Source organism: Cupriavidus mimosae (genome assembly GCF_023952485.1).
GTDB lineage: Bacteria > Pseudomonadota > Gammaproteobacteria > Burkholderiales > Burkholderiaceae > Cupriavidus > Cupriavidus taiwanensis_C.
In genome coordinates, this window is sequence record NZ_JALHRY010000018.1 from 1 (window position 1) to 54,717 (window position 54,717).

The 54,717-nt window shown below is 68.3% G+C and carries 56 protein-coding genes; 28 read left to right on the plus strand and 28 right to left on the minus strand.

Annotated elements, in window-relative coordinates; genetic code table 11:
* Positions 1 to 62 precede the first annotated feature (62 nt).
* From MKD50_RS25645 to MKD50_RS25685, 9 genes are all read right to left on the minus strand, one after another.
* Complete coding sequence (locus tag MKD50_RS25645; RefSeq protein WP_252669252.1) at positions 63 to 461, minus strand: DUF350 domain-containing protein; 399 nt, start codon at positions 459 to 461, stop codon at positions 63 to 65.
* A gap of 58 nt (positions 462 to 519) precedes the next feature.
* Positions 520 to 1,242: a hypothetical protein gene (locus MKD50_RS25650; protein ID WP_252669254.1), complete on the minus strand. Its 723-nt coding sequence runs from the start codon at positions 1,240 to 1,242 to the stop codon at positions 520 to 522.
* Between the two features lie 3 nt (positions 1,243 to 1,245).
* Positions 1,246 to 2,421, minus strand: coding sequence for a glutathionylspermidine synthase family protein (locus tag MKD50_RS25655; RefSeq protein WP_252669256.1), 1,176 nt, complete (start codon positions 2,419 to 2,421; stop codon positions 1,246 to 1,248).
* A complete protein-coding gene (locus MKD50_RS25660; RefSeq protein ID WP_252669258.1) occupies positions 2,421 to 3,815 on the minus strand; it encodes a saccharopine dehydrogenase NADP-binding domain-containing protein in 1,395 nt (464 codons plus the stop codon). Before MKD50_RS25660 ends, MKD50_RS25655 begins: the two co-directional genes overlap by 1 nt.
* A gap of 184 nt (positions 3,816 to 3,999) precedes the next feature.
* Positions 4,000 to 4,950 carry a formimidoylglutamase gene (gene hutG / locus MKD50_RS25665; RefSeq protein WP_252669260.1) on the minus strand — a complete coding sequence of 317 codons (951 nt, stop codon included), beginning with the start codon at positions 4,948 to 4,950 and terminating at the stop codon, positions 4,000 to 4,002.
* Complete coding sequence (locus MKD50_RS25670) at positions 4,947 to 5,708, minus strand: amino acid ABC transporter ATP-binding protein (RefSeq protein WP_252669261.1); 762 nt, start codon at positions 5,706 to 5,708, stop codon at positions 4,947 to 4,949. Before MKD50_RS25670 ends, hutG begins: the two co-directional genes overlap by 4 nt.
* Positions 5,705 to 6,373, minus strand: a complete 669-nt coding sequence (locus tag MKD50_RS25675; protein WP_252669262.1) for an amino acid ABC transporter permease — start codon at positions 6,371 to 6,373, stop codon at positions 5,705 to 5,707. Before MKD50_RS25675 ends, MKD50_RS25670 begins: the two co-directional genes overlap by 4 nt.
* A gap of 18 nt (positions 6,374 to 6,391) precedes the next feature.
* Positions 6,392 to 7,147: a glutamine ABC transporter substrate-binding protein gene (locus tag MKD50_RS25680; protein ID WP_252669263.1), complete on the minus strand. Its 756-nt coding sequence runs from the start codon at positions 7,145 to 7,147 to the stop codon at positions 6,392 to 6,394.
* 82 nt (positions 7,148 to 7,229) lie between these two features.
* A complete protein-coding gene (locus MKD50_RS25685; protein WP_252669264.1) occupies positions 7,230 to 8,024 on the minus strand; it encodes an IclR family transcriptional regulator in 795 nt (264 codons plus the stop codon).
* A 216-nt stretch (positions 8,025 to 8,240) separates the two neighbouring features.
* On the opposite strand from MKD50_RS25685, the gene MKD50_RS25690 reads away from it, so the two are divergent.
* The 3 genes from MKD50_RS25690 to MKD50_RS25700 all read left to right on the plus strand — a co-directional run bounded on the left by MKD50_RS25690 (position 8,241) and on the right by MKD50_RS25700 (position 9,277).
* Positions 8,241 to 8,516, plus strand: a complete 276-nt coding sequence (locus MKD50_RS25690) for a type II toxin-antitoxin system Phd/YefM family antitoxin (RefSeq protein ID WP_115702903.1) — start codon at positions 8,241 to 8,243, stop codon at positions 8,514 to 8,516.
* The gene (locus MKD50_RS25695; RefSeq protein ID WP_116311996.1) at positions 8,516 to 8,857 is read left to right on the plus strand and encodes a type II toxin-antitoxin system RelE/ParE family toxin; all 342 of its coding nucleotides are present in this window, start codon (positions 8,516 to 8,518) and stop codon (positions 8,855 to 8,857) included. The genes MKD50_RS25690 and MKD50_RS25695 overlap by 1 nt, the downstream gene beginning before the upstream one ends.
* A 96-nt stretch (positions 8,858 to 8,953) precedes the next feature.
* Complete coding sequence (locus MKD50_RS25700; protein ID WP_252669340.1) at positions 8,954 to 9,277, plus strand: nucleotide pyrophosphohydrolase; 324 nt, start codon at positions 8,954 to 8,956, stop codon at positions 9,275 to 9,277.
* 19 nt (positions 9,278 to 9,296) lie between these two features.
* Here MKD50_RS25700 and MKD50_RS25705 read toward each other — a convergent pair whose 3' ends face one another.
* Complete coding sequence (locus MKD50_RS25705) at positions 9,297 to 9,818, minus strand: DUF2938 domain-containing protein (RefSeq protein ID WP_252669265.1); 522 nt, start codon at positions 9,816 to 9,818, stop codon at positions 9,297 to 9,299.
* On the minus strand, positions 9,811 to 10,704 hold the full coding sequence (locus MKD50_RS25710; protein ID WP_252669266.1) for a class I SAM-dependent methyltransferase: 894 nt from the start codon (positions 10,702 to 10,704) through the stop codon (positions 9,811 to 9,813). The genes MKD50_RS25705 and MKD50_RS25710 overlap by 8 nt, the downstream gene beginning before the upstream one ends.
* A gap of 64 nt (positions 10,705 to 10,768) precedes the next feature.
* Between MKD50_RS25710 and MKD50_RS25715 the strand changes: the two genes are divergently transcribed.
* A complete protein-coding gene (locus MKD50_RS25715; protein WP_252669268.1) occupies positions 10,769 to 11,212 on the plus strand; it encodes a helix-turn-helix domain-containing protein in 444 nt (147 codons plus the stop codon).
* Between the two features lie 12 nt (positions 11,213 to 11,224).
* Here the strand turns inward: MKD50_RS25715 and MKD50_RS25720 are convergent, their stop codons facing one another.
* Complete coding sequence (locus tag MKD50_RS25720; protein WP_252669269.1) at positions 11,225 to 13,024, minus strand: methyl-accepting chemotaxis protein; 1,800 nt, start codon at positions 13,022 to 13,024, stop codon at positions 11,225 to 11,227.
* A gap of 301 nt (positions 13,025 to 13,325) precedes the next feature.
* Here MKD50_RS25720 and MKD50_RS25725 point away from each other — a divergent pair, with 301 nt between their 5' ends.
* The 6 genes from MKD50_RS25725 (at position 13,326) to MKD50_RS25750 (ending at position 20,190) form a co-directional block, all read left to right on the plus strand.
* Positions 13,326 to 14,528, plus strand: a complete 1,203-nt coding sequence (locus MKD50_RS25725; protein ID WP_252669271.1) for a DUF4382 domain-containing protein — start codon at positions 13,326 to 13,328, stop codon at positions 14,526 to 14,528.
* Positions 14,529 to 14,669: 141 nt separating this feature from the next.
* Positions 14,670 to 15,590 (plus strand): DUF72 domain-containing protein, encoded by a 921-nt coding sequence (locus MKD50_RS25730; protein ID WP_252669273.1) that lies wholly within the window; start codon positions 14,670 to 14,672, stop codon positions 15,588 to 15,590.
* 22 nt (positions 15,591 to 15,612) lie between these two features.
* Positions 15,613 to 17,034 carry an ATP-dependent RNA helicase DbpA gene (dbpA, locus tag MKD50_RS25735; protein WP_252669275.1) on the plus strand — a complete coding sequence of 474 codons (1,422 nt, stop codon included), beginning with the start codon at positions 15,613 to 15,615 and terminating at the stop codon, positions 17,032 to 17,034.
* 157 nt (positions 17,035 to 17,191) lie between these two features.
* A complete protein-coding gene (locus MKD50_RS25740; protein WP_115702922.1) occupies positions 17,192 to 17,632 on the plus strand; it encodes a CBS domain-containing protein in 441 nt (146 codons plus the stop codon).
* A gap of 264 nt (positions 17,633 to 17,896) precedes the next feature.
* The gene (locus MKD50_RS25745; RefSeq protein WP_256503878.1) at positions 17,897 to 19,486 is read left to right on the plus strand and encodes an MDR family MFS transporter; all 1,590 of its coding nucleotides are present in this window, start codon (positions 17,897 to 17,899) and stop codon (positions 19,484 to 19,486) included.
* An 83-nt stretch (positions 19,487 to 19,569) separates the two neighbouring features.
* Entirely contained in the window at positions 19,570 to 20,190 is a 621-nt protein-coding gene (locus MKD50_RS25750) for a glutathione peroxidase (protein WP_252669277.1), read from the plus strand.
* A 25-nt stretch (positions 20,191 to 20,215) separates the two neighbouring features.
* On the opposite strand, the gene gstA is transcribed toward MKD50_RS25750, so the two are convergent.
* The 3 genes from gstA to MKD50_RS25765 all read right to left on the minus strand — a co-directional run bounded on the left by gstA (position 20,216) and on the right by MKD50_RS25765 (position 23,106).
* Positions 20,216 to 20,842, minus strand: a complete 627-nt coding sequence (gene gstA / locus MKD50_RS25755) for a glutathione transferase GstA (protein ID WP_252669279.1) — start codon at positions 20,840 to 20,842, stop codon at positions 20,216 to 20,218.
* A 138-nt stretch (positions 20,843 to 20,980) separates the two neighbouring features.
* Positions 20,981 to 21,709 carry a maleate cis-trans isomerase family protein gene (locus MKD50_RS25760; RefSeq protein ID WP_252669281.1) on the minus strand — a complete coding sequence of 243 codons (729 nt, stop codon included), beginning with the start codon at positions 21,707 to 21,709 and terminating at the stop codon, positions 20,981 to 20,983.
* Between the two features lie 98 nt (positions 21,710 to 21,807).
* Positions 21,808 to 23,106: an MFS transporter gene (locus MKD50_RS25765; RefSeq protein ID WP_240073349.1), complete on the minus strand. Its 1,299-nt coding sequence runs from the start codon at positions 23,104 to 23,106 to the stop codon at positions 21,808 to 21,810.
* Positions 23,107 to 23,294: 188 nt separating this feature from the next.
* Here MKD50_RS25765 and MKD50_RS25770 point away from each other — a divergent pair, with 188 nt between their 5' ends.
* From MKD50_RS25770 to MKD50_RS25780, 3 genes are all read left to right on the plus strand, one after another.
* A complete protein-coding gene (locus MKD50_RS25770; RefSeq protein ID WP_172582490.1) occupies positions 23,295 to 24,014 on the plus strand; it encodes a GntR family transcriptional regulator in 720 nt (239 codons plus the stop codon).
* A gap of 36 nt (positions 24,015 to 24,050) precedes the next feature.
* Positions 24,051 to 24,899: a fumarylacetoacetate hydrolase family protein gene (locus tag MKD50_RS25775; RefSeq protein WP_252669284.1), complete on the plus strand. Its 849-nt coding sequence runs from the start codon at positions 24,051 to 24,053 to the stop codon at positions 24,897 to 24,899.
* Between the two features lie 204 nt (positions 24,900 to 25,103).
* A complete protein-coding gene (locus MKD50_RS25780; RefSeq protein ID WP_252669286.1) occupies positions 25,104 to 26,348 on the plus strand; it encodes a M20 aminoacylase family protein in 1,245 nt (414 codons plus the stop codon).
* Between the two features lie 24 nt (positions 26,349 to 26,372).
* Here the strand turns inward: MKD50_RS25780 and MKD50_RS25785 are convergent, their stop codons facing one another.
* The gene (locus MKD50_RS25785) at positions 26,373 to 27,245 is read right to left on the minus strand and encodes an AraC family transcriptional regulator (protein ID WP_172582492.1); all 873 of its coding nucleotides are present in this window, start codon (positions 27,243 to 27,245) and stop codon (positions 26,373 to 26,375) included.
* Between the two features lie 126 nt (positions 27,246 to 27,371).
* On the opposite strand from MKD50_RS25785, the gene MKD50_RS25790 reads away from it, so the two are divergent.
* Positions 27,372 to 28,619 carry an MFS transporter gene (locus MKD50_RS25790; protein WP_172582494.1) on the plus strand — a complete coding sequence of 416 codons (1,248 nt, stop codon included), beginning with the start codon at positions 27,372 to 27,374 and terminating at the stop codon, positions 28,617 to 28,619.
* Positions 28,620 to 28,640: 21 nt separating this feature from the next.
* Here MKD50_RS25790 and MKD50_RS25795 read toward each other — a convergent pair whose 3' ends face one another.
* Entirely contained in the window at positions 28,641 to 29,201 is a 561-nt protein-coding gene (locus tag MKD50_RS25795) for a MarR family winged helix-turn-helix transcriptional regulator (protein ID WP_252669288.1), read from the minus strand.
* A gap of 96 nt (positions 29,202 to 29,297) precedes the next feature.
* On the opposite strand from MKD50_RS25795, the gene MKD50_RS25800 reads away from it, so the two are divergent.
* From MKD50_RS25800 to MKD50_RS25810, 3 genes are all read left to right on the plus strand, one after another.
* The gene (locus MKD50_RS25800) at positions 29,298 to 30,209 is read left to right on the plus strand and encodes an EamA family transporter (RefSeq protein WP_252669290.1); all 912 of its coding nucleotides are present in this window, start codon (positions 29,298 to 29,300) and stop codon (positions 30,207 to 30,209) included.
* Between the two features lie 97 nt (positions 30,210 to 30,306).
* Positions 30,307 to 30,570 (plus strand): hypothetical protein, encoded by a 264-nt coding sequence (locus tag MKD50_RS25805; protein ID WP_240073367.1) that lies wholly within the window; start codon positions 30,307 to 30,309, stop codon positions 30,568 to 30,570.
* A gap of 99 nt (positions 30,571 to 30,669) precedes the next feature.
* Positions 30,670 to 31,656 (plus strand): Bug family tripartite tricarboxylate transporter substrate binding protein, encoded by a 987-nt coding sequence (locus MKD50_RS25810; RefSeq protein WP_252669292.1) that lies wholly within the window; start codon positions 30,670 to 30,672, stop codon positions 31,654 to 31,656.
* Between the two features lie 47 nt (positions 31,657 to 31,703).
* On the opposite strand, the gene MKD50_RS25815 is transcribed toward MKD50_RS25810, so the two are convergent.
* A complete protein-coding gene (locus MKD50_RS25815) occupies positions 31,704 to 32,384 on the minus strand; it encodes a response regulator transcription factor (protein WP_115702936.1) in 681 nt (226 codons plus the stop codon).
* A gap of 228 nt (positions 32,385 to 32,612) precedes the next feature.
* Between MKD50_RS25815 and MKD50_RS25820 the strand changes: the two genes are divergently transcribed.
* Positions 32,613 to 33,341 carry a response regulator transcription factor gene (locus tag MKD50_RS25820; RefSeq protein WP_115703081.1) on the plus strand — a complete coding sequence of 243 codons (729 nt, stop codon included), beginning with the start codon at positions 32,613 to 32,615 and terminating at the stop codon, positions 33,339 to 33,341.
* Positions 33,338 to 34,099 (plus strand): histidine kinase, encoded by a 762-nt coding sequence (locus MKD50_RS25825; protein ID WP_240073368.1) that lies wholly within the window; start codon positions 33,338 to 33,340, stop codon positions 34,097 to 34,099. The genes MKD50_RS25820 and MKD50_RS25825 overlap by 4 nt, the downstream gene beginning before the upstream one ends.
* Positions 34,100 to 34,150: 51 nt before the next feature.
* Here the strand turns inward: MKD50_RS25825 and MKD50_RS25830 are convergent, their stop codons facing one another.
* From MKD50_RS25830 to minC, 4 genes are all read right to left on the minus strand, one after another.
* Entirely contained in the window at positions 34,151 to 35,230 is a 1,080-nt protein-coding gene (locus tag MKD50_RS25830; protein WP_115702940.1) for a porin, read from the minus strand.
* A gap of 335 nt (positions 35,231 to 35,565) precedes the next feature.
* Complete coding sequence (gene minE / locus MKD50_RS25835) at positions 35,566 to 35,820, minus strand: cell division topological specificity factor MinE (RefSeq protein WP_012351386.1); 255 nt, start codon at positions 35,818 to 35,820, stop codon at positions 35,566 to 35,568.
* A 21-nt stretch (positions 35,821 to 35,841) separates the two neighbouring features.
* Positions 35,842 to 36,657, minus strand: coding sequence for a septum site-determining protein MinD (minD, locus tag MKD50_RS25840; RefSeq protein ID WP_115702942.1), 816 nt, complete (start codon positions 36,655 to 36,657; stop codon positions 35,842 to 35,844).
* 67 nt (positions 36,658 to 36,724) lie between these two features.
* Entirely contained in the window at positions 36,725 to 37,525 is an 801-nt protein-coding gene (gene minC, locus MKD50_RS25845) for a septum site-determining protein MinC (RefSeq protein ID WP_115702944.1), read from the minus strand.
* A gap of 218 nt (positions 37,526 to 37,743) precedes the next feature.
* Here minC and MKD50_RS25850 point away from each other — a divergent pair, with 218 nt between their 5' ends.
* Both MKD50_RS25850 and MKD50_RS25855 read left to right on the plus strand, forming a co-directional pair.
* Positions 37,744 to 38,715, plus strand: coding sequence for a magnesium and cobalt transport protein CorA (locus MKD50_RS25850; RefSeq protein ID WP_115702946.1), 972 nt, complete (start codon positions 37,744 to 37,746; stop codon positions 38,713 to 38,715).
* Between the two features lie 144 nt (positions 38,716 to 38,859).
* Positions 38,860 to 39,564: a tetratricopeptide repeat protein gene (locus MKD50_RS25855; RefSeq protein WP_115702948.1), complete on the plus strand. Its 705-nt coding sequence runs from the start codon at positions 38,860 to 38,862 to the stop codon at positions 39,562 to 39,564.
* 69 nt (positions 39,565 to 39,633) lie between these two features.
* Here MKD50_RS25855 and gatB read toward each other — a convergent pair whose 3' ends face one another.
* The 5 genes from gatB to gatC all read right to left on the minus strand — a co-directional run bounded on the left by gatB (position 39,634) and on the right by gatC (position 44,660).
* Entirely contained in the window at positions 39,634 to 41,091 is a 1,458-nt protein-coding gene (gene gatB, locus MKD50_RS25860; RefSeq protein ID WP_115702949.1) for an Asp-tRNA(Asn)/Glu-tRNA(Gln) amidotransferase subunit GatB, read from the minus strand.
* Between the two features lie 89 nt (positions 41,092 to 41,180).
* Positions 41,181 to 42,290 carry a dienelactone hydrolase family protein gene (locus tag MKD50_RS25865; RefSeq protein WP_252669294.1) on the minus strand — a complete coding sequence of 370 codons (1,110 nt, stop codon included), beginning with the start codon at positions 42,288 to 42,290 and terminating at the stop codon, positions 41,181 to 41,183.
* A gap of 26 nt (positions 42,291 to 42,316) precedes the next feature.
* On the minus strand, positions 42,317 to 42,775 hold the full coding sequence (locus MKD50_RS25870) for a hypothetical protein (protein WP_115702951.1): 459 nt from the start codon (positions 42,773 to 42,775) through the stop codon (positions 42,317 to 42,319).
* A gap of 2 nt (positions 42,776 to 42,777) precedes the next feature.
* Positions 42,778 to 44,283, minus strand: coding sequence for an Asp-tRNA(Asn)/Glu-tRNA(Gln) amidotransferase subunit GatA (gatA, locus tag MKD50_RS25875; protein ID WP_252669296.1), 1,506 nt, complete (start codon positions 44,281 to 44,283; stop codon positions 42,778 to 42,780).
* Positions 44,284 to 44,360: 77 nt separating this feature from the next.
* Complete coding sequence (gatC, locus tag MKD50_RS25880; protein WP_018006687.1) at positions 44,361 to 44,660, minus strand: Asp-tRNA(Asn)/Glu-tRNA(Gln) amidotransferase subunit GatC; 300 nt, start codon at positions 44,658 to 44,660, stop codon at positions 44,361 to 44,363.
* A 604-nt stretch (positions 44,661 to 45,264) separates the two neighbouring features.
* On the opposite strand from gatC, the gene MKD50_RS25885 reads away from it, so the two are divergent.
* The 7 genes from MKD50_RS25885 to MKD50_RS25915 all read left to right on the plus strand — a co-directional run bounded on the left by MKD50_RS25885 (position 45,265) and on the right by MKD50_RS25915 (position 53,574).
* Complete coding sequence (locus MKD50_RS25885; RefSeq protein WP_008648066.1) at positions 45,265 to 46,308, plus strand: rod shape-determining protein; 1,044 nt, start codon at positions 45,265 to 45,267, stop codon at positions 46,306 to 46,308.
* A gap of 196 nt (positions 46,309 to 46,504) precedes the next feature.
* Positions 46,505 to 47,470, plus strand: coding sequence for a rod shape-determining protein MreC (gene mreC, locus MKD50_RS25890; protein WP_240073374.1), 966 nt, complete (start codon positions 46,505 to 46,507; stop codon positions 47,468 to 47,470).
* Positions 47,467 to 47,979 carry a rod shape-determining protein MreD gene (mreD, locus tag MKD50_RS25895; protein ID WP_115702957.1) on the plus strand — a complete coding sequence of 171 codons (513 nt, stop codon included), beginning with the start codon at positions 47,467 to 47,469 and terminating at the stop codon, positions 47,977 to 47,979. The genes mreC and mreD overlap by 4 nt, the downstream gene beginning before the upstream one ends.
* 60 nt (positions 47,980 to 48,039) lie before the next feature.
* Entirely contained in the window at positions 48,040 to 50,346 is a 2,307-nt protein-coding gene (gene mrdA, locus MKD50_RS25900) for a penicillin-binding protein 2 (protein ID WP_115702959.1), read from the plus strand.
* An 11-nt stretch (positions 50,347 to 50,357) separates the two neighbouring features.
* Positions 50,358 to 51,500, plus strand: a complete 1,143-nt coding sequence (gene rodA / locus MKD50_RS25905) for a rod shape-determining protein RodA (protein ID WP_115702961.1) — start codon at positions 50,358 to 50,360, stop codon at positions 51,498 to 51,500.
* Between the two features lie 286 nt (positions 51,501 to 51,786).
* Positions 51,787 to 52,473: a DUF484 family protein gene (locus MKD50_RS25910; protein WP_115702963.1), complete on the plus strand. Its 687-nt coding sequence runs from the start codon at positions 51,787 to 51,789 to the stop codon at positions 52,471 to 52,473.
* Positions 52,474 to 52,497: 24 nt separating this feature from the next.
* On the plus strand, positions 52,498 to 53,574 hold the full coding sequence (locus MKD50_RS25915; protein ID WP_252669298.1) for a tyrosine recombinase XerC: 1,077 nt from the start codon (positions 52,498 to 52,500) through the stop codon (positions 53,572 to 53,574).
* Between the two features lies 1 nt (position 53,575).
* Here MKD50_RS25915 and MKD50_RS25920 read toward each other — a convergent pair whose 3' ends face one another.
* Positions 53,576 to 54,532: a transcriptional regulator GcvA gene (locus MKD50_RS25920; protein ID WP_240073378.1), complete on the minus strand. Its 957-nt coding sequence runs from the start codon at positions 54,530 to 54,532 to the stop codon at positions 53,576 to 53,578.
* Between the last annotated feature and the right edge of the window lie 185 nt (positions 54,533 to 54,717).

Here is a 54,717-nt window from a genome sequence, read left to right on the forward strand (position 1 = left end):
TTGCCTATGGCAGCTGGTGCTGACGTCTTTTATGCCGGAGTGGCCGTTGCCCGCCTCCAGTCTCACGTCAAACAAGCCGCATTCACCACCCCCACCGACAACGAAATCACCCCCATCACCGCCCCCACGCCGCGATTGTCGTTCGAGATCGCCTCACTGACACCCCCCAGCGCCCGCGCCGCCACCAGGTAAGCCAGCACCTGCACCGCAAACGCCCCAAACGCCCACAGCAAGAACATCGCAAACGTAGCGTTGTGCTGAATGCTCGACGACAACGTCAGCGAGAACCCCAGCACCGCTCCACCCAGCGACAACGCTGCCGCGATATTCCCTTCGCGGATCAGCGTGAATTCCCGATGCGGCGTGACGCGCGTATAGACCAGCAGGAACAGCCCCAGCATGGCAAAGCTGGTGACGATGTAGATCAGGTAGGCAAGCGCCGGGTGCATGGTATTGACCATTGGATGGACTCGTTGTCGGTTGTCAGGGGGATGCGGGATGGCGTTTGGCGCGGGCACTTCAGCCGCCGCCGGAGCGGCCGGAGCTGCCGAAGCGGCTGGTGAAGCCGCCGCGCGATACCACCGGTGCGCGCGATACGGCCGCGGAGCGCATGGTCAGGCCCATGGAGCGGCCGCCGCCGAGCGAGCTGCGGCGTACGGTGGCTTCTTCCACCATGGCTGCGCGCGGGGTGGCGTTGGTGAACGATTGCGTGGGCGTGCCGTTGCGGTCGTAGACCTGCATCGGGCGCAGCGGGCCGGAGGACATGTCGCGCTGGGTCTGGGTGCCGTTGGGGTGGTAGACGGTGCCGCTGGCGGTGTAGTACGGGCCGTACCAGCGTGCGTAGTACGCGCTGCTGCTGTGCGTGGTGCCGGAGCCGGCGGCTTCGCTGGCGGGGGCGTTGAGGCTGGAGCTGTAGATGGTGCTGGGGTCGTCGATCGGCACGCTTTCGCAGTCGTTGGGCGTGTTCCAGTCGGCCTCGCAGTCTTCCAGCGTGGCGTAGCTGGCGCGGCGCACGGTGACGCCGGGGTCGTCGTCGGCGTCGTCGCTGCAGGAGCCGAGCACGGCCACGCCGGCGACCACGGCGCAGGCGCCGACGATCCACAGCGCGGGCGAGCCGCCCTGCTTTTTCTGTTCGGCCTCGTAGGCTGCGATGCGCGGCGACGGGCCGCCGGAGCCGCCCCTTCCGGGCATGTATGGGCTGCCGTACTTGGAGCGCTTGGTGCCCTTCTTCTTGTTGGCCATGGCTTACGCGTGGGTGAAGTAATGGGGGACGAAGAAGCTGGTGTTCTTGGCGATGGGCCCGGATTCTTCGCGCACGCACAGGCCGCTGGGCACGTCGTCGACGATCCAGACGCCCAGCGTGGTGTAGCGCCCGTCAAAGCGCCGCGCCGGTTCGTAGGCCTGGTAGATGAAGCCTTCTTCGCCATACTCGCCGGGGTTCTGGACGCGCTCGCCCTCGGGGGTGAGCAGCGTCACGCTTTCGCCTTCGCGCGACAGGAAGGGCTTTTTCGCGTGCGGCTTGCCGGCGAAGTGGCCGGGGTTAAAGCTGGCTTCGATCAGGTTGGGATGTCCCGGAAAGAGGTCCCACAGGATCGGTAGGATGGCCTTGTTGGACAGCACCGCCTTCCACGGCGGCTCGACCCAGCGCACGGGGCTGTGCGCGAGCTGGTCGCGGTAGTCGGAGGTGGCCATCCATTCCCACGGGTAGAGCTTGAACACGACTTCCATCGGCACGTTGTCGGCATCGTAGAAGTTGCCGCGGCCGTCGGTGCCGATCTCCTGCAGGTCGACCAGCTTGACCGCCCAGCCGGCCTGCAGCGCGGTGTCCATCAGGTACTCGGTATTGCAGACGTCTTCCTGGCTGTCGAACATGCAGGCCAGGTGCAGCAGGCTGGCGTTGCGGTAGTGGTTGCGCAGCCACTGCCAGCGCGCCACCAGGGCGTCGTGCAGGCTGTTGAACTGGTCGGCCTGCGGCTGCACGGCGTCTTTCCAGTACCACTGGGCGACGGCGGATTCGATCAGCGATGTCGGGGTGTCGGCGTTGAACTCGTACAGCCTGGGCACGCCGTGCGGGTCCAGCGTCATGTCGAAGCGGCCGAACAGCGTGGGCTCGTCGCGGTCCCACGAGGTGCGGATCAGCTGCGCGAAGTCCGCGTCGATCGCCAGGCGCGCGAACAGGTCGTGGTCGATCACATGCTGCACGGCTTCCAGGCAGCGCTGGTTCAGGTCGTAGGCGGCGGCATAGAGCGTTTCCACCTCCTGCTTGCTGAAGGCGTAGGCAGCGTCTTCGCGCCAGTAGAAGAAGGTGTGGTCATCGACTTCGCGCGGGACGTTGAACTCGTCCAGCGAATGGAAGTGGAAGCCCACCTTCTCGAGTTCGCGCGGCCAGTTGCGGCGCGGGGTTTGCGGGATGCGTTGCATCAGCAGGCAAGGGTCAGCAGGGAGGAATCGGGCCGGACCGTGGTGTCGTCCAGCAGGAAGTCGGTGAAGGCGAGCGAGGCGGCGCCGGGCTGCGGCAGCCAGTCGGTAAATGCGATGCTCAGCGGCGCCCACCAGTGCGCGGCATCGGCCAGCACCGGGCCGAAGTCGAGCGCATCGGATTCCACCACGCCACGCGACGGATTGGCCAGCATCCACTGCATGCCGGCGACCAGGCTCGATGCCACCTGCAGGCTGGTGGCGGTGTTGTACGGCGCCAGCGCGCGCGCGCGCTGCACCGACAGGCGCGAGCCATGCCAGACCGCGCCGTGGCGGCCGCTCATCAGCAGCACGCCGAGTTCGTCTTCGCCGCACTGGATCTCGTCGCGCAGGATGCGTTCGCCGCGCACGCGCGGGGCGGCGCGGTCGTCCAGCCATTGCATCGAGGCCTGCGTGGCGGTGGTGGGGCGATAGGCGTAGTAGACGGTGGGGCGATACAGCGGCTGGCCGGCGCGGGTGTCGGTCAGGTACTCGGCGATCGAGATCGATTCGTTGTGCGTGATCAGGCAGGCGTCGAACGGGCCGTGCACCGGCGACCAGGAACGCACGCGGGTGCGATGGCCCGGCCGGTCCAGCGCGATCGCCGCGCCGCTGCCGTAGCCGTGGCGGTAGCCAGCGGGCGGCAAGCGGGGTTCATGGCTGCCCCAGCCGAGTTCGGCGTCCTGCAGGCATTCGGTGATAAAGCCTTCGGCGGACCAGGTGTTGGCGAACTCGCCGTCGCGCGGATAGCCAGGCGCCTGCTGGCTGTCGTATTCGGCGACCTGGATCACGCGCACGTCCAGCGCGCGCGCCAGCGCGGCCCACGCGGCGCGATCGCTGGGCTCCGGCTGATTCAATCCGGCCTTGCCGGCCAATGCCATCAGCGCGGACTTGACCAGCACCGAGACCAGACCGGGATTGGCGCCATGCGCGACCAGCGCGGTCGGCAGCGCTTCGCGGCCGCGGGCGAAGGCCAGCATCTCGTGGCGCAGCGCGTAGTTGCTCAGGTGCGAGGCCCGCGGATCGGCGGCGTAGTCCCAGGGTTCAATGCCGGCATCGACATAGAACGCGCCGTGCGCCTGCGCCAGTGCAATCAGGTCGCGGCTGCAGACGGACGGGGCCAGGTTCAGCAGGAAGGCGCCGGGCCGCAGCAGCGGGGCCAGCATGGTTTCGTAGTTGGCCGCGGTGATGGTGGCCTGGATGGCTTGCAGCTTGTGGCGGGCGATCAGTTGCTGGCGCGCGCGGTCCAGCACGCGGTCGACCACGGTGATCGCTGCCCGCGGCCAGGCCCGCTCCAGCAGCGGCAGCACGGCCTGGCCGATGCAGCCAAAACCGACGATGACGATTTGTTCGATCACGCAGACCCTTCCGCCCGAGCAACGGCAAGCGGCGGATCCCCGGGCGCGGCAACGGCCGCGCCGGCGCAGGACTGCCCTTGCCTGGCTTTATCAATTCTGATCAGAATCGCTAAATCTAGCGAAGGGCAATACTATCGCCGCGGGCGGCGGCTGCCAACTGCCGGCAGGGCCCCTGGCCGGCGCTTCAGCGCAGCAGGCGCCAGGCCAGCCGCGCCGCCACGCGCGCGCCCAGGTGATCGCGGTCGTACTGGGGGTTGTACTCTGCCAGGTCGGCCACGCGCAGCTTGCCGCTGCGGCGGACCAGCCGCGCCACTTCCTCGACCACCGGCAACGGCACGCCGTAGGCTGCGGGCGCCGACACGCCCGGCATCACCGCGCCCGGCAGGGCGTCGAGGTCGATGGTCAGGTACACGTGGTCCGCGGCATCGATGCGGGCGGACAACTCCGCCAGCCGTGCTGCCAGGTGGCGTTCCTGCATGTCGACGTCTTCGACGTAGCTGACGCCCAGCGCCTCGGCGCGACCGAACAGCGCCGGCGTGTTGCTGAGGCGGCTGACGCCCAGGCAGACATAGTCGAACGGCTGGCCGCGCCCGGCGCAGGCATGGGCGATCTGGTCGAACGGCGTGCCGGAGCTGGCGGGCCGGCTGGTGCGCAGGTCGAAGTGGGCGTCGATATTGATGATCAGCACGCGACCAGCATCGTCCTGCGCATCCAGGTGCGCACGCAGGCCCTGCCACGTGCCCCACGCCACTTCATGGCCGCCGCCCAGTACCAGCGGAAAGCCGCCACGCGCCAGCACCGCCTGGACGGCGCCGGCCAGCGCCTGCTGGGCCGATTCCAGCTCGCCGTCGTCGCAGCTGACATTGCCGGCGTCGTACAGCGCCGGCAGCCCGTGCGCCGGCACGTTGGCCAGCGCCTGGCGGATGGCGTCGGGGCCGTGGGCGGCGCCGGGGCGGCCCTGGTTGCGCAGCACGCCGGCATCGCAGCGGAAGCCGAGCAATACCGGCGCGTGGTCCAGCGGCGCGGGGTCCGCGGGGTCCAGCGCCTGCACGATGCGGAACAGCCGCGTGGTGTCGCCCTGCTCGCCGCGGTCGATACGGCCCTGCCAGGGGTTTTGCGTCACTGCCATCCTCATGCCCGCGTCAGCACCGCCTGCAGGAAGCCGCGCGTGCGTTCCTGCGTCGGCGCGGAGAAGATCACCGACGGCGGCCCGGCCTCGATGATGCCGCCGCCGTCCATGACCACGACCACATCGGCCACTTCGCGGGCAAAGCCCATTTCATGGGTGACCACGACCATGGTCATGCCTTCGGCGGCCAGCACCTTCATCACCTGCAGCACTTCGCCCACCAGCTCGGGGTCCAGCGCGGAGGTCGGCTCGTCGAACAGCATCACGCGCGGCTCCATCGCCAGCGCGCGGGCGATGGCCACGCGCTGCTTCTGGCCGCCGGACAGGCTGGCCGGCATGGCGTGCGCCTTGTGCGCCAGGCCGACTTTCTCCAGCAGGCTCATTGCCTTGCGCTCGGCGTCGTCGCGCGAGACGCCGCGCAGCATGCGCGGTCCAACCGTGACGTTGTGCAGCACCGACAGGTGCGGGAACAGGTTGAACGACTGGAACACCATGCCCACTTCGGTGCGCAGCTGGTTCAGCCCCTGCTCGTCGATCAGCTGGCCGTCGCTCACCAGGCTCTTGCCAACGATGTCGATGGTGCCTGCCTCGGGCTGCTCCAGGCCGTTGCAGCAGCGCAGGAAGGTGCTCTTGCCGGAGCCGCTGGGGCCGATCACCACCACCACCTGCGACGGTTCCACGTCGAAGTCGATGCCGCGCAGCACCGTGTGGCTACCGAACGATTTGCCCAGGTTGCGGATCCGGATGATTGCGGAATCGCTCATTGCACCATGCCTCCCATGCGCAGCCGTTGTTCGGCGTGGCGCAGGATCAGCCCGGCCGCACTCGTCAGGATCAGATACACCAGCGCGATCGCCAGGTAGACCTCCAGCGACCGGTACGACACGCTGATGATCTTCTGGCCCTCGTGCATCAGGTCGGCGATGGTCAGCAGCGACACCAGCGCCGAGTTCTTGATCAGCGCGATGAACTCGTTGCCCAGCGGCGGGATCATGCGCACGATGGCCTGCGGCAGGATGATGGCGCGCATGGCCTGGCCGGACGACATGCCGATCGAGCGCGCGGCTTCCATCTGGCCCTTGTCGACGGACTGGATCGCGCCGCGCACGATCTCCGAGACATAGGCGCCGGAATAGATGCCCAGCCCGATCACGCCGCACACAAAGGCCGGCAGCAGGATGTTGAACTGCGGCAGCCCGAAGAACAGCAGGAACAGCTGCACCAGCAGCGGCGTGCCGCGGATGAAGGTCACATAGGCGGTACAGATGCTGTAGATGACGCGGCGCCTGGGGTCCAGCCGGCCGATGCCGACCAGCAGGCCCATCACGCAGCCCAGCACCAGTGCGCAGGCCGTGACCTGCACGGTGATGACGGCGCCGTGCAGGATGTCAGGCCACCCGGCGAAGACGGGAGAAAAATCCAGTTCCATAATGTCGGTCCGCGTGGCTTACTTGGCGGCCGCGCCGAACCACTTCTGGGTCAGCTTGGCGTAGGTGCCGTCGGCCTTGAGCTTGACCAGTGCGGCATTCAGCGCGCGGGTCAGCTCGGGCGTGTCCTTGCGCACCGCCATGCCGTATTCCTCAGTGGTCAGCTGCTGTTCCACCACGCGCAGGCCGCCGCGGGTCTTCACGTACTGCATCGCGGCCGGCTTGCCGGTCACGGCGGCATCGGCGCGGCCGATCTCGACCAGGTTGAACATTTCCTGGTTCTTCTCGACTTCCACGCGCTGCACCTGCGGATAGGTGTCGCGCAGGAAGCTGACCGACTTGGTCCCCACCTGCACGCTGACCTTCTTGCCGTTCAGGTCTTCCGGCTTGTTGATGGTGGCGTTGCCGCTCTTGACCAGCGCCACCAGGCCGCCGGTGTAGTAGGGTTCGGTAAAGTCCACCACCTTGCGGCGCTCCGGGGTGATGTAGATGCCGGATACGGCCATGTCGAAGCGGCGCGAGACCAGGCCCGGGATCAGGCCCTTGAAGTCGATGTTGGTCCATTCCACCTGCTTGCCCATGGTCTTGGCCATGGCCTCGACCAGCTCGACGTCAAAGCCGGTGCGCTTGCCGTTCTCGATGAATTCCATCGGCGGGAAGGTGGCGTCGGTGGCCACGCGCAGCACGTTGCTGTCCTGCGCGTGCGCGGCGGCGCCGAAGGTCAGTCCGGCCACGGCCGAGAGGCCGGCGATCAGGCATTTGCGACGAAGGTTCATGGGGGTCTCCTTTTTTCCGGGAACGGGAAATCTGCCGTCGCGCGGGTCTGCGGACGGCGCGGTAAAGATTGCTCTGGTGTTTTTAGTAAGACTGCAGCCGCGCGGAAATCCGCATGGCTGCCGCCACGGTCATGTCGATCAGCGCGCTTTCGCGCCCTTGCCGGCGTGTGGCCGGCACCATCAGCGTGATCGAGCCCAGCGCGTCGGCCTTGGCCCGCCGCGAGAACAGCGGCGCGCTCACGCCCCACACGCCGGGGTCCACTTCGCCCTCGCTGACGGCATAGCCGGTGGCGCGGATCGCAGCGAGTTCCGCCAGCAGCTTTTCCGCTTCCGCCGGCTCGCACTGGGCCCGGACCACGCGCTCGCGCGCGTCGTCGCGCATGAAGGCCAGCAGCGACTTGGCCGACGCGCCCGCGCGCAGCGGCACGCCGCGGCCCTTCTCGAACGAGCAGCGCAGCGACTGGCGGCTCTCCACCATCTCCAGGCACACCGCGTGGTCCTTGACCGCGACCACCAGGCCGACGCTTTCATCCGACTGCTGCGCCAGCAGCCGCATATCGGGCACCGCTTCACGGGCCAGGTGCGAGGCCATGTCGAAACCGAGCGCCAGCTGCAGGCTGATCGGGCCCGGCGCGTATTCGCCGTCGGACTCGAGCACGAAGCCCCAGCGCTTGAGCAGCATCAACTGGCGATAGAGCGTGCTCTTGGGCAGGCCGGTACGGGCCACCAGGTCGCGCACCGTGATCGGGGCGCCGTGTTGCGCCAGCGCGGCCAGCACGAACAGCACGCGGTCGGCGCCGCCGGCCGGCTGTGCGGAATCGGCGGTTGTGGGAGCGGCGGGCTGCCGCGGCGTTGTGTGGTCGACTGCATTCAACATGGGGCCCAAGAATAGGACCGAATTCCCGGAAATCAAAACTGCCAGTCCCGGAAAATGGGAATGCTTGCCTAGGGATAACCCTTGCAGGATGGCAATTTGCTGGGTGGGGTGCGCGCGGCGCCGCTTCGTGTTGGCAATAAATCGCCCGGCTGCCGTCGGTTGTTGCAGGACCGAATAAAGTCTATATTCGGTCCATTGCACAGTCAGGCTCACATCATGCGCTACTCTTCCCAGGTCAAGCCGATCAGCTACCTGAAGGCCAATGCCGCCGAGGTGCTGGAGCAGGTCAATGAGCGGCGCGAGCCGCTGGTGATCACCCAGAACGGCGAGGCCCGCGCGGTGCTGCAGGACGTTGCGTCGTTCGAGCAGACGCAGGAAACGCTGGCCCTGCTGAAGATCCTGGCGCTGGGCAACCAGGAAATCGCCGCCGGCAAGCTCAAGCCTGTCAAGGACGTGGTCGCGCGCCTGCGCAGCAAGCGGGCCGCCGACTGATGCCGGCGGGCGGCAAGCGCCATGAGGTCCTGCTTACCGCCGGGGCCGAACAGGATCTGGAGTCCATCTACGACTACATTGCGGAATTCGACTGTGTCGAGAATGCGGACTACGTGCTGGATCGGTTGCTGGAAGCCGTGGACCAGATTTCGCGCTTCCCCGAGAAGGGCAGCTACCCGGCCGAACTGATCGCGCTGGGTATCCGGGAATATCGCCAGACCGCATTCAAGCCGTATCGCGTGATCTACCGCCTGGTGGACGACAGCGTGCTCATCTATGTCATCGCGGATGGCCGGCGCGACCTGCAGGCATTGCTGGCGCGCCGGCTGCTCGGCGCTTGAGCCGCCGCAGCCATCCGTTCACTGCCCGAGGGCAACTCAACCATTGCACACGCCGCTGCCGGCGTGCTGCCACACGAAGGCATTCGCCACACCACCATGCCCCTGATCGATATCAAGAACCTCCAGCAAGCCGCCTACGACTTCGGCGAAGCCCGTCACTGGGGCAAGTACCACAGCCCCAAGAACCTGGCGATGGCGCTGAGCGTCGAGGTCTCGGAACTGGTCGAGATCTTCCAGTGGCAGACCGAGGACGAATCGCGCGCCATCATGTCCACGTCCAAGTGCGAGCACGTTGAGCAGGAGCTTGCGGATATCACCATCTATCTGACCCAGCTGGTGACGGCGCTCGGCGTGGATTTGGACGCCGCGGTGCGGGCGAAGATGGAAATCAATGCGAGGAAGTATCCGGTGCCGGAGTGATTCGCACAGGCTGATGCGCTTACGCCAATGACCAATTGGGACCGGCGATCAGCCGTGCCACCCAACCCGCCGCATACATCCCCACCCCAAACACCACATGCGTCACCAGGCTATGCACCCGCGCGACATTCGGCCGCGGCGTGCGGCTGGCCGCAATACCCGCGCCCATCGCGGGCTGCATCAGCAGGAAGGGCGCGGCGACGCTGGCGATGCCGACGATCAGGGCTGGTGCCAGCGTCGGCTTGCGCGCCCAGTCCAGCCCCCATAACGCCAGCAGTATCCCCGCGAACGCGATGCCGGTCAGGTAGTGCGCGATCCAGCCGATGGCCTGCTCGCCGCGCACCGGTGGCGTGGCGGCGATGGGCCGATGGTGGACACGTCCACGCGGTAGCCAGGCCAGCCAGCGGCCGACCAGGCCATAGTTCAGCGCAGGCACGCCGATCAGCCGCTTGCGCAGGATGGCCCAGGCATCCATGACCAGCGTGGCGCCGGTGCCGATGACCGTGGCATGGAGCAGCATTGCGGTGGTGTGGTCAGGCATGGTGGGTGTCCCGGCAATTGAGCGAAACAGCCGCGGTCGCGCGCGCCGTGATGGCCCAGCACGCTGCGGTGTAGCGCACGGAATCGCCTTGCACGTAGGGCTCGAACGCGGCGCGCACGGCTGTGGCGACGCGCTCGCGCGTGGTGGAGTCCGCGCCTTGCAGCGCCAGCCCGACCGGGCCGAGACGCGACAGGTAGCCGGCCAGCGCCGGCTCCGGCAGCGTGCAAGTCACGTCGGTCGGTCGGATCTCGATATCGCCCCAGCCGCTCGCTTGCAGGATCGATAGCACCCGCTCGCGGTCGCCGAAGGCAAATTGCCCCGGCGCGCCGGGCTGCCGTGGCGGCAGGTTCGGCAGCAGCGGGGCGGCGGCGCGCTCGGCGGTGGTCATGAAGGGGTTCTCGGCGGCGCTGCGCCAGGCGATGCAGTGCAGCGTGGCGTCCGACGTCGCGGCCCAGCGCAGGTTGGCGAACGCGCGCACCGGATCGCTGAAGAACATCACGCCCAGGCGCGACACGATCATGTCGAAGCTTGCCGGGGCGAAGGCGTGCTCCTGCGCATCGGCGTGGATAAAGCTTGCGTGGATGCCCTCGCGTTGCGCGCGGGACTGCGCGGCGGCGAGCATCGGCGCGGAAATGTCGATGCCGGTGCAATGGCCTTTCTCACCCAGGCGCCGCGCCAGCGCCAGCGTGGTGCTGCCGGTGCCGCAGCCGACATCGAGGATGCGTTGCGCCGCGGCGTTGCCGGCGGCCTGGACCAGCTGCTCTTCCAGTGGCCGGAACATGTCGTCCAGCAGGCCCTGGTGCTCCACCCACGCCTGGCCGGAGGCGCCGTTCCACAGTGCGGCCTGCTCGCCGCCGTTGCTGCTGGTTTGCCGTTGTTCACCCATGGTGTATCCCCTTGCTTGGCTGGAAGCTACACTGTGCCAGTTCAAGTTGACTTGAGGTCAAGCGGTGACAAGCCTGGATATTGCGGAAGTGGCCCGGCAGGCCGGCATGCCGGCCTCGACGCTGCGCTACTACGAGGAAAAGGGACTGATCGCGTCGATCGGCCGGCGCGGCATGCGTCGGGTGTTCGATGCGGAGGTGCTGGAGCGGCTGGCGCTGATCGCGCTGGGGCGGGCGGCCGGCTTCTCGCTGGACGACATCGCGCGGATGTTTTCGCCGCAGGGCCAGCCGCGCATCGACCGGCAGATGCTGGCCGCAAAGGCGGACGAGCTGGACCGCACCATCCGCAAGCTGACGGCGATGCGCGACGGGCTGCGCCATGCGGCGGTCTGCCCGGCGCCCAGCCATATGGAGTGCCCGACCTTCCGCAGGATCGTGAAGGCCGCGGGCACCGGGGCGATTGGCGGGCGGCGCGAGCGGGCGCCCGTGCCACCGGGCAAATCGCGATGACGGCCGGGAATCTCAGCCCAGCCTGAACTGTCCCACCGCCCCCGCAAGGCTCCCGGCCTGCGTCTGCAGCGCCGCGGCCGCCGCGGTCGACTGCTCCACCAGTGCCGCGTTCTGCTGCACCATCTGGTCCAGCTGGCTCACCGCCATATTCACCTCTTGAATGCCGCGCGTCTGTTCCATCGTCGCGCGAGTGATCTCGTTGATAATTTCGGTCACTTTCGAGACGTTGCTGACGATCTCGCCCATGGTGTCCCCGGCGCGGCGGACCTGCTCGGAGCCCGAGGCGACGCTGCCCACGGTGGTTTCGATCAGGGTCTTGATCTCGCGCGCGGCCTGGGCGCTGCGCTGGGCCAGCGCGCGCACCTCGCCGGCAACCACGGCGAAGCCCCGGCCCTGGTCGCCGGCGCGCGCGGCTTCGACGGCGGCGTTCAGCGCGAGGATGTTGGTCTGGAAGGCGATGCCCTCAATCACGCCGATGATGTCCGACACCTTGACCGAAGCGGTCTCGATCTGCCCCATGGTGCTGATCACTTCGCCGATCACCACGCCGCCGTCGCCGGCCACGCGCGAGGCGGCGGCGACGGATTCGTTGGCATGCTGCGCCGAACTGGCCGATTGGCCGACGGTGGCGGTGATCTCTTCCATCGACGCGGCGGTCTGCTGCAGGCTGGCGGCGGCGGATTCGGTGCGGCGCGACAGGTCCATGTTGCCGGCGGCGATTTCGTCGGACGCGGCCCGCACCGATTCGCTGGCGTCGCGGATCTGGCGCATGATGGTGCAGAGCTTGTCGGCGAAGGTGTTGAAGGCGCGCGCGATCTGCGCTACCTCGTCGTTGCCGTGCGCGGGCAGGCGCTGGGTCAGGTCGCCGTCGCCGGAGCCGATCGCGTCCATGGCGTCGCGCACGGTGGACAGCCCGCGCAGCGACATCGTCGCCACACCCCACACCACCGCCGCGGCCACGCCGGCGATCAGCACCAGTGCGATCACCGACGCGATCAGCACGGAGCGCATACCGGCGGTGGCCTCGGCCTGGTCCAGCGCGACGATGACCAGCCAGTCGGTGCCGGGGATGGCGCGCGCGCCGAGCAGCTTGGTGCTGCCGTGCACCTCGACTTGCAGCGGCGTCTTGGCGCCGGCCAGCGCGGCGAGCTTGTCGGCGCTCAGCGCGGGCACGAGGTCCGTGACGGGCTTGAGCGCGAGCTTGTCGTCGGTGTGGGCGACGATGTCGCCGTTGCGGGCCACCAGCATGCCGAAGCTGGCCGGCGACGGATGGATGGCCTTGACGTTGGCGATCACGGTATCCATCGCGACATCGCCGGAGACCACGGCCTGCACGGCGCCGTCGCGCACCACCGGCGCGGCGAACGCCACCACCAGCTTGCCCGTGCCGGCATCGACGTAAGGCGGCGTGACCACGGGTTTGCCGGCCGCGGCGGCCTGCCGGTACCACGGGCGGCCGGTAGGGTCGTAGCCGGGCGGGATGCCTTGCGGGTTGGAAAACTTCGCGGTCTTGTCGGCGTAGCCGACGTAGACGTTGGTGAAGCCGCCGGCCTGCGCGATCTGCCTTAGCGCAGCATCGGGTTCGGGCTGCAGCACGGCGTCCTGCAGCGACTCGATCATCCGGCTGTGCGAGGCCACCCAGTCGACGATGGCGCTGGCATGGCCGCTTTGCACGGCGGACAGACTGCTGTCGATGGCGTCTTCGTTATGGCGATTGGCAACGAACTGGTTCAGTGCCGTGTTGATGGCGAGCGCGGCGACCACGATGGCGACGCACAGGGCCACGATCCGCGCGCGGATGGTAGTGAACATCAAGGGGAATCCTTCGTAAGGAATCGTTGGGGGCGTTTGCACAAATCTGCAGCGTGGGATTTCCACCCCGCTGTATACGGAGCGCGCCGGGCCGACTTGAGCAATGTGATGCATGCGCTCGCGATTGCCGGAGTTGACGAAACAATGCAGCGCGAATCGTTGCGATCGCTCAAGGCCTGCTGATCAGTCATGCAGACAATGGAGCGAACTTTTTCACAACGTATTACAAAGATTTACACCGGTTATGCGAACCGCCACATATGCTGCGATCAACCCACAAACAATAAACGGAGAAATTACCGTGTCATTCCTTGTCAAGAGTTCTGCCCCGTTGCGCCTGCTTACCGTGAGCAGCGTGCTTGCGCTGGCCGCCTGCGGCGGTGGCGGCGGCGACGACGGTCCCGGCCGCGGCACGCTGCAGGTATCGATGACCGATGCGCCGGCCTGCGGTTTCAGCAATGTGTTCGTGACCGTGAACAAGGTGCGCGTCCACAGCAGCGCCAGCGCCGAGACCACTGCAGGGGGCTGGGTCGATATCGACGTCGTGCCAGCGCGCAGGATCGACCTGCTGTCGCTGACCAACGGCGTGATGACGGTGCTGGGCCAGACCGCACTGCCGGCCGGCGATTACCAGCAGGTGCGTCTGGTGCTGGATGCCAATCGCGGCAGCGGCGCCTCGGCCCTGGCCAATTCGGTGGTGCCCGTCGGTGGCGCCGAGCAGCCGCTCGACACGCCCAGCGCGGTGCAGTCGGGCATCAAGATCAATCGTCCGTTCACGGTGGCGCGCGACACGCTGACCGACCTGGTGCTGGACTTCGACGCCTGCAAGTCGGTGGTGACGCGCGGCAATGGCACCTATGGCCTGAAGCCGGTGGTGACCGCGATCCCGATGACCGTCAGCGGCGAGGTCAACGGCGTGGTGGCCGCGGCGCCGGGTGCGCGCGTCTATGCCGAACGCAACGGCGTGGTGGTGAAGTCGACCGTGGCCGATGCCACCGGCAGCTTCCGCCTGTCGCCGATCGAGCAAAGCAGCACGGCCGGTCCGGTCGACGTGGTGGTGGTGCCGGGTGCGGCCAACGCCAAGGCGGCGGGCATCGTGCGCGGCGTGCCGGTGGTGGTGGGTACGCCCACGGCGATCTCGACCGCCGCGGCGCCGATGACGCTGCCGGCATCGACCTATCGCCGCGTCTCGGGCGCAGTGGCGCCGGCCTCGGCCGAAGCCACGCTGCGCGCGCTGCAGCTGGTCAGCGGCGGTACCTTTGAAATCGCCGCGACCGCGGCGGCCAGCGATACCGGCGCCTACAGCCTGTTCGCGACCGAACCCGCGCTGCCGGTGGCCGCGCCGGTGATCGGCACCTACCAGGCCGCGCTGCCGATCCCGCTGTCGCCGGATGGCGCCGCGGCAGGCAAGTACAGCATCCAGGCCACCAGCGCCGCGGGTGCCGTGCAGACGCAGCCCGCGGACGTCAATATCGCGGACGTGCTGCTCAATTTCTCGTTCTGAACCCGGGGGATCGGGGAGCGGGCCGGAAGGGGGCATTGCCCTCTTCCGGTTTTTTTATGGGCGATCGCCTTTGGCGCATCGCCACCCGCATGACGCGGTTTCCCGCTAGACTGCCAGTCTCGCGTTCAGGGAGACCGCGCCATGCCAGCACGCGCAGCCACGCCTGCCCCATCCTCTGCGGCCGCGACCAAAGCCGCGTCCAAATCCCCATCGGCCGCGCCATCGCGCAAGGCCGCCGCGCCGGCCAGCCTGGTGCGCGTCGGCATCGGCGGCTGGAACTACGCACCGTGGCGCGACAATTTCTATCCCGCCAAATTGCCGCAGGCGCGCGAACTGGCTTATGCCAGCCGGCACCTCAGCGCAATCGAGATCAACAGCACCTATCACGGCACGCAGAAGCGCACCTCGTTTGCCAAGTGGCGCGACGAGACCCCGGATGACTTTGTCTTTGCGGTGAAGGCCTCGCGCTTTGCCACCAACCGCCGCGTGCTGGCGGAGTCCGGCGACTCGATCGCGCGCTTTATCGACAGCGGCATTGCCGAGCTGGGCCGCAAGCTGGGACCGGTGGTGTGGCAGTTCGCGCCGACCAAGCAATTCGACGCGGAAGACTTCGAGGCCTTCCTGCAATTGCTGCCGGCATCCGTGGAAGGCGTGAAACTGCGCCATGTGCTGGAGGTGCGGCACGACAGCTTCAGGTCGCCGGACTACCTCAAGCTGGCGCGCAAGTACAAGGCCGCCACGGTCTTCACCGATGCGCAGAAATTCCCGTCGATGGCGGACCTGACCGCGGATATTGTCTACGCGCGGCTGATGGAAAGCAGCGCGAAGCTGAACACCGGCTATGGTCCGAAGGCGCTCGACGCATGGGCCGCCCGCGCGCAGTCGTGGGCGCAGGGCGCGCAGCCGGACGACCTGCCGACGCTCGAAGACCGCAAGCCCGCGGCACGCAGACGCGAGGTCTTCATCTTCTTCATCAACGGTGCCAAGGAACGCGCGCCCGCCGCCGCCCAGGCCTTGCTGGAGCGGCTGGGCTGGACCCCGCCCGCCGCCGCGGATGCCTGACGCCGGCTCGCTATAATCCCGCATGAACTCGACCCCCGTCCAAGCACCCGCGCAGCCGCCAGCCGGCCCCGCTTTCTCCACCCTGCCCTTGTCGCCCGCGATGCTCGCCACGCTGGCGCAGCTGGGCTATGACGAAATGACGCCGATCCAGGCGGCCAGCCTGCCGATCACATTGGCCGGCCAGGACCTGGTGGCGCAGGCCAAGACCGGCAGCGGCAAGACCGCGGCGTTCGGGCTGGCGCTGCTGCACCGGCTCGATCCGCGCCGCTTCGACGTGCAGGCCATGGTGCTGTGCCCCACGCGCGAGCTGGCCGACCAGGTCACGCAGGAAATCCGCCGCCTGGCGCGCGCCGAAGAGAACGTCAAGGTGCTGACGCTGTGCGGCGGCGCGCCGATGCGCCCGCAGGTCGACAGCCTGATCCATGGCGCGCATATCGTGGTCGGCACGCCGGGCCGCATCCTGGACCATATCGACCGCGGCAGCCTTGACCTGTCGGCCATCAACACGCTGGTGCTGGACGAGGCCGACCGCATGCTCGACATGGGCTTCTTCGACGATATCGCCTATGTGGCCAGCCGCTGCCCGCGCGACCGGCAGACGCTGCTGTTCTCCGCAACCTATCCGCCCGGCATCGACAAGCTCAGCCACCGCTTCCTGCGCAATGCGCAGTCGCTCAAGCTGGAGGCGACGCACGACAACAGCACCATCCGCCAGCGCTTCTACGAGGTGGAAGAGAGCGAGCGCCTGAACGCGGTGGGGCGGCTGCTGGACCACTTCCGGCCGGTCAGCACGCTGGCCTTCTGCAATACCAAGGCGCGCTGCCGCGACCTGGTGGAACTGCTGCGCGCGCAGGGCTACCAGGCACTGGCGCTGCATGGCGAACTGGAACAGCGCGAGCGCGACCAGGTGCTGGTGCAGTTTGCCAACCGCAGCTGCTCGGTACTGGTGGCCACCGACGTGGCCGCGCGCGGGCTGGATATCGCGCAACTGGAAGCGGTGATCAATGTCGAGATCACGCCCGACCCGGAAGTGCACGTGCACCGCATCGGCCGCACCGGCCGCGCCGACCAGGAGGGCTGGGCCTTCAGCCTGGTCAGCATGGACGAGATGGGGCGCGTGGGCAACCTGGAGCAGCACCACGGCGGCGAGTTCGAATGGCACCCGCTGGCCGAACTGACGCCGGCGAGCACTGAGCGCCTGCTGCCGCCCATGGTGACGCTGCAGATGCTGGGCGGCCGCAAGGAGAAGATCCGCCCGGGCGATATCCTGGGCGCGCTGACCGGCGAGGCGGGCTTTGCCAAGGAGCAGATCGGCAAGATCAATGTGCTGGAAATGTCGACCTATATCGCCGTGGAACGCAGCATCGGGCGCGAGGCGGTGAAGCGGCTCAACGCCGGCAAGGTCAAGGGCAAGAAGGTGAAGGTGCGGATGCTGACCGAGTAGTGCGGGCCTCGCCGGTAATGGCGGCGCCACACCCTTGCTTACAAAGATTAGCGTAAGTCACCCTGTAAGCCCGCGCATTCCTTTGCTACTCTGGTTCCATTGGCAGCAAGCCAGGTAGCGCCAGCCGCATGTTTTCTCGACGGAAAAGGAGTTGGTGATGAAAACCGCACGCCAGGTTCTGGAGTCCAAGCCGAGTCAGGCCATCTACAGCATTCCGCCCACGGCGTCCGTCTACGCCGCGCTGCAGCTGATGGCCGAGAAAGGTATCGGTGCGCTGCTGGTCATCGAGCATGGCGAGATCAAGGGCATCCTCAGCGAGCGCGACTACGCGCGCAAGGTGATCCTGATGCAGCGCACCTCGCGCGAGACGCTGGTGCGCGACATCATGACCACCGCGGTGATCTACGTCAGTGCCAACCAGACCACCGACGAATGCATGGCGCTGATGACCCGGCACCGCCTGCGCCACCTGCCGGTGATGCAGGGCGACGAGCTGATCGGCATGCTGTCGATCGGCGACCTGGTCAAGGACATCATCTCGGAGCAGCAGTTCATCATCGAGCAGCTGGAGCATTACATCACCGGCGGCGGCCACTAGCGTTTGCATCCGCCGGAAGCAGGGCCGCCTTGCCGCGGCCTGCTTTGTCCCTTGCCGTCGCGGCGAGGCGGCGGCGCCGCGCGCGATCCCTGCAATCCATCCCGATCCTCCGCCAGCACGATAATCGCTGGCCGCATATAATTATGCGTTCGCTGAATTAGGCCATCCGCTCCGGCGTCACGCCCTCCTCGCGCGGTTCCCGGCCCCGATTCCCTGCTTTTGACGTTGCTTTTGCCGCACATTGCTGCGGTCTTGTGCTGCCCCATGTCTTCGCCCGCCACTGCCGGTTCCACCGGTTTCGCCGCTTCCGCCGTTGCTTCCACCGCCGCCAACGCCCTGCCCGCCCATGACCATCGCGCGGTGATGCGCGTGATCGGCGGCATCGTGCTGTGCATCCTGCTGGCCGCACTCGACCAGACCGTGGTGATCCCGGCGGTGCCGGCGATCGCCAATGACCTGAACGGCTTCGGCCACCTGTCGTGGATCGTCACGGCCTACCTGATCGTGTCGACGGTGACCACGCCGCTGTACGGCAAGCTGTCCGACAGCTTCGGGCGGCGGCGCCTGCTGATGGTGGCGATTACGCTGTTCATCGGCGCTTCGGTGGCGTGCGCGCTGGCGCAGACGCTGGGGCAGCTGATCCTGTTCCGCGCGCTGCAGGGCGTGGGCGGCGGCGGGCTGATGTCGCTGGCCCAGGCCGCCATCGCCGACGTGGTGGCGCCGCGCCAGCGCGGGCGCTACCAGGGCTACCTGGCCACGGTGTGGGCGGTGGCCTCGATCGCCGGGCCGCTGGTGGGCGGCTGGGTCTCGGACCACATGTCGTGGCGCTGGCTGTTCTGGGTCAACGTGCCGCTGGGCCTGCTGGCGATGTTCATGTGCTACCGCGGCCTGGCCATGCTGCCCGCGCGCGACGGGCGCGCGCGCGTCGACTGGCTCGGCGCGCTGCTGCTGGCGGTGGCCATCGTCGCCTTCCTGCTGGCGATGAGCTGGGGCGGCGATGTCTATGACTGGCTCTCGCCCGAACTGGGCGCCCTGCTGCTGGCCGCGGTTGCCGCCGTGTTGCTGCTGACCTGGCAGGAGCGCCGCGCGGCCGACCCGATGCTGCCGCCGCGCCTGTTCGCCAATCGTGCCTATGTGCTGGGCGTGGCCGCGTCGGCGCTGGCGGCGCTCGACATCTTCCTGTGCATCTTCGCCCTGCCCCTGCACTTCCAGCTGGTGCGCGGCGCCGATGCGTCGACCTCCGGCCTGCTGGTGATGCCGTTCCTGCTGGCGACGGTGGCGGGCAACTTTATCGTGGCGTGGCTGGCGCCGCGCGTGGGCCGCATGCGCGGCATCCTGAGCGCGGGCTATATCGCCGGCGCGCTGGGCCTGATCGTGCTGGCGCTGGTGACCCCGGCGGTGCCGCTGGCGGTGGTGCTGGCGGCGATGACGCTGGCCGGGGTGGGCCTGGGCATCACCATGGTGGCGACGCTGATGAGCGTGCAGAACGCGCTGGAGCGCCGCGATACCGGCGCCGGCACCGGTGCGCTGCTGGTGCTGCGCTCGCTCGGCAGCGCGCTGGGCGGCGCCCTGGCCGGCACGCTGCTGACGCTGGAATTCCGCCAGGCGCTGGCGGCCTCGGGGGTCACGCAAGCGCTGGACCTGGGCGCGCTGCGCCATGGCAGCGAAGCCTTCGCGCAGCTGTCGCCGTCGGTGCGCGCGGTGCTGGCAGGCGGCGTCGAATCGGGCTTTCACCTGATCTTTGCCGTGGGCGCGGCGGCGGCGGTGCTGGCGCTGCTGATCGTGCGGCGCATGCCGGACGTGGAGTTGCGCAGCAGCGTCACCGAGCACGCCGCCACGCTGGCGATGGACTGAGGCGGGGCGCATCCGGCTGGACGCCATCGGCGTAAACTAACGCGTACCCGAACCAGCGAGCCGACCACCGGAGCCCCGTCGCCATGAGCCGTCGCCCCCAGCCTTTCCGCCTGTCCGTTCCCCTGGCTGCCGCCCTCGCCCTGGCAGCCGCCAGCGCAGCCCTGTTGCCGGCACCGCTGCGCGCCGCCGACAAGCCCGCCGCCCCTGCCGCCGCTGGCAGCTGCCCGGCATCGCTCAACTTCACCTTCCCGCGCCTGCAGGACGATGCGCCGCAGAACCTGTGCCAGTACGCGGGCAAGGTGGTGCTGGTGGTCAATACCGCGAGCTATTGCGGTTTCACGCCGCAGTACGAAGGGCTCGAGGCGCTGTACGCCAAGTACAACGCGCGCGGGCTGGTGGTGCTGGGCTTTCCGTCCAATGACTTCTCGCAGGAGCCGGGCTCGCAGCAAGAGATCGCGGACTTCTGCTACAACACCTACGGCGTCAAGTTCCCGATGCTGGGCAAATCGCATGTGCGCGGCAGCGACGCCAACCCGATGTACGCGCTGCTGGCGAAGCAGACCGGCACCGCGCCGAAATGGAATTTCTACAAGTACCTGATCGGCCGCGACGGCAAGGTGGTGGCCAGCTACGGCAGCCGCACCACGCCGGACGACAAGGAACTGGTGGCGAAGATCGAATCGCTGCTCGCCGCGCCGCGCTGAGCAGCGATCCTCGGTGCGGCTGGGCTCAGTCGCGCACCAGCCCTTCGGCCCGCATCGCTTCCTGCACCGCAGGCCGCGCCGCAACGCGCGACAGGTATTGCTGCAGCGCCGGGTAGTCGTGCAGCGGCAGCCTGAGGATGCGGGCCCAGCCGACGATGGTGAAGCAGTACGCATCGGCCACCGTGAAGTTGTCGCCCGTCAGGTACTGGCAGGTTTGCAGGTGCTGGTCGAGTTCGGCAAAGCGGCGCTGCAGCTTGGCCTTGCACTCGTCCTGCGTGCTTTGCGCGGTTTCCTTGTGCCACAGCCACGGGCTGAAGACCTTGTGCAATTCCGTCGACACCAGCGTAATCCAGCCGGTGGCATCAAGGCGCTCGCGGGTGCCGGCGGCGGGCAGCAGCTTGCGTTCGGGAACGAGGTCGGCGATGTATTGCAGCAGCGACGCCACCTCGGTATGGCGCGAGCCGTCGTCCAGCTGCAGCAGCGGCACGTAGCCGCGCGGGTTGATGGTGTAGTAGTCGTCGGTGCCGTGTTCAGGCACGGCCAGCTTGTGGGTGTGCAGGTCGACTTTGGCCAGCGTGACCGGCAGGCCGGCTTCGCGCAGGGCGATATGGACGGCCATCGAGCAGACGCCCGGAGTGTAGTAGAGCTTCATCGCGATCCTGTGGTGGTTGCCTGGCCGCCACGCCATGCGGCGGCCGTGCAGGCAGTCTAGGATCGGCGCCCTTATGCAGCAATGCGCGTCCGTGCGGACGCGCATTGCAGATCTGCACAGGCCGGCGGAGGTCCCGGCTTACTCGACTTCGCGGAACAGGCGGCCCCAGCCGCGCAGCTCGCGCGTGTCCACGCCGCACAGGCGCAGCGACTTCCATACCACCGTGGAGATGGTGTCGTACAGCGGGATGCCGGTCTCGGCTTCCAGTTCTTCGGCCAGATGCGCGGCGCGCAGGTTGGTGCAGAAGGTGGTGATGGCCTGCGGCTGGTGCTGCGCCAGCCCGCGCACCATCTCGCGGATGGTGTCTTCCTCGACCTCGGCGAAGCTGTAGTTCACATGCAGGTCCAGGTGGCTCTCGGCCACGCAATGGAAGCCGCTGCGCTCATAGTTGGCGATGATGCGCTGCTGCACGTCGTCCAGATACGGCGTGGCCAGGCCGAAGTTGCGCGCGCCGGTCTTTTCCAGGATCTCGTTGAGCGCCAGCACCGAGGTGGTGGCCGGGATGCCGGTGGCTTCGGTGATCTGTTTGCACAGCGCTTCGTCCTTGTCGAAGCCGAGCCAGCCGGAAGAGGTGCCGTTCCAGGCGATGACATCGACGCGCGCGTCGGCCAGCAGGCTGGCGGCGGCCAGGATCTTGTCGAGGTTGAACTGGCCCAGGGCCTGGTCGCGCAGCGAGATCTCGGTGACGGTGAAGCGCGAGAAATGCGCGCTGACATGGGGCAGGCCGGCGACCATCGCGCTGGTGATGGGTTCGAGCGCGGTGTTGGAAGACGGCGTCAGCATGCCGAGTCGGATTTGCTTGGTCATTTTGCTCTTGTCTCAGGAGTGAGTGCGGGCGCCGGGACGTTGCCGGCGCCTGTCGCGGGATTTCTTGTGTTTGCGGAGCTCGGTGATCCGACGGGTCTTCAGACCGGGATCTTAGTCTCGTAGTCGATCGCGGTGGAAGCCAGCAGCAGGCCCACGCCGGCCGCGGCAAAGAACATCAGCGCGAGGAAGTACGAGCCGGTGAACTGCACGATCATGCCGACGATGATCGGCACCGAGATGCCGCCGATATTGCCGCCCAGGTTCATCACGCCCCCCAGGAAGCCAACCTTGTTGCGCGTGCCCAGCATCGACGGCACGCACCAGAACAGGCCGCACCAGCGCAGGAAAAACAGCGTGGACGACAGCAGCACGACCACCACCACCGGGTCGGTGACATAGGCCACCGAGAAGATCGACGCCGTCGCCACCACCGCGGCGATGCCGAACAGCGTGCGCATCACCAGGTTGGGCCGGCCGCCGGCTTCCTTCCATTTGTCGGCGATCCAGCCGCCGATCAGTTCGCCGACGAAGCCGCTGAAGAAGATGATGAAGCTGGCGCCGCCCATCTGCTTGATGTCGAAGCCGTGCACCTTGTTCAGGTAGTTGGGCATCCAGGTCAACAGGCCGTAGAACACCGTGTTGAAGCACATCCAGCCGATCGCCATGCACCACACCGAGCGGTACTTGAAGAAGTCGAGCGAGCGGCCCGACAGGTTGGCCGGCTCGGCGCGGTGTTCATTGGCCTGCGCTTCCTCGATGTAGCGGGCTTCCAGCTCGTTGACGCCGCGGTGCTCGCGCGGGGAGTTGCGCACGTAGTACCAGGCCAGCACGCCAGCCAGCACCGTGCCGACGCCGGCGACGATAAAGGCCAGGCGCCACGAACCCAGCGAGGCGATCAGCCAGGTGATGATGATCGCGCCCAGGGCCGCGCCCAGCGGGGCGCCGCCGTCCAGCAGCGTGGCGCCGCGGCCGCGCTCGTTCTGCGTCATCCAGATTGCGTTGAGCTTGCCGCCGGCGGGGTAGATCGGCGCTTCGGCCGCACCCAGGCCCAGCCGCGTCAGCAGCAGCGAGGTGGCGTTGGTGGTGAACGCCGCCACGGCCTGGGCAATGCCCCAGAACACGGTGGCGCACGCGATCACGATGCGCGGCTTGTACTTGTCGGCGAGCATGCCGCCCGGGACCTGCATCAGCGCGTAGGTCCAGAAGAAGGAGCTGAGGATCAGGCCCTGCATGGCGGGGCTGAGGTCGAACTCCTTGGCGATCAGCGGCATCGCCACCGACAGCGAGGCGCGATCGATGTAGTTGATCGCGATAAGAAACAGCATCATCAAAAAAATCTTCCAGCGCACCGAGGTCTTGGCCTCGGTCATCGCTGTTGCCCGCGTTGTCGTCTGCATGACGGCGTCTCCTGTTTTCGTCCTTTGGTTGAGGCAGTTCTGATGGGTGTCGCGCAACAGGCCGGAGTATAGGATACGTAATCTGTAATTACAACGCGTGTAAGTTATTGATTTTAATATGTTGCGCATGCACAATTTCGGGGTGTGGTAGCCTTGCTGTGGTGCATTTCCCCAATTTGGTGACGTCTGTGACACAAACGCTTTCCCCCTCTGCGCGCCTGCGCACGCTTGGCATGTCGGCCGAGATCGCCGCGCGCCTGCGCACCATGATCGAAGAGGGCGAACTGCCGCCCGGCGCGCGCATCGATGAACGTGCCTTCTGCGAAACCTTCGATGTGTCCAAGACGCCGCTGCGCGAGGCGCTGAAGGTGCTGGTGTCCGAGGGGCTGGTGCTGCACCGGCAGTACATCGGCTACCGCGTCGCGCCGCTGGACCTGGAAGAACTGCGCGCCACCTTCGAAACCCTGCACGGGCTGGAGGCGCTGGCGGGCGAACTGGCGGCGCAGCGGCTTGGCGCGGCGGCGATGGCCAAGCTGGAGCGGCGCCACCAGGCCATGATCGACGCCCATGCCGCCGGCCGGCGCACCGACTATTTCCGCATCAACCAGGAAATCCACCAGCTGATCATCGATGGCGCCGCCAATCCGGTGCTCGCCAGCGTCTACGCGACGCTGATGAGCAAGGTGCACCGCGCGCGTGGTGCCGCCAACGCCGATACCCTGCGCTGGCAGGAGTCACACGAGGAGCACGAGGCCATCATGGCCGCGCTGCGCGAACCCGGCCGGCCGCGGCTGGCGCAGGTGCTGCGCAGCCATTCCGAGAACACCGCCCGGGAAGTGCTGACCGTGGTGGCGCAAACGCTGGCCGAAGGCAACGGGCGCAACGGCGCGCTCAAGCAATCCGCCTGAACCCCTTCCAAGAACACACACCACCCAACGACGACGATGAAACTGGTTCGAGTAGGCAACCCCGGCGCCGAGCGCCCCGGCATGATCGATGAGGCAGGCCGCGTGCGCGATCTTTCCGCCGTGATCCACGATGTCGATGCGGCGCAGCTGGCGCCGGCCGCGCTGCAGGCGCTGGCGCAGGTCGACCCGCACACCCTGCCGGTCATCGAAGGCGCGCGTTTTGGCGTGCCCTGGACCGGTATCGGCAAGATCGTGGCGATCGGCCTGAACTATGCCGACCACGCCGCCGAAGCCGGCATGCCGCTGCCGGCCGAGCCGATCGTGTTCCTGAAGGCCAACAGCTCGCTCAATGGTCCCAACGATGCGGTGATGCTGCCGTTCGGCTCGCACAAGACCGACTGGGAAGTGGAGCTGGGCGTGGTCATCGGCACTACCGCGCGCAATGTTTCGCGCGAACAGGCGCTGGAGCACGTGGCTGGCTACTGCGTGGTCAACGATGTCTCCGAGCGCGAGTTCCAGATCGAGCGGGGCGGCACCTGGGACAAGGGCAAGGGCTGCGACACCTTTTGCCCGGCCGGCCCGTGGCTGGTGACGCGCGACGAAGTGGCGGAGCCGCAGGCGCTGGGGCTGTGGCTGGAGGTCAACGGCGAGCGCGTGCAGCAGGGCACCACCGCCACCATGGTGTTCGACGTGGCGACGCTGGTCAGCTATGTCAGCCGCTTCATGACGCTGCTGCCGGGTGACCTGATCGCGACCGGCACGCCGCCCGGCGTCGGCATGGGCTGCAAGCCGCCGCGCTTCCTCAAAGCCGGCGACACCATGCGCCTGGGCGTGGATGGGCTGGGCGAGCAGGTGCAGCGGGTGGTGGCGTACGGCGAGCGCTGAAGGAGGCTGCCGAAAGGGTTCCCCATCGATACGCTTTCATACAAAGCGTTGGGTTTCCACACAAAGCGTACGATTAGGGCAACAGATCTGGCGCACAAAGCGGCCCGATTACATCGTTTTACAGGAAATCCGGGGCCTGGCGTTTCGCTCGCGTTTTCTGCGTGAAATACTGGTTATACAGGTTTCGCCAGAGAGCTAAACGCCATGTCAGAGCACGCCCCCGAAATCGAGTCCTACCTCGGCGCCACCCTCCAGTCCCCCGCGTCCTCGCTGAAGCGCCGATACTGCGCGCTGGCCGATACCCTCGACGGCCGCGCCGAACTCGAAGCCATCCGGCGCAATATCCACCAGCACCCCGAACTGGCCTTCGACGAGGTCCGCACCGCGGGCCTGGTCGCCACCTTGCTTGAAGGGTGGGGCTACGAGGTCGCGCGCGGCGTGGGCGGCACCGGGGTGGTGGGTACGCTGCGCTGTGGCGAGAGTGGGCACAGCGTGGGCATCCGCGCCGACATGGACGCCTTGCCGATCCACGAGCGCACCGCGCTGCCGTACGCCAGCGTCAACGCGGGCCGCATGCACGCCTGTGGCCACGACGGCCATACCGCGATCCTGCTCGGCGCGGCGCGGCAGTTGGCGCGCACGCGCAATTTCAACGGCACCGTCCACCTGATCTTCCAGCCGGCCGAGGAAATCGGCGCCGGCGGCGGCGCCGAGCGCATGCTGGCCGACGGGCTGTTCGAGCGCTTTCCCTGCGATGCCATCTTCGGGCTGCATAACCATCCAGGCGTGGAGCAGGGCACATTCCTGTTCCGTTCCGGTCCGTTCATGGCGGCGTGCGACACCGTCACCATCACCATCCGCGGCAAGGGCGGCCACGCCGCGCGGCCGCACCAGTCGGTCGACCCGATCCTGGTGGCGGGCAGCCTGGTAATGGCGCTGCAGTCGGTGGTGTCGCGCTATGTCGATCCGAACGAAACCGCGGTGGTGACGATCGGCACGCTGCACGCCGGGCACGCGCCCAACGTGATTCCGGACAGCGCCCGCATGGAGCTCAGCGTGCGTTCGTTCAGCCCCGAGGTGCGCACCGCGCTGGAGCAGCGCATCCGCCAGCTCGCCACGGCGCACGCCGAAGGCTACGGCGCAGTGGCCGAGATCGACTACGTGCGCGGCTACCCGGTGCTGGTCAACAGCGAGCGCGAGACCGAGTTCGCGCGGCAGGTGGCCGAGGAACTGGTCGGCGGCGGCAAGGTGGTGGACCAGGCCGCGCGCATCGCCGGCAGCGAGGACTTTGCCTACTTCCTGCAACAGCGTCCCGGTTGCTTCGTGCGGCTGGGCAATGGCGCAAACCAGCCGCTGCTGCACAACGCCGGCTATGACTTCAACGACGACAACCTGACCGTCGGCGCGGCCTACTGGACCCGGCTGGTGGAGCGCTACCTGGGCAACTGAGCGCGGGTTCCGCGCTCCCGGGCCTTAACGGAAGAACGCGCTCGGCGGCACGCCGAACTGCCGCCGGAACATGGTCGCGAACGCGCTCGGGCTGTCGTAGCCCAGGTCCAGCGCCACATCCACTACCTTGCTGCCGGCCGCCAGCTTTTCCAGCGCGGCCAGCAGGCGCGCCTGCTGGCGCCATTGGCCGAAGGTCATGCCGGTTTCGCGCGCAAAGCGGCGCTGGATGGTCTTGGGGTCCAGCCCCAGTTGCGCGCCCCAGTCGGCCAGCGTCAGCGCGGTGTCGGGCGCGCCGGCGATGGTGTCGCAGATCTGCCGCAGGCTGGCGTCGGCCGGGCGCGGCAAGTGCAGCGGCAGCGACGGCACCAGCATCACTTCATCGAGCAGCAGCCGCATCAGGCGCGCGTCGCGCGTGTCGGGCGCGTAGGGCAAGGGGATCTCCACCGCGGCCAGGATCAGCTCGCGCAGCAGCGGCGAGATGCCCAGCACGGTGCAGCGCTGCGGCAGGTCGGGCGCGGCATCGGGGCGGATATAGGCGGTGCGCATCTGCACGCGCCCCACCATGCGGATCCAGTGCGTGGTGCCGCCCGGCATCCACATGCCGCGCGTCGGCGGCACGATCCACTGGCCTTCGGCGGTGGCCACCACCATTACGCCGTGGACCGCGTGGATCAGTTGCGCGTGCGGGTGCTGGTGCGGCTGGGTCATGTGGCCGGGTAGGTAGTCGGCCGCCATCGCGGTGACCGGCAGCGGGCTGCGGTCGAAACGGACATAGGCCGGCGGATCGGCGTAGGTATCGCCCAACGCCAGCGTTTCGGGGGTGGGGTCGGGCAGCGGCTGCTGCGACCGGCGACTCGCGGGGGCCGCGGCGGAAAGGGGGCGGGGCGCGCGCACCATGTCCTTTTCTCCAAGGTTGCGGACCTATTCTCGCAGGACAGGCGCCGGCACGCCAGCTAGCATCGGTGCTCAGATACTTCCCGGCCGGCGCCTCCGCTGGCCGCTTCCGTTTGTCGAGAGCCGCCAATGAGCACAACCATCGACTCCGCGCCGGCTGGCGCAGCCCCCGCGACCCCTTCGCTTGCTCCGTCCCCGCAGGCGGAACGCACCGGCTTCCGCGTGCTGTCCGCGATCAGCTTCGCCCACTTTCTCAACGACATGATCCAGTCGTTGATCCTGGCGATCTATCCGATGCTGAAGGGTGGCTTCAACCTCAGCTTCACCCAGATCGGGCTGCTGACCATGACCTACCAGGTCACCGCGTCGCTGCTGCAGCCGGTGGTGGGGCTGTACACCGACAAACATCCCAAGCCGCATTCGCTGGCGGTGGCGATGGCCTTTACGCTGGCCGGCCTGCTGCTGCTGTCGGTGGCGCCCAGCTATGGCGTGCTGCTGGTGGCCGCGGCGCTGGTCGGCACGGGTTCGTCGATCTTCCACCCGGAGTCGTCGCGCGTGGCGCGCATGGCGTCGGGCGGCCAGCACGGGCTGGCGCAGTCGATCTTCCAGGTCGGCGGCAACGGCGGCAGCGCCATGGGCCCGCTGCTGGCGGCGCTGATCGTGCACCAGCAGGCCAGCCTGGCGTGGTTTTCGCTGGCGGCGCTGGTGGGCATCGTGGTGCTGTGGCGCATCGGCGGCTGGTACGCGCGCCAGCTGGCGCAGGGCGCGCGCAAGCGCAAGGCGGCCGGCGCGGTGGCCAGCCCGGTGGCCACGCGCGTGGTGGTGCGGACCATGGTGGTGCTGATGGTGCTGGTGTTCTCCAAGTACTTCTACATGGCCAGCCTGACCTCGTACTACACCTTCTACCTGATGGAGCGCTTCGCGCTGGCACGCCAGGACGCGCAGCTGCACCTGTTCCTGTTCCTGTTTGCGGTCGCCGCCGGCACCATCCTGGGCGGCCCGATCGGCGACCGCATCGGCCGCAAACGCGTGATCTGGGCCTCGATCCTGGGCGTGGCGCCGTTCACGCTGCTGCTGCCGCACGTGGGCCTGTTCTGGACCACGGTGCTGACCTTCATCATCGGCTTTATCCTGGCCTCGGCATTCTCGGCGATCCTGGTGTTCGCGCAGGAGCTGATCCCGGGCAAGGTCGGCATGGTCTCGGGCCTGTTCTTCGGCTTTGCCTTCGGCATGGGCGGCATCGGCGCCGCGGTGCTGGGCGGCATGGCCGATACGCACGGCATCCGCGCGGTGTACGAGTACTGCGCCTACCTGCCGCTGCTGGGGCTGCTGACGGTGTTCCTGCCGGATCTGCGCGAGGGCCCGCAGCGCGCCTGAAGCGGGGCTCGGTCGACGGATTCAGTCGCCCGACTTGCCTTCGCCGCCATCGCCGCCACCGCCGGCGGGCGGCTCGAACATGCGCAGCCAGCGGCGCAGCAGCGCGGCCAGCTGTGCGCGCTCCGTCGCGGTCAACCCTTCCAGCAGGCGGTGCTCGTTGGCAACGTGCACCTCCACCGCGTGGTCGACGCGCTCGCGGCCGGCGTCGGTCAGCGCCACCAGCAGCCCGCGCCGGTCCTCCGGATTGGGCTCGCGCCGCACCAGCCCGGCCCGCTCGAGGTGATCGAGCCGGTTGGTCATGGTGCCCGAGGTGATCATCAACGAACCGATCAGCGCGCCTGGCGACAGCACATAGGGCGGCCCGGCCCGCCGCAGCGTCGCCAGCACATCGAACTCCCACGGCTGCAGCCCGGTTGCGCCCAGCGCGGCTTCGATCGCCCGGCCGGTATGGCGGTTGAGCCGTCCCAGCCGCCCCAGGATGCCCATCGGCGAGGCATCGAGATCGGGGCGTTCTCGCGCCCATTGGGCGAGGATGCCGTCGACATGGTCGGGCGCGTCTTCGGGTTTGCGGCGGGCGGTCATCAGGGCAGGGGACACAGATGCAAGGGTGAGCGAAGTATCTTGACATCAACCGATCGCCTTCGTAAAGTGAATTATCTTTACGTCAAGAATATCGACATGAAGGCGAACGCCATTTCGACGACCGGTGCAGCCGGCCCGAGCCTGAGGGACATCCTTCTGACCGGCCTGGCCCCCGCGATCTGGGGCAGCACCTACCTCGTCACCAGCCAGTGGCTGCCGCCGGGGCAGCCCTTGCTGTCCGGCGTGATCCGCGCGCTGCCGGCCGGTCTGGCGATGCTGGCCTTCGGCAGGCAGTTGCCACAGGGCGGCTGGTGGTGGCGCGCGGCGGTGCTCGGCGTGCTCAATATCGGCTTCTTCCAGGCGATGCTGTTCATCGCCGCCTACCGCCTGCCGGGCGGCGTGGCGGCCACGGTCGGCGCGATCCAGCCGCTGATCGTGGTGGTGCTGGCGTGGGCCTGGCTGGGTGCGCGGCCGCGCCCCGCCGCGTGGACGGCCGGCGCGGGCGGGCTGCTCGGCGTGGCACTGCTGGTGCTCGGACCGGCGGCCCGGCTGGATGCCGTCGGCGTCGCTGCGGCGGCTGCGGGAGCGGTGTCGATGGCGGTGGGCACGGTGCTGACGCGGCACTGGCGGCCGCCGGTCTCGCCGCTGGTGCTGACGGCATGGCAGTTGTGCGCGGGCGGTCTGTTCCTGCTGCCGTTCGCGCTGGTGCTGGAACCGCTGCCGGGTCATTTCACGCTGGTCAACTGGCTGGGCTACGCGTGGCTCAGCATTGTCGGCGCCGGTTTTAGCTACGCGCTGTGGTTTCGCGGGGTAGGGCGCATGGCGCCGGCGGCGGTGGCGGCGCTGGGCCTGCTCAGTCCGGTCAGCGCCACGGTGCTGGGCTTCCTGGTGCTGGGGCAGGCACTGACGGCGGTGCAGGCGGCCGGCGCGCTGCTGGTGCTGGCCAGCGTGTGGCTTGGCCAGCGCGCGGCCGCACCTGCCACGGTGGCACGCGCGCAGGCGGCCTGATGTCATCCGCGAAGGGTGCTGCTGCCGCGCGGAATTTTGCGGCATCATGGCGGGCACTCGAGTCAGACCTGCCCCGTTTCCGCCGACGCCGCCGACGATGCCAGCCGCCCCAGACCCTTCCGCCCCCGCCACGCCGCCCTGCGAGCGCTGCCTGGCGCTGGCCGACGATCCGCGCCGGCGCGAGCCGCCGGCCTGCCTGGCGCTGCGTGGCACGGCGCCGGTGGTGACCCAGAGCGCCGCCGGGGTGCCGTACAGCATGCTGTCGTTTTGCTGCCGCGATTGCGGCACGGGCTGGCGGCTCTATGACCGCGCCAACGAACTCTTTGTCTCCTGGGTGCCGGAGCGGTCGCTGGAGCGCTGAGCGCGCCGCATGATCGGCTAAGATAGCGGCTGTTCCGCGCCGCGCCGGCCCGTTGCGGGCGCGCGGCCGCTTCCGTCGATTCTCTCCCGCCTTCCCATCATGGCCTTTCCCTTCCGTTCGTCGCTGCTGGCCGCAGCGTGCGCATTCAGTGCCGCCGCAATTGCCCCCGTCGCCGCCGCGGCCGACGCCTATCCCAGCCGCCCGATCCGCCTGATCGTCGCCTATCCCACCGGCGGCATCAGCGACACCGTCGCGCGCGCGCTCGGCGAGCGCCTGTCGGCGCAGATGGGCACCTCGGTGGTGGTCGAGAACAAGGCCGGCGCGGGCGGCAGCATCGGCATCGATGCGGTGGCCAAGGCTGCGCCGGACGGCTACACCCTCGGCTTTGCCGCCACCAGCCCGCTGACGCTGAATCCGCACGTGGGACGCGTCAACTACGATCCGCACAAGGACGTGGCGCCGGTGATGAGCGTGATGTACTCGCCGGTGCTGGTCGTCGCGACTTCCGCCTTCAGCGGCAAGAGCTTTGCCGATGTGGTCGGCCAGGCCGGCGCCAAACCGGGTTCGGTACGCTGGGCCACGTCGGGCCTCGGCACGGTCGGCCATGTGGTGCTGGAACAGATCAAGCAGAAGTCGAAGGCCGACATCGTGCTGATCCCGTACAAGGGCGCCGGCCAGCAGATGAACGATGCGCTCGGCGGCCAGTTCGAGGTAATGAGCACCAACGCCAGCCCGGTGCTGAGCCAGCATATGCAGGCCGGCCGCCTGCGCGCGCTGGCGGTGGGCGCGCCCAAGCGCCTGGAGAGCCTGCCCGCCGTGCCGACGCTGGCCGAGCTGGGCTACCCCAAGGCCAACCTGACCTCCACCTTCGGTGTATTCGCGCCGGGCAAGACGCCCGCGGCCATCATCAACCGCCTGAACGCCGAGCTGAACAAGGCGCTGGCCGAGCCGGAAGTCCATGAGCGCCTGCTCAAGGGCGGTGAAGTGCCGACCGGCGGCACGCCGGCACAGTTTGCCAAGGCCATCCGCGAAGAGTCGGCGGAGAACGCCCGCATCGTCAGGGAAGCCGGCATCAAGGCCGACTGAATCACCAGCCGGGCGACGGGGCGCGCGCCAGGCCGTGCTAGGCCAAGCTAGGCCGCATCGAGCCGGCTCCCCAGCCCGTACACCGAGGACAGCCGCACGCCGTTGTGCGGCCACAGCGCCAGCTTGGTGCGCACGCGCGACAGGTGGCTGTCCACGGTGCGCGAGGCTGCGTCCATGTGATAGCGCCAGACCTGCTCGACCATGGTCTGGCGCAGCACCAGCGAACCCAGGTTGCGGAACAGCAGCACCGCGAGGTCGAATTCCTTCGGGGCCAGCAGCACCGGCTTGCCCTGCACCCACACCTGCCGCTCGGCGGTGGCAAAGCGGAACGGCCCGTGTTCCAGGTCGCAGTCCGCGCTCGCCGGCCGCGCGCGGCGCAGCAGCGCCAGCACGCGCGCGGCCAGTTCCGCGGTCCGCAGCGGCTTGGGCACGTAGCTGTCCGCGCCCTGCGCCAGGCACGCCGCGACAAAGCCTTCTTCGTTCGAGGTTCCGGTCAGCATCACCGGCGTCTCGTTGCCCAGCGTACGGCGCACCCACGCCAGCACTTCCAGTGCCGGCAGGCCCGGCGTATCGCAATCCAGCATCAGCAGGTCGAACGACCTGCCGCGCAGCGCGCCGATCAGCGCGCGCCCGCTGAGGTAGCGCGTGCACTGGTGGCCGTTCAGGCGCAGGGTCTGTTCGATGCTGACGGCGAGGGTAGGGTCCGCCTGCAGCGCGGCGATCTTCACGGACGTGGCTCCTGTGCGCGGACGCACCGCAGTGCGCCGGAGTGAACACAGCTCGACAAACAGGTTGCGTGGGCACGGGTCGGCCCGCAGCGAAGCCCATGGTAGAAGCGGCCCGCTGAGGCGAGAAGTAAAAGTTTGTTGAAAGGCGAGATTGAGCGCTTTCCTATTCGGGCGGGCCGCGACACCGGATTAAATGTCCCGCTGATGGCCAGCTACGTCGGAGGCAACATGGGAAAGAAAACGGCATCGCGCATTGCATCGCTTGAGGACGCGCCCGCGGATGCGGCGCTGATCCGGCAGGTCGTCGCCAGCGCGGGATTGGAATGCGTCAGCTTCAGCGAAAGCCGGCGCCTGCTGCTGGCGCTGCGCGACGCCGGCTTCGACCTGCTGCTGCTGGACTGGCAGATGCCGGACCTTTCCGGGCGCGAGGTGCTGGCCTGGGTGCGCACCCACCTGGACCGGCGCATCCCGGTCATGTTCCTGAGCTGCCGCGATGCCGAGCACGATATCGTCAGCGCGCTCGCCGCGGGCGCCGATGACTACATGGTCAAGCCGATCCGCCCGGCCGAGCTGGCCGCGCGCATCGAATGCCTGCTGCGGCGCGCGTATCCCGCGCAGGCGTCGCCGCACGCGCCGCTGCGATTGGGCGATTACGCCTTCGACTGCGCGTTGCGCAGGGTCACCTGCAACGGGCAGCCGATCGGCCTGACGCCCAAGGAGTTCGATCTTGCGGTGCTGCTGTTCCGCCACGAAGGCCGCATCGTCACGCGCGACCACATCACCGCCGCGGTCTGGGGCCGCGAGATCTCGCCGATGTCGCGCACCATCGATACCCATGTGTCGCGCGTGCGCAGCAAGCTCGGGCTGCAGGCCGAGCACGGCATGCGGCTGACCCCGGTCTATACGCACGGGTACCGGCTGGAGCGCCTTACTCACGCCGAGCGGGCCGCCGCATGACGGCGCACCCGCTGCGCCTTGCGCTGGTCGCTGCGGCGTTGTGCCTGGGCGGCTGCCAGCTGGCGCGACGAAGCTGCAGCGCTGCCGCCGTGCCGGCGCCAGCCAGCGGATGCAACGTGCGCGACCCGGCCGCCGTGCACGACATGGTGCTGCACGTGCTGGGCCACGACCTGCGCGAGCCCAATGCCTCGCTGCTGGCCTGGCTGGCGCTGCGCCAGACCCGGTCTCAGGCCGATGCGGTGCTGCTGGCGCAGGTGGACGGCCATGCGCGCCGCTCGCTGCGCCATATCGACGACCTGAACCGGCTGCTGCGCGAAACGCTGCATGCCTATCGCATGCGGCGGCTCGCCATGGAAACTCTGCTCGATGAGGCGCTCGACCGCGTCTGGACCGAGGCCGGCGAGGCCGGGATCCGGCTCGAACGCCCGGCAGGGCGCTTGCCGCGCATCGGCGGCGACGCGGCGATGCTCGCCGCTACGCTGGAATGGCTGCTGAGCAGCGCCATCCGCGCGGCGGCGCATGGCACGGCCGTGCGCACCGCGTGCCGCGGCCATGCCGGTGGCGTGGCGCTGTCGATCGTGTTGCAGCCCGCCGATGACGCGGGCGCCGCGCAGCTGGCCCGGCCCGGTCCCGCGCTGCTGTGCGCGCAGCGCGTGGTGGCACGCCATGGCGGCCTGCTGGTGCCGCTGCAGCCGATGCAAGGCGCTGCCGCGCAGGCCGGCTGGTACCTGTGGCTGCGGCGCCGGCCACGCCCATGAAAAAAGGCACCCGAAGGTGCCTTTTGCCAGTGACTGCCGATCAGGTATCGATCAGAAGATGTGGCGGATACCCAGCGCAGCGCCGGTCTGGTTGTTGCGGCCCGGCATTTCGGTGGTGGTACCGCCCGAAACCTTGTTGAAGTCAACCGTGCCGTAAACCTGGGTGCGCTTGGACAGCGAGTACTCGGCCAGCAGCACGCCGGTGTAGCGGCGGCCGTTGTTGTTGTTCACGCCGTTCTTGTTCTCGACGTAGTCGCCGTAGAACACGCCGGTCAGCGCCAGGGCCGGGGTGGCCTGGTAGGTCACGCCGATGTAGCCAAGGGTGTCCTTGCGCGGGTTGCTGGCAGCGCCGGCTGCGACCACGCCCGGTGCCGGAGCGGCAGCCGAGTTGTTCAGGAAGCCGTTGTCGATCACGCCGGTGCGGTCCTTGCCGCCGATGTAACCGACGAACAGCTTGGCCGGGCCAAAGGCGTACTTACCGGCAGCGCCCCACATTTGCTGCTTGTTGCCGTTGATATCGCGGACTTCCTGGTACACGCCGCCGATGCCGAACGGACCGAACGAGTAAGCGGCACGGGTGCCCCAGTACTGGTTCCGGCTCATGCTGCCCGGCTGCTCGCCGAAGCCGTAGCTGGCGCCGACGTCCAGGCCGCCGAACTTGCCGGCGTAGCTGACCACGTTGTTGTTGCGGAACTGGGTCAGGAAGAACGGCCAGGCGTTGTTGGTGTAGTTGCCGATGGTCAGCGGATCGTAGTCGCCGAAGAAGTTAAAGCCTTCGGTGTACTGACGGCCCAGCTTGATCGTGCCAAAGTCGCCCGACAGGCCGACATAAGCCTGACGGCCGAACAGGCTGTTGTTCTGGTTGGCGCGGCCGGTATCCGGATCAAAGCCGCCTTCCAGCTGGAAGATCGCCTTCAGGTTGTTGCCCAGGGCCTCGCTGCCCTTCATGCCCCAGCGGCTGTTGGTGATGGCGCCGTTGGTCAGTTCCCACGAGTTGTCATTGTTGGCGTTCGCGTTCGTCTGGAAGCGGATGCTCTGGTCGACGATGCCGTACAGGGTGACGGAGGTTTGTGCGAAAGCCGAACCTGCCAACAGGCTGCCGGCTGCGAGGACGATGGCCGATTTCTTCATGGTGCTCCTTTTCTGTCTTGTACTGTGCCCCTCGCCGGATCACGGCGGGGATAAGGTCTACGTTTCGTGTAAACGCCGCGAAAATTTAACAAAACGTAAGGAACAAGGACACAAAACTCCGTGGAGCCGCGCTTTCAAGCAGGAAATTGGTGCAATTTCGTTGTCAGGCCGCTACAGAATTCTGCATTTGGGGGATAAGGCAGCGCAGCGGAGAAGCCGCGAAGCCGCGCTGGCACGGCGGCGGGGCGTTGAAGCGGCAGGGCGGGAAGGCGCAAGAAGGGGCGGGGCGGCGGGCCCCGCGGGGGGCATGGACCCGGCGCTGCCGGGTCCGGTGCTCAGTGCTGCGGGATCTCGATCTTGACCTCGAGCACCTCGAGGTTGTCCTGGCGTTCCAGGCTGACGCGCAGGTCCTGGTCGCCGATCTTGACGTACTTGGAGATCACCGCGACCAGCTCGCGCTGCAGCGCGGGCAGGTAGTCGGCGGGGGCGGAATGGCCGGTGCGCTCGTGCGCCAGGATGATCTGCAGCCGCTCCTTGGCGACCGACGCGGACTTCTTCTTCTCTCCCAGCAGGAAGGAAAGGATCGACATGGGGTGAGCCCTCCTTGACCGTTACTTGTTGCCGAAGATGCGCGAGAACAGCCCCGGCTTCTGGTAGTCGGTGAAGCGCATCGGCTTGTCCTTGCCGAGGAAGCGGTCCACCACGTCGCCATAGGCGTCGGCCACGTCGCTGCCGTCCAGGTGGATGGCGGGCGTGCCCTGGTTGGATGCGTGCAGCACCGCTTCCGATTCCGGCACCACGCCGATCAGCTTGATGCGCAGGATTTCCTGGATGTCGGTCAGCGACAGCATCTCGCCGCCATGCACGCGCTTGGGGTTGTAGCGGGTGATCAGCAGGTGTTCCTTGATCGGGTCGCCGCCCTCGCTGGCGCGCTTGGTCTTGGACGACAGGATGCCGAGGATGCGGTCCGAATCGCGCACCGACGACACTTCGGGGTTGGTGACGATCAGGGCCTCATCGGCAAAGTACATCGCCATCAGCGCGCCCGACTCGATGCCGGCGGGCGAATCGCACACGATGTACTCGAAGTCCATCTCGATCAGGCCGTTGATGACCTTCTCCACACCTTCCTTGGTCAGCGCGTCCTTGTCGCGCGTCTGCGAGGCCGGCAGGATGAACAGGTTCTCGCACTTCTTGTCCTTGATCAGCGCCTGGCGCAGGTTGGCTTCGCCCTGCACCACGTTGATCAGGTCATACACCACGCGGCGTTCGCAACCCATGATCAGGTCGAGGTTGCGCAGGCCGACGTCGAAGTCGATCACGGCAGTCTTGTGGCCGCGCAGTGCCAGGCCGGCGGCAAAGCTGGCGCTGGTGGTGGTCTTGCCGACGCCTCCCTTGCCGGAGGTCACAACGATGATTTTTGCCATGGCTCTTTGGTCCAGTAATAAGTTGAAGCTTGCGCTCTCTGTGATCCGGTCCCGATGAGCGCCGCGGTTACTTGAGCCGCAGCGCTTCGAGGATCAGTTTTTCATCGGCCAGGCGCACCTGGGCGGTCTTGCCGTGCACATCGGCCGGAAGCGTCTGCTCCGCGGTCCGGTAGATGCCGGCGATGGAAATCAGTTCGGGCTCCATGCACGTGCTGAAGATGCGCGCGGCGGTGTTGCCCTTGACGCCCGCCAGCGCGCGGCCGCGCAGCGGGGCATAGATATGGATGTTGCCTTCAGCGATGACCTCGGCACCGTAGCTGACCACGTCCATGATGACCACGTCGCCATGCGCATAGATCTGCTGGCCGGAGCGCAGCGGCTTGTCGATCAGCAGGGTCTGGGTCTGGCGTACGGCGGCGGCCACGGCGGCGTCGGTGGCGGACTGCGCCGCGGCGCGGGCGGCTTCCTCGCGCGCCGCCTGCTCGGCGGCGGCCTGTTCCGCGGCGGCAGCGGCCTTGGCTTCGGCGGCACGCTCGGTGGCGCCGCTGCGGCGGGCCTGGCTGTCGAGCAGAGGCAGGCCGAAGCGCTCGGCCCACTCGCGCTGGCCGGCGCGGGCCACCACGCCGATGGCGCGGGCCTTGAGCGTGGCCAGCGTGTCGATCACGGTGCCGAGCGCGACTTCGCTGTCGTCGTCGAGCGCGCGCAGGTCCAGCGCGATCACGTCATTGGAGAAGAAGTCGGGGGTGGCTTCGAAGCGGGTGAGGAGGTCATCCCGCAGCGCAGCCATGTCGGCGGTCTGGAGGGCGAGAAGGAGGGCGTCGACGTTGCCACTGCGCAGCTCGAAGCGTGGCGATTTCTTCTGGGACATAGCCGGGTGACCGTGGAAATGCCACATTCTAACGTCGTATCTGTCGCGAACTGTAACAATTGGATCGATATGTACCGCAGGTGGCGCGCGGGCTCCATGCGCGCGCCGGTGGCGCGGCGCAAGTGTGGCCGGCGCGGCTTGCGCCGCATCGACACGGGGCGGTCGGGGCACCGTGCAAAGCCTTGTTACGATTGCGCCATCTGATCAGCGGAGTTTCCATGGGCGCCATCGTCAATTGCGTGGCTTACCGGAAGGGCAAGCGGCTCGGCACGGTAGGCATGGAAGAAATCCCGACGGTGCTGGCGGTGCCCGGCACCTTCGTCTGGCTGGGCCTGCACGAGCCCGAACTGGCGCTGCTGCGGCAGGCGCAGCAGGCCTTCGGCCTGCACGACCTCGCGGTCGAAGACGCGACCAACGCGCACCAGCGGCCCAAGCTCGAGGCCTACGGCGATTCCGTGTTCGTGGTGCTCAACACCGCGCAACTGGTGCAGGACGAAGTCGTGGTCGGCGAGACCCATCTGTTCGTCGGGCCCAACTACGTGGTCTCGGTCCGCCATGGCGCCAGCAGCACCTATGCGCCGGTGCGCGAGCGCTGCGAGCACGACCCGCACGGCCTGGCCAACGGCCCCGGCTATGTGCTGTACGCGCTGATGGACTTCGTCGTCGACCACTACCTGCCCATCGTCACGCGCCTGGAGGACACCTTCGAGGCGCTGGAGCAAGGCATCTTCCGCGACGAATTCGACCGCGCCGCGATCGAGCGCCTGTACCAGATCAAGCGCCAGGTGCTGCGCCTGCGCAATGCGGTCAGCCCGGTCGAAGACATGTGCGGCCAGTTGATCCGGCTGCACGAAGAACTGGTGCCGAAGGAGTTGCGCGCCTATTTCCGCGATATCGAGGACCACGCCAGCCGGCTGGTGCGCACGCTCGACGTGGTGCGCGAAATGCTGACCACGGCGGTGCAGGTCAACCTGGCGCTGGTGACCGTCGGCCAGAACGAAGTGGTCAAGCGGCTGGCCGGCTGGGGCGCGATCCTGGCGATCCCGACGGTGGTGTTCAGCCTCTACGGCATGAACTTCGATTTCATGCCTGAGCTCAAAGTCCACTACGCGTACCCGGCCGTGATCGGCGTGACCGCGGTGGCCTGCGGCGCGCTGTGGCGGCGGCTGCACCGCGCGGGCTGGATCTGAGCCAGCGTCCAGCTTATTAGTGAGACGAATGATCCTTGCTTAATTCTAAGCTAGTTGATTATACGTGTGGATAATGTAGTCGCTACCGGGCACCTCGGCGGACTCCTACACTGAAGCAAAGAAGGCCTCGCGCCGGAGTCCGCCATGTCGAAAGCCCGTTTCCCGCATGCCGCCGTGCTGGCCGGCGCGTTTTGCGCGTGGCTGGTGTTGTTGCCAGCCGCCGCCGCGGCGCCGCAGCCGCCCGCGCCGGCGCAGGCGCAGACCCGCGACGCTGTCGCGGCCTACGAGTCAGGCCGCTTCGACCAGGCTCTGCAGGGTTTCTCCGCCGCCGCGCGCCAGGGCAACCGCCTCGCGCAATTCAACTACGCGATGATGCTGCTGCGCGGCGAGGGCACCGCCGCGCAGCCGCAAGAAGCGCTGGTGTGGCTGCGCAAGGCAGCCGACAACGGCATGACCCATGCGCAATACACCTGGGGCGACCTGTACGAGCGCGGCGAGCTGGTGCCGAAATCGCTGGAAGAGGCGAACCGCTGGTATGAGCGCGCGGCGCAGGGCGGCCACGTGCAGGCGCAGATGGAACTGGCGACGAACTACTTCACCGGCCGCGGCGTGCCGCGCGACTACGCGCAGGCGTTTGCGTGGTACCAGCGCGCGGCAAGCGCGGGGGATGGCGGTGCGCAGTACATCGTCGGCAGCTTCTACGAGCGCGGCGAGCCGGGCGTGGTCGACAAGGATATCGAGCAGGCGAAGATCTGGTACGCGCGCTCCGCGGCGCGCGGGGATCCGGGGTCGCTGGCGAAGCTGAGGTCGCTGCTGGAGGAGACGGTAAGGGGGAGGGCGGGGATGTAGGAGAAACGGAGCCCCTCTCCCGCAAGCGGGAGAGGGGAGCAAACAAGCGGGATAGACAGGACTGGAGCCTTACCCCAGCTTCTTCCTCAGCAGTTCATTAACCTGCGCCGGATTGGCCTTGCCCCTGGTCGCCTTCATCGCCTGGCCGACCAGAGCGTTGAACGCCTTTTCCTTGCCCGAGCGGAATTCTTCGACCGACTTGGCATTGGCGGCCAGCACGTCGTCGATGATCTTTTCCAGCTCGCCGCTGTCGGACATCTGCTTCAGCCCCTTGGCCGCGATGATGGCATCGGCGTCGCCGCCGTGCTCGCCTGCCCACATGGCCGGGAACACGTCCTTCTTGGCGGTGTTGTTCGACACCGTGCCGTCGGCGATGCGCGCAAGCAGCCTGGCCAGTTGCGCCGGCGTGACCGGGGCCGCGTCGATGGCGATGCCTTCGCGGTTGAGTTGCGAGGCCACGTCGCCCATCAGCCAGTTGGCGGCGGGCTTGGCGCTGGCGGTGCCCGCGCCGGCGACCACGGCTTCGAAGTAGGCGGCATAGGCCTTGGTCGCTGTCAGCATGGTGGCGTCATAGGCCGACAGGCCGTATTGCGCAACGAAGCGCGCCTGCATCGCCGCCGGCAGCTCCGGCAGTTCGCCGCGCACGCGCTCGATCCAGCCGGCGTCGATTTCCAGCGGCATCAGGTCCGGATCGGGGAAGTAGCGGTAGTCATGCGCATCTTCCTTGGTGCGCATGGCGCGGGTTTCGCCGGTGTCGGGGTCGAACAGCACGGTGGCCTGCTGGATCTTGCGGCCGTCCTCGATCTCGGCGATCTGCCACTGCACCTCGTATTCGATCGCCTGCTGCAGGAAGCGGAACGAGTTCAGGTTCTTGATCTCGCGGCGCGTGCCGAATTCCTTCTGGCCGAGCGGGCGCACCGACACGTTGGCGTCGCAGCGGAAGCTGCCTTCCTGCATGTTGCCGTCGCAGATGCCCAGCCACACCACCAGCGAATGCAGCGCCTTGGCGTAGGCCACCGCTTCGGCGGCGCTGCGCATGTCGGGCTCGGTGACGATTTCCAGCAGCGGCGTGCCGGCGCGGTTCAGGTCGATGCCGGTCATGCCGGCAAAGTCCTCGTGCAGCGACTTGCCCGCGTCTTCTTCCAGGTGCGCGCGCGTCAGGTTGACGGTCTTCTCGTAGGACTCGCCCTGCTTGCCCTCGACCTGGATGGTGATGGTGCCGCCCTGCACCACCGGGATCTCATACTGGCTGATCTGGTAGCCCTTGGGCAGGTCGGGGTAGAAGTAGTTCTTGCGTGCAAAGACGCTGCGCGGCGCGATGGTGGCGCCGATCGCCAGGCCGAACTGGATCGCGCGCTCGACCGCGCCCTGGTTCAGCACCGGCAGCACGCCCGGCAGCGCCAGGTCAACCGGCGATGCCTGCGTGTTGGCCTCGGCGCCGAAGGCGGTGGAGGTGCCGGAAAAAATCTTGGAGGCCGTCGACAGCTGCGCGTGCGTTTCGAGGCCGATCACCACTTCCCATTGCATGGCGGTATTCCTGTTCGGTTCTTTCGGTGTTGTCTGTTGCGAGGGAGCGGCAGCGCCGCCCCGGTGTTCTCTCTGATCTTGCGTGGCGGTCAGGGGTCGGGACTGGCCAGCCAGGAGTCGAGCTGGGCCAGCGCGGCCACGCGCGCCACCGCGTCGCCGCCGACGGTAACGCCCTGGCTCTTGCGCATGGCGGCGGCGGGCACGTCGGTGCGCCGATGCAGCTCGCTGGTGCCGTCGAAGCCGTGATAGGCGCCCGGGTAGATCTCCAGCCGGAAGCGCGCCCCCGGCTGGCGCGCCTGCACCGCGCTCTGCAGCATCGCGCAGCGGGTCGCCGGGGTCCAGTCGTCGGCGCCGCCGATCATCAGCAGCAGCGGCGCGCGCAGGCGGAAGCTGTGCTGCTGCACCGCGCGCTTGCAGCCCGGATAGAACGCCACCGCGCGCTCGACCGGCGGCGTGCCGGCCGGCCACGGGCGGCTGGCGTCGACGGTGGCCAGCACCGCCTGCGCGCCGTTCGACCAGCCCAGCAGCACGATGCGCGCGGCATCGACCGCGGGCTGCTGCGCCACCCAGCGCAGCGCGGCGAGCGCGTCGGCGCGGCGGGTGCGGTCGTCGATGGCGCGGTTGTCGATGGGCTCGGCGCAGATGCCGTGCGGCTTGCCGCGCGCGCTGAAGCTGTCGGGCATCAGCACCGCGTAGCCGCGTTCGGTGAGCCAGTGCGCGTATTCGCGGTAGCGTTGCTGCAGCAGCGCGGCAACCGCGGCGCTGTCAGCGCCCGCTGCCGCTGCGCTGCCCTCGCGCGCGGCGCGCTGCGCCAGCAGGCCGCCGCAGCCGTGCAGCGCCACCACCACCGGCAGCGCGCGCGGCGTGGTGCCTTCGCGCGGCAGGAACCAGTAGGCGGTCAGCGCCGGCGTGGCGGCATCGCCGCGCAGCTGGACCCGCTGCGCGGGCACGGGCGCGACGGCTGCCCTGGCTGCGGCCGATGAGGCCGGCGCGGCCCGGCTCACCGCGTTGGGCGCCAGCACCCCCGCCGGCGTCAGCGGTGCCGGCGTGTCCAGCGCGGGCGCCGGCAGGTCCGGCGTATGCGCCGCCGCGCCGGCCAGCCACGCGCAAAACCCCAGGGCCACCGCGGCGCGCAGCCACGCGCCCGTGGGACGGGCGGCGCGCGGCGCGGGTTGCGGGGCGAGGTGGGCGTGGAACATGGGCGGCTGCCAGGGCTTCAGTGGCTTCAGCGCGTGCGGGCGCAAGCGCCGGTGCCCGGCTCGAACATCACCGGCCAGGCCTCTTCATAGATGCCGGGGGTGCAGCGCTGCTGGCAGTTGGCGTGCGCCAGCGTGACGCGGCGCGGGTCCTGCCAGACCATCAGCTTGCAGCCGCTGCCGTCGTTGGCGCGCAGCTCGATATGCGGCTTCTTCTGGACCTGGCGGAACTCGGCCAGGTTGAAGCTGCACGAGCCGCGCTTGCCGACCCACAGCTTCCACGACAACTGCTGCACGCTGTTGTCCGCAATGCGCAGCTGCGCGTCTTCCCGAAAGCCGTCTTCCTCGGTGCGGCGGCAGTCGCCGGCCAGATCGATGTCGCGGCTGGCGATCGGCGTGGGCTTGCCGATGATGGGCAGCTGGATGCAGCCGGCCACCAGTGCGGCAAGCGCGGCGGCGGCAAGCAGGCGGAGCAGGGAGCGCGTCATGGTCAGGCCTTGGCGGGGCGGCGCAGGTGCCAGTCGGTCGCCTGCTGGAACGCATGCGCGGCCTGCAGCAGGCGCGCTTCGTCGAAGTAATTGCCGATCAGCTGCAGGCCCACGGGCATGTTGCCCGCGCCGAAGCCGCACGGCACGCTCATGCCGGGCAGGCCGGCCAGGCTGGTCGACAGCGTGAAGATGTCGGCCAGGTACATCTGCACCGGGTCCGAGGTCTTCTCGCCCAGCTTCCATGCCACCGTCGGCGCCACCGGGCCCATGATCACGTCGCACTGGGCGAAGGCGCGCTGGAAGTCGTCGGCGATGATGCGGCGGATCTTTTGCGCCTGCAGGTAGTAGGCGTCGTAGTAGCCGTGCGACAGCACGTAGGTGCCGACCATGATGCGGCGCTTGACCTCGGCGCCGAAGCCTTCGGCGCGGCTCTTCTTGTACATGTCGAGCAGGTCGCGGTACTCGGCGGCGCGGTGGCCGTAGCGCACCCCGTCGAAGCGCGACAGGTTGGACGAGGCTTCCGCCGGCGCGATCACGTAGTACACGGGGATCGACAGCTCGGTCTTGGGCAGCGACACCTCGACCAGCGTGGCGCCGAGCTTTTCATACTCGGCCAGCGCGGCACGCACGGCCTGCTCGACGTCGGCCGACAGGCCCTTGCCGAAGTACTCCTTCGGCAGGCCGATGCGCAGGCCGGCCAGCGGGCGCTCGGCGCTGGCGCCGGCGCGCGGCTGGCCCAGCAGGAGGGTGTAGTCCTCGTCCACGCCGCCCTGCGCGGGCGGGATGCTGGTCGAGTCCTTCGGGTCGAAGCCGGCCATGGCGTTGAGCAGCAGCGCGCAGTCCTCGGCGCTGTGGGCCATCGGGCCGCCCTGGTCCAGCGACGAGGCAAAGGCGATCATGCCGTAGCGCGACACGCGGCCGTAGGTCGGCTTGATGCCGGTGATGCCCGAGAACGACGCCGGCTGGCGGATCGAGCCGCCGGTGTCGGTGCCAGTGGCGGCCGGTGCCAGGCCAGCGGCGACCGCGGCGGCCGAGCCGCCCGACGAGCCGCCGGGCACGCGGCTGGCGTCCCACGGGTTGCGCACCGGGCCGAAATGCGAGTTCTCGTTGGACGAGCCCATCGCGAATTCGTCCATGTTGGTCTTGCCCAGCGTGACCATGCCGGCGGCGGCCATGCGCTCGACCACGGTGGCGTCGAACGGGCTTTCATAGTTGCCCAGCATCTTCGAGCCGGCGGTGGCGCGCCAGCCGCGCGTGACGAACACATCCTTGTGCGCGACCGGCACGCCGGTCAGCGGCGCGGCTTCGCCGCGCGCGCGGCGTGCGTCGGCGGCGCGGGCCTGGGCCAGCGTCAGCTCGGCATCGACGTGGATAAAGGCGTTGAGCGCGGCGGCCTGCTCGATGCGGGCCAGGTATTCGCGCGCGAGTTCCTCGGCGGAGACGGTGCGCGCGGCCAGGGCGTCGGCAAGCTGGCGCAGGGAAGTCACGGAATCAGCGGAAAAGGGCATGACAGTCGGTTGGCATCAGGGGTGTTGTACTGGCGGGCGGACCGTGGCGCCTGGCGGCGGCACGGGTCGGGCAACGGTCATTCGATGACCTTGGGCACCAGGTACAGGCCGTTTTCGGTGGCCGGCGCGGGGCGCTGGTAGTCGGCGCGGCGGTCGGCTTCGGTGACCACGTCCTCGCGCAGGCGCTGGACCATGTCGCGCACCGCCGACAGCGGATGCGCCAGCGGCTCGATGCCGGTGGTGTCGACCGCCTGCATCTGCTCGACCAGCGAGAAAAAGTTGTTCAGCTGCGCAAGCGTCTGGGCGGCCTCGTCATCGCTGGTTTCGATGCGGGCGAGGTGGGCAATGCGCTTGACGTCGGATAGGTCGAGGGCCATGGCGTGGTGGGTCGATGCTCGGATACTGGGATACGAAGGGCGGCGCGGGCTGCGCCGGCGGCTGGCTCACGGGGCCGTTGCGTCGCATGGCCCGGAGCCTGACCGCAGGCGCCGGTGGGCACGCCGCAGTCGCCAGAATTGCAGGTATTTTCAGGCTGTAAACGCCCGAAGCAGCCTGAATTATAAGGTATCATTGCGAGTTACCGACCTTTGGCAACGCCTACGCCACATGGCCTGCGGCCGGCGCTTGCGCGCCCGGTGTCCGAAGGCGCCCGAAGGGCAAACCTGGGTCCTCTGATTAGGCCTTGCCGCCGGTCCCGCATGTCGCGCTACGCGCCGACATGATGCGCCGGCGCCTGCACATTTCCGCGAACTTTTCGGCGGGGTCTAATCAAAGGTTCCCGTAGGACCGGCGCGCGCGGTGCGCCGGCGGTGCCGATCCCATTCCCATCCGGCCGGATAGCCTCCGGGCCGGACGGCGGGCGGAGCGGGAAGCCGAGAACCATTCCGTATTCAACGCAACACAATACCCTTTCGTGGCCGGGCCGCTCGCGGCGCCGGCCGCTTCGCCTACCCGCGAACACCATCACAGACAGGATTCCTGATGTTCGGATTTCTCCGCAGCTACTTCTCCAACGACCTGGCGATCGACCTCGGCACCGCCAACACGCTGATCTACATGCGCGACAAGGGCATCGTGCTGGACGAGCCCTCGGTCGTTGCGATCCGCCAGGAGGGCGGCCCCAACGCCAAGAAGACCATTACGGCGGTGGGCAAGGAAGCCAAGCAGATGCTGGGCAAGGTGCCGGGCAATATCGAGGCGATCCGCCCGATGAAGGACGGCGTGATCGCCGACTTCACCGTGACCGAGCAGATGCTCAAGCAATTCATCAAGATGGTGCATGACAGCAAGCTGCTGCGCCCGAGCCCGCGCATCATCATCTGCGTGCCGTGCGGCTCGACCCAGGTCGAGCGCCGCGCCATCCGTGAATCGGCGCTGGGCGCCGGCGCCAGCCAGGTGTACCTGATCGAGGAGCCGATGTCGGCCGCGATCGGCGCCGGCCTGCCGGTGTCGGAGCCGTCGGGCTCGATGGTGGTCGATATCGGCGGCGGCACCACCGAGGTGGGCATCATCTCGCTGGGCGGCATGGTCTACAAGGGCTCGGTGCGCGTCGGCGGCGACAAGTTCGACGAGGCCATCGTCAACTACATCCGCCGCAACTACGGCATGCTGATCGGCGAGCAGACCGCCGAGGCCATCAAGAAGGAAATCGGCTCGGCCTTCCCGGGCTCCGAGGTCCGCGAGATGGAAGTCAAGGGCCGCAACCTGTCCGAAGGCATTCCGCGCGCGTTCACGGTTTCGTCCAACGAAATCCTGGAAGCGCTGACCGATCCGCTCAACCAGATCGTGTCGGCGGTGAAGATCGCGCTGGAACAGACCCCGCCCGAACTGGGCGCCGACATCGCCGAACGCGGCATGATGCTGACCGGCGGCGGCGCGCTGCTGCGCGACCTGGACCGCCTGCTGGCGGAAGAAACCGGCCTGCCGGTGCTGGTGGCCGAAGACCCGCTGACCTGTGTGGTGCGCGGCTCCGGCATGGCGCTGGAACGCATGGACAAGCTCGGCAGCATCTTCTCCTACGAGTAAGAAGGACGCTCACGTGGCGATGCGCGGCCTGCCGGATCGACCGATCATGGCGGCGTCGCGGCGCCTCATCCGCCGGGGCCGGGCCCTGGCAGCTCCCGCCGCCCGACCGTGCCGCGCCTGTCCCCGCCAGGGGGCGGGGCGCGCCGCGGCGGGCGGCGGGGCGTTTCCGCGTGGCCTCCGGCCTTTGTTCGGGTAAATGGATTACTCCCCTCCGCCGCTCTTCAAGCAAGGCACCTCGGCCGTCGCCAGGCTGGTCCTGTACGTGGGCATCGCGCTGGCGCTGCTGGTGGTCGACGCCCGTTTCGACGCGCTGCGCGTGGGCCGGCAGGTGGCCGCCACCGTGCTGATGCCGGTCGAGCGCCTGGTGCTGGCGCCGCGCGACGCGCTGCGCACCATGTTCGACTATGCCCAGTCGTCGGCGACGCTCGCCACCGAGAACCGCGAGCTGCGTCAGAGCGCCGTGCAGCAGGCCCAGGCCTCGGTGCGCCAGGCGCAGCTCGAGGCCGAGAACCACCAGCTGCGCAAGCTGCTCGGGCTGGCGCAGCAGTCGGCCACGCCGGTGACGGCGGCCGAGATTCTGTATGACGCGCGCGACCCGTACAGCCAGCGCATCGTCATCGACAAGGGCAGCCAGCACGGCCTGCGCGCCGGCTACCCGGTGATCGACGAGCGCGGCGTGGTCGGGCAGGTCACGCGGGTGTCGCCGTTCCAGTCCGAGGTGACGCTGCTGACCGACAAGGACCAGGCGATTCCGGTGCAGGTGGTGCGCAACGGCCTGCGCAGCGTGGCCTTCGGCGGCGCGCGCGCGGGCCACCTGGACCTGCGCTTCATGGCCGCCGCCGCGGACCTGCAGCAGGGCGACCTGCTGGTGACCTCGGGCCTGGACGGCACCTATCCGCCGGGCCTGCCGGTGGCGAAGATCGTGCAGATCGAGCGCAAGGCCGATACCGCGTTCTCGCGCGTCTATTGCGAGCCGGTGGCCGGCGTGCGCGCGCACCGCCAGCTGCTGGTGGTGCGCTACGACGCCAACATCCCGGCGCGCGAAGCGGTCGAGGCCCGGCCGGAGGCGCCGGTCAAGGGCGCCAAGTCCGCCGCGGCGCGCGCCGCCGCAGACAGCGCCGCGGCCGGCAAGGCCGCGCCCGCCAAGGAGGCACCACGGTGACCAATCCCCAATACCTGCTACGGCCGGTCAACCCGGCCTTTATCGCCTTCAGCTTCGTGCTGGCGTTCCTGTTCAACCTGATGCCGTGGGGCACCACGCTGTGGATCCCGGACATGGTGGCGCTGGTGCTGGTCTTCTGGAACATCCACCAGCCGCGCAAGGTGGGCATGGGCGTGGCGTTCCTGCTCGGCCTGCTGATGGACGTGCACGATGCCCGCCTGCTGGGCGAACATGCGCTGGCGTACACGCTGCTGGCCTACTTCGCCATTACCATCCACCGCCGCGTGCTGTGGTTCACGGTCTATACCCAGGCGCTGCACGTGCTGCCGCTGCTGTTCATCGCGCATGCTGTGCCGGTGCTGATCCGGCTGGCGATGGGCGCGCCGCTGCCGGGCTGGCAACTGCTGCTGGCGCCGGCGATCGAGGCGCTGCTGTGGCCGCTGGCCACCAGCCTGCTGCTGGCGCCGCAGCGCCGCTCGACCGATGTCGACGAGACCCGGCCGATCTGACGCCGCCGCCGCCATCGCCCGCCACCGTCCACCCCCGATTTCTCCAGGCCACGCAGTACCATGACCGAAATCCGCAACGTCGAACTGGAAATCGGCCGCTTCCGCATCCGCGTGGCGGCCGCGGCGCTGTTTACGGTGATCTGCTTCGGCCTGCTGTTCTCGCGCTTCCTGTGGCTGCAGTGGTACAAGCATGACCAGTACTCGGCCAAGGCCGAGGACAACCGCATCTCGGTGGCGCCGATCGAGCCCAACCGCGGCATCATCATGGACCGCAACGGCATCGTGCTGGCGCGCAACTATTCGGCGTATACGCTGGAGATCACCCCGTCCAAGCTGACCGATACGCTCGACAACACCATCGAGAGCCTGTCCGGCCTGGTCGAGATCCAGCCGCGCGACCGGCGCCGCTTCAAGCGGCTGATGGAGGAATCGCGCAGCTTCGAAAGCCTGCCGATCCGCAGCCAGCTGACCGACGCGGAGGTGGCGCGCTTCTCCGCGCAGCGCTTCCGCTTTCCCGGCGTGGACGTGCGCGCGCGGCTGTTCCGCCAGTACCCGCTGGGCGAGTCGGCCTCGCACGTGGTTGGCTACCTGGGCCGGATCTCGCAGCGCGACCAGGAGCGCATCGAGGCCATGGACGAGGCCAACGATGCCGACGGCGCCAAGTACGATCCGCGCAAGGATGCCGACAACTACAAGGGCACCAACTACATCGGCAAGATCGGCCTGGAGCAGAGCTACGAGAGCGAGCTGCACGGGCTGACCGGCTTCGAGGAAGTGGAAGTCAGCGCCGGCGGGCGTCCGATCCGCACGCTGTCGACCTCGCCCGCCACGCCCGGCAACAACCTGATCCTGTCGCTCGACATCCGCCTGCAGCAGCTGGCCGAGGCGCTCTATGGCAACCGCCGCGGCGCGCTGGTGGCGATCGAGCCGTCCACCGGCGACATCCTGGCCTTCGTCTCCAAGCCGACCTTCGACCCCAACCTGTTTGTCGAAGGTATCGACACCAACACCTGGAACGAACTCAACGGCTCGCCCGACAAGCCGCTGCTCAACCGCCCGCTGCGTGGCACGTATCCGCCGGGCTCGACCTACAAGCCCTTCATGGCGCTGGCGGCGCTGACCACCGGCAAGCGCACTGCAAACTGGGGCATGTCGGATCCGGGCTTCTTCACGCTGGGCAACCATACCTTCCGCGACGACAAGCCGGGCGGCCATGGCTGGGTCGACATGCACAGCTCGATCGTGCATTCGTGCGACACCTATTACTACGCGCTGGCGCGCGACATGGGCGTCAACGGCATCCATGACTTCATGAAGCCGTTGGGATTCGGCCAGATCACCGGCATCGACATCGAGGGCGAAAGCCGCGGCATCCTGCCGTCGACCGACTGGAAGCGCCGCGCCTACCGCAAGCCCGAGCAGCAGAAGTGGTACGAGGGCGAGACCATCTCGCTGGGCATCGGCCAGGGCTACAACAGCTTCACCATCCTGCAGCTGGCGCAGGCCACCTCGGTGATCGTCAACGACGGCAAGGTGATGAAGCCGCACCTGGTCAAGGCGGTCGAAGACGCGGTCACGCGCAAGCGCACGCTCACCGTGCCCAAGGAAAGCTACACCATCCCGTTCAAGCAGGCAGACATCAACGTGATCAAGCGGGCCATGGTGGCGGTGACGCACTCGGGCACGGCCGCGCGCGTGTTTGCCGGCGCCGCCTACGAGTCCGCCGGCAAGACTGGCACGGCACAGACCTACAGCCTGTCCAAGGGCGAGAAGTACAACCACCACGCGCTGGCCGAGCACAAGCGCGACCACTCGCTGTACACGGCCTTCGCGCCGGCCGACAACCCCAAGATCGCGATCGCGCTGATCGTCGAGAACGCCGGCTTCGGCGCCGCGGTGGCCGCGCCGATCGCGCGCAAGGTGATGGACTACTACCTGACCGGCAAGTGGCCCGCCGAGCTCGAGGCGATCGCGCCACCCGCCGGGGAGCGCGTGGCCGGCCGCGCGCCGGTGGATACCCCGAGCGTGTTCACCACCGGCCAGACCGCCAGCATTGCCAGCGCCACGGTGATGTCCAGCGGCGGCGCACCGGCCAGCGGCGCAGACGCCAGCGCGGTGGCGGCGGCCTCGGCCGCGCAGGTGCCGACGCCGGAGGCGATCGCCGCGATGCTGGACCCGGACGCCATCGCCCCGGCCTCGGCGGTGCAGACGCTGGACCAGCGCATGCTGCAGGCGCTGGGCCACAGCAAGCCGCAGACCCCCGCGCCGGCCTCGGCTGCGGCCGTGCCGGCCAAGGCGCCCGCACCCAAACCACGCGTCAGGCCCGTGGCTGCCAAGGCAGCCAGCGGGGCCGACGCCACTCGCTGAAGGAGACGCGCATGGATCGACGCCGCGTCATGTCCCTGGTCAAGACTGCGCTGACCGGTTTTGACAAGCCGCTCTCGCTGATCGTGTTCCTGCTGTTCGCCACCGGCATCGTGGCCCTGTATTCGGCCGCCATCGACATGCCGGGCCGGGTCGAGGACCAACTGCGCAATATCCTGCTGTCGTACGTGGTGATGTTCGTGATCGCCTACCTGCCCACGCAGACGCTGATGCGGGTGGCGGTGCCGATCTATACGGTGGGGGTGGCGCTGCTGATCGCGGTGGCCATGTTCGGCCTGATCCGCAAGGGCGCGCGCCGCTGGCTCTATGTCGGCATGGTGATCCAGCCGTCCGAGATCATGAAGATCTCGATGCCGCTGATGCTGGCGTGGTACTTCCAGAAGCGCGAGGGCGTGATCCGCTGGTTCGACTTCATCGTCGCGCTGATGCTGCTGCTGATCCCGGTGGGCCTGATCGCCAAGCAGCCCGACCTGGGCACGGCGCTGCTGGTGATGGCCGCGGGCCTGTACGTGATCTACTTCGCCGGGCTGTCGTGGAAGCTGATCCTGCCGCTGATGGGGATCCTGGTGGTCGCCATCACGCTGCTGATCACGTTCCAGAACGACATGTGCGCGCCCGGCGTGAACTGGCCGGTGCTGCACGACTACCAGCAGCACCGCGTCTGCACGCTGCTGGATCCGACCAGCGATCCGCTGGGCAAGGGCTTCCACACCATCCAGTCGATCATCGCGATCGGCTCGGGCGGGGTCGAGGGCAAGGGCTGGCTCAAGGGAACGCAGACCCACCTGGAGTTCATCCCGGAAAAGCACACCGACTTTATCTTCGCGGTGTACTCGGAGGAGTTTGGCCTGATCGGCAACGCGGTGCTGCTGGTGCTGTACCTGCTGCTGATCTTCCGCGGGCTCTTTATCGCGGCCAATGCGCCGACGCTGTTCTCGCGACTGCTGGCGGGATCGATCACGCTGATCTTCTTCACTTATGCCTTCGTCAACATGGGCATGGTCAGCGGCATCCTGCCGGTGGTGGGCGTGCCGCTGCCGCTGCTCAGCTACGGCGGCACCGCGCTGGTGACGCTGGGCGCGGGCATCGGCATCTTGATGAGCATTTCGCGGCAGAAGCGGCTGATCCAGACGTAGCGGGGGCACGCCGGTGGTTTGCTCCCTCTCCCGCTTGCGGGAGAGGGGCCGGGGGAGAGGGCAGGCGGGTCAAAGGCTGAGGCCGGTGGGTTAACACCGTTGGCCTCGCTTGATGTGGCACCACGCTAGACCACCCCTCACCCCGACCCTCTCCCCGTGAGGGGAGAGGGAGGACACCTTGCTTGGGCAAGATCGGGCGGCATGGGAGCACCCAACACCGCGCTCCTCTTCTGGCTGGGTGGTTTGCTAAACTGCCACCCACTTTACCTCTACCGGTCCACGCCCCATGAACGCCCAAGACGTTGCCGCCTACCTGCAGAGCCATCCCGAGTTCTTCGAAGAGCATGCCGAGCTGCTGGCCGCGGTGCAGCTGACCAGCCCGCACAGCCATCGCGCCGTGTCGCTGCAGGAGCGCCAGATGGAAATCCTGCGCGAGAAGAACAAGGGCCTGGAGCTGCGCCTGGCGGACCTGGTCCGCCATGGCCACGACAACGACCGCACCCAGCAGCGCCTGCACGACTGGCAATTGCGCCTGCTGGCCGAGGCCGATTCGCATGCGCTGCCGTATGCGGTGCAGGACGGCCTGCAGCAGGTGTTCGACGTGCCGGCGGTGGCGCTCAGGCTGTGGGATGTCGCCGAACAGTACGCGCACATGGAAGTGGCGCAGGGTGCCAGCGAAGACCTGCGCATCTTTGCCGAAGGCCTGCGTGCGCCGTACTGCGGCAGCAACAGCGGCTTCGAGGCGGCCAGCCTGCTGGAGCGCGACGATATCACCTCGCTGGCGATGGTGACGCTGCGCGTGCCGCTGCGCGCCGGCGAGGCCGAGGCCGGCGCCGACGTGCGTGGCGCGGCCTTTGGCCTGCTGGTGCTGGGCTCGCCCGATCCGCGCCGCTTCCACGACGGCATGGGCACCGCCTACCTGTCGCAGATCGGCGCAGTCGCGGGCGCCGCGCTGAAGCGGCTGCGCGACTGAAGCGGCGGCTTCAGGCATGACGCCATGACTGCACGCCGGCCGCCGCGCGACGCGGTCGCGCCGCCCGCACCCGCCGGCGGCGAAGCGCCGCCGCCAGACCCGCTGGTTACGCGCTATCTCGACTGGCTGCGCGGCAGCCGCAAGCTGGCCGAGCACACGCTGTCGGGCTATGCGCGCGAACTGCGCGTGCTGCAGGCGCACGCCGCGCAGTATGCGCCGGGTGTCGCGCTGCTGGCGCTGCAGACCCACCATATCCGCAATTTCGCCGCACGGCTGCATGCCGCCGGACTGGTCGGCACCAGTATCGGGCGCGCGCTGTCGGCATGGCGCGGCTTCTATCTCTGGGCGGCGCGCCATGGCCATGGCGTGACCGTGAATCCGGTCGACGGCGTGCGCGCGCCGCGCTCCGGGCACGCGCTGCCCAAGGCGCTATCGGTCGAGCACGCGGTGGCGCTGGTGGCGCACCCTGCCGGCACCGACGCCGAGGCGCTGCGCGACCAGGCCGTCTATGAACTGTTCTACTCGAGCGGGCTGCGGCTGTCCGAACTGGTGCAACTGGACCTGCGCTATGCCGATGCCGACGGCTACCGCTCGAGCGGCTGGCTCGACCTGGCCGGCGCCGAGGTCACCGTGACCGGCAAGGGCTCGCGCCGGCGCTCGGTGCCGGTCGGCAGCAAGGCCCTCGCCGCGCTGCAGGCGTGGCTGGCGGTGCGCGACGGCTTGCTGCGGCCGGGCGCCGCGCCCGAGGACGCCCATGCCCTGTTCGTCGGTCCGCGCGGACGGCGCCTGTCGATGCGCACCGTGCAGCTGCGACTCAAGCAGCAGGCGCTGCGCGCCGGCGTGCCGGCCGACGTGCATCCGCACATGCTGCGGCATTCCTTTGCCACGCACATGCTGCAGTCTTCCGGCGACCTGCGCGCGGTGCAGGAGATGCTGGGCCATGCCAGCATCTCGACCACGCAGGTCTACACCGCGCTGGATTTCCAGCACCTGGCCAATGTCTACGACAAGGCCCACCCGCGCGCCGGGCGGGCGCGCGCAAAGCCGGCAGCCGATGCCGCTGCCAGCGCGGCGCACGTCGACGACACCCCGGAAGACTGACTCACTCCCACTGCGCCAGCACCTCGCGGAAGCGCTCGATCTCGGGCAGCAGCCAGCCGCGGAAGGCCTGCACCTTGGGCAAGTTCAGCGAACCCGGCGCGCACACGAAGTACAGCAGCCACGGGCACGGGATGCTGACGTCGAACAGCCGCACCACGCGCCCGGACAGCAGGTCGTTGCAGGCCAGCGAAGAGCGGATCAGGGCGATGCCCTGGCCTTCCGAGGCGGCCTGCAGCAGCAGCGACGAATCTTCCAGCAGCAGGCCCTTGCGCGGCTCGGGCCAGTCCAGCCCGGCGGCGTCGAACCATGGCTTCCACGGATCGCCCTCGCCGCGCAGCAGCGGCATGCCCGCCATGTCCTGCGGCCGTTCGGGCAGCCGCCCGCCATTGAAGGCTGGGCTGCAGACCGGGAAGAAGACGTCGTCGAGCAGCCGCTCCACATACAGGCCGGGATAGTCGCCGCTGCCCATGCGCAGCGCGATATCGACTTCTTCGTGGGCAAAGTTGACCAGCGTGTTGGACGACAGCAGTTCGACGTCCAGTTCCGGGTGGCGCTCGATAAAGCTGCCGATGCGCGGCGTCAGCCAGCGTGCGGCAAACGACGGCATGGTGCTGATGGTCAGGCGCTTGTCGCGATTGCCGGCCTGCAGCGCGCGCGTGGCATCGGCGATCTGCAGCAGCGCGTCGCGCACGCGCTCGGCATAGAGCCGGCCCGCCGGCGTCAGCGCCACGCGCTTGCCGTGACGCTCGAACAGCGGCATGCCCAGTTCGTCTTCGAGCGCGCGGATCTGGTGGCTGACCGCGCCGTGGGTAACGAACAGCTCCGTGGCGGCGCGCGAGAAGCTCTCGTGCCGCGCCGCGGCCTCGAACGCGCGCAGCGCGGTCAGCGCCGGCAGGCGCGGCAGTTCGCGGTGCCAGCCGCGCGGCAGGTCTTTCTCCCAGGCGCTCTTCCAGGCCATGGCAGCCTCCAGACGATCGGTGGTTATGTGAGATTGGCTAACAAGAACAAAGAAAATATATCGTTTTGATAGTGGTCGGGCAATCACTAATATTCCCTCACCGGCCCCCGCATTGCACACTTCTTCACGGCGATATTCGCAGGATTTAACTGGCCTGGTCCCCTTGCCGGGCCAGTTCCTGTGGC

Coding starts and splice junctions, on each gene's coding strand:
- MKD50_RS25645 (WP_252669252.1), bottom strand. CDS start 461: ATGGTCAATACCATGCACCCGGCGCTTGCCTACCTGATCTACATCGTC.
- MKD50_RS25650 (WP_252669254.1), bottom strand. CDS start 1,242: ATGGCCAACAAGAAGAAGGGCACCAAGCGCTCCAAGTACGGCAGCCCA.
- MKD50_RS25655 (WP_252669256.1), bottom strand. CDS start 2,421: ATGCAACGCATCCCGCAAACCCCGCGCCGCAACTGGCCGCGCGAACTC.
- hutG (WP_252669260.1), bottom strand. CDS start 4,950: ATGAGGATGGCAGTGACGCAAAACCCCTGGCAGGGCCGTATCGACCGC.
- MKD50_RS25670 (WP_252669261.1), bottom strand. CDS start 5,708: ATGAGCGATTCCGCAATCATCCGGATCCGCAACCTGGGCAAATCGTTC.
- MKD50_RS25675 (WP_252669262.1), bottom strand. CDS start 6,373: ATGGAACTGGATTTTTCTCCCGTCTTCGCCGGGTGGCCTGACATCCTG.
- MKD50_RS25680 (WP_252669263.1), bottom strand. CDS start 7,147: ATGAACCTTCGTCGCAAATGCCTGATCGCCGGCCTCTCGGCCGTGGCC.
- MKD50_RS25685 (WP_252669264.1), bottom strand. CDS start 8,024: ATGTTGAATGCAGTCGACCACACAACGCCGCGGCAGCCCGCCGCTCCC.
- MKD50_RS25690 (WP_115702903.1), top strand. CDS start 8,241: ATGCGCTACTCTTCCCAGGTCAAGCCGATCAGCTACCTGAAGGCCAAT.
- MKD50_RS25695 (WP_116311996.1), top strand. CDS start 8,516: ATGCCGGCGGGCGGCAAGCGCCATGAGGTCCTGCTTACCGCCGGGGCC.
- MKD50_RS25700 (WP_252669340.1), top strand. CDS start 8,954: ATGCCCCTGATCGATATCAAGAACCTCCAGCAAGCCGCCTACGACTTC.
- MKD50_RS25705 (WP_252669265.1), bottom strand. CDS start 9,818: ATGCCTGACCACACCACCGCAATGCTGCTCCATGCCACGGTCATCGGC.
- MKD50_RS25710 (WP_252669266.1), bottom strand. CDS start 10,704: ATGGGTGAACAACGGCAAACCAGCAGCAACGGCGGCGAGCAGGCCGCA.
- MKD50_RS25720 (WP_252669269.1), bottom strand. CDS start 13,024: ATGTTCACTACCATCCGCGCGCGGATCGTGGCCCTGTGCGTCGCCATC.
- MKD50_RS25730 (WP_252669273.1), top strand. CDS start 14,670: ATGCCAGCACGCGCAGCCACGCCTGCCCCATCCTCTGCGGCCGCGACC.
- dbpA (WP_252669275.1), top strand. CDS start 15,613: ATGAACTCGACCCCCGTCCAAGCACCCGCGCAGCCGCCAGCCGGCCCC.
- MKD50_RS25740 (WP_115702922.1), top strand. CDS start 17,192: ATGAAAACCGCACGCCAGGTTCTGGAGTCCAAGCCGAGTCAGGCCATC.
- MKD50_RS25745 (WP_256503878.1), top strand. CDS start 17,897: ATGTCTTCGCCCGCCACTGCCGGTTCCACCGGTTTCGCCGCTTCCGCC.
- MKD50_RS25750 (WP_252669277.1), top strand. CDS start 19,570: ATGAGCCGTCGCCCCCAGCCTTTCCGCCTGTCCGTTCCCCTGGCTGCC.
- gstA (WP_252669279.1), bottom strand. CDS start 20,842: ATGAAGCTCTACTACACTCCGGGCGTCTGCTCGATGGCCGTCCATATC.
- MKD50_RS25760 (WP_252669281.1), bottom strand. CDS start 21,709: ATGACCAAGCAAATCCGACTCGGCATGCTGACGCCGTCTTCCAACACC.
- MKD50_RS25765 (WP_240073349.1), bottom strand. CDS start 23,106: ATGCAGACGACAACGCGGGCAACAGCGATGACCGAGGCCAAGACCTCG.
- MKD50_RS25775 (WP_252669284.1), top strand. CDS start 24,051: ATGAAACTGGTTCGAGTAGGCAACCCCGGCGCCGAGCGCCCCGGCATG.
- MKD50_RS25780 (WP_252669286.1), top strand. CDS start 25,104: ATGTCAGAGCACGCCCCCGAAATCGAGTCCTACCTCGGCGCCACCCTC.
- MKD50_RS25785 (WP_172582492.1), bottom strand. CDS start 27,245: ATGGTGCGCGCGCCCCGCCCCCTTTCCGCCGCGGCCCCCGCGAGTCGC.
- MKD50_RS25790 (WP_172582494.1), top strand. CDS start 27,372: ATGAGCACAACCATCGACTCCGCGCCGGCTGGCGCAGCCCCCGCGACC.
- MKD50_RS25795 (WP_252669288.1), bottom strand. CDS start 29,201: ATGACCGCCCGCCGCAAACCCGAAGACGCGCCCGACCATGTCGACGGC.
- MKD50_RS25800 (WP_252669290.1), top strand. CDS start 29,298: ATGAAGGCGAACGCCATTTCGACGACCGGTGCAGCCGGCCCGAGCCTG.
- MKD50_RS25805 (WP_240073367.1), top strand. CDS start 30,307: ATGCCAGCCGCCCCAGACCCTTCCGCCCCCGCCACGCCGCCCTGCGAG.
- MKD50_RS25810 (WP_252669292.1), top strand. CDS start 30,670: ATGGCCTTTCCCTTCCGTTCGTCGCTGCTGGCCGCAGCGTGCGCATTC.
- MKD50_RS25820 (WP_115703081.1), top strand. CDS start 32,613: ATGGGAAAGAAAACGGCATCGCGCATTGCATCGCTTGAGGACGCGCCC.
- MKD50_RS25825 (WP_240073368.1), top strand. CDS start 33,338: ATGACGGCGCACCCGCTGCGCCTTGCGCTGGTCGCTGCGGCGTTGTGC.
- MKD50_RS25830 (WP_115702940.1), bottom strand. CDS start 35,230: ATGAAGAAATCGGCCATCGTCCTCGCAGCCGGCAGCCTGTTGGCAGGT.
- minE (WP_012351386.1), bottom strand. CDS start 35,820: ATGTCGATCCTTTCCTTCCTGCTGGGAGAGAAGAAGAAGTCCGCGTCG.
- minD (WP_115702942.1), bottom strand. CDS start 36,657: ATGGCAAAAATCATCGTTGTGACCTCCGGCAAGGGAGGCGTCGGCAAG.
- minC (WP_115702944.1), bottom strand. CDS start 37,525: ATGTCCCAGAAGAAATCGCCACGCTTCGAGCTGCGCAGTGGCAACGTC.
- MKD50_RS25850 (WP_115702946.1), top strand. CDS start 37,744: ATGGGCGCCATCGTCAATTGCGTGGCTTACCGGAAGGGCAAGCGGCTC.
- MKD50_RS25855 (WP_115702948.1), top strand. CDS start 38,860: ATGTCGAAAGCCCGTTTCCCGCATGCCGCCGTGCTGGCCGGCGCGTTT.
- gatB (WP_115702949.1), bottom strand. CDS start 41,091: ATGCAATGGGAAGTGGTGATCGGCCTCGAAACGCACGCGCAGCTGTCG.
- MKD50_RS25865 (WP_252669294.1), bottom strand. CDS start 42,290: ATGTTCCACGCCCACCTCGCCCCGCAACCCGCGCCGCGCGCCGCCCGT.
- MKD50_RS25870 (WP_115702951.1), bottom strand. CDS start 42,775: ATGACGCGCTCCCTGCTCCGCCTGCTTGCCGCCGCCGCGCTTGCCGCA.
- gatA (WP_252669296.1), bottom strand. CDS start 44,283: ATGCCCTTTTCCGCTGATTCCGTGACTTCCCTGCGCCAGCTTGCCGAC.
- gatC (WP_018006687.1), bottom strand. CDS start 44,660: ATGGCCCTCGACCTATCCGACGTCAAGCGCATTGCCCACCTCGCCCGC.
- MKD50_RS25885 (WP_008648066.1), top strand. CDS start 45,265: ATGTTCGGATTTCTCCGCAGCTACTTCTCCAACGACCTGGCGATCGAC.
- mreC (WP_240073374.1), top strand. CDS start 46,505: ATGGATTACTCCCCTCCGCCGCTCTTCAAGCAAGGCACCTCGGCCGTC.
- mrdA (WP_115702959.1), top strand. CDS start 48,040: ATGACCGAAATCCGCAACGTCGAACTGGAAATCGGCCGCTTCCGCATC.
- rodA (WP_115702961.1), top strand. CDS start 50,358: ATGGATCGACGCCGCGTCATGTCCCTGGTCAAGACTGCGCTGACCGGT.
- MKD50_RS25910 (WP_115702963.1), top strand. CDS start 51,787: ATGAACGCCCAAGACGTTGCCGCCTACCTGCAGAGCCATCCCGAGTTC.
- MKD50_RS25915 (WP_252669298.1), top strand. CDS start 52,498: ATGACTGCACGCCGGCCGCCGCGCGACGCGGTCGCGCCGCCCGCACCC.
- MKD50_RS25920 (WP_240073378.1), bottom strand. CDS start 54,532: ATGGCCTGGAAGAGCGCCTGGGAGAAAGACCTGCCGCGCGGCTGGCAC.